Source organism: Streptomyces sp. NPDC001410, from assembly GCF_042895235.1.
Classification (GTDB): Bacteria; Actinomycetota; Actinomycetes; order Streptomycetales; family Streptomycetaceae; genus Streptomyces.
Genome location: NZ_JBIAWE010000002.1, coordinates 225,274 through 280,650 on the forward strand (window position 1 = coordinate 225,274; position 55,377 = coordinate 280,650).

Annotated in this window: 50 protein-coding genes, 4 tRNA genes and 1 pseudogene (2 of these 55 cut by a window edge); 23 read left to right on the plus strand and 32 right to left on the minus strand. The window is 71.2% G+C overall.

Annotation, left to right across the window (positions count from 1 at the left end):
- Nucleotides 1–355, plus strand: the 3' portion of a protein-coding gene (locus ACFY3C_RS04545; RefSeq protein WP_386580244.1) for a class F sortase. The gene continues 305 nt to the left of window position 1, outside the view; 355 of the gene's 660 nt are visible here — the last part of the coding sequence; the start codon falls outside the window, past its left edge; it ends in the stop codon at nt 353–355.
- Nucleotides 356–470: 115 nt separating this feature from the next.
- Nucleotides 471–1,496 (plus strand): glycoside hydrolase family 6 protein, encoded by a 1,026-nt coding sequence (locus tag ACFY3C_RS04550; protein WP_390769670.1) that lies wholly within the window; start codon nt 471–473, stop codon nt 1,494–1,496.
- Here the strand turns inward: ACFY3C_RS04550 and ACFY3C_RS04555 are convergent, their stop codons facing one another.
- From ACFY3C_RS04555 to ACFY3C_RS04570, 4 genes are all read right to left on the minus strand, one after another.
- The gene (locus ACFY3C_RS04555; protein ID WP_390769671.1) at nt 1,497–3,434 is read right to left on the minus strand and encodes a galactose oxidase-like domain-containing protein; all 1,938 of its coding nucleotides are present in this window, start codon (nt 3,432–3,434) and stop codon (nt 1,497–1,499) included.
- A complete protein-coding gene (locus ACFY3C_RS04560) occupies nt 3,431–5,485 on the minus strand; it encodes a glycosyltransferase family 2 protein (RefSeq protein ID WP_390769672.1) in 2,055 nt (684 codons plus the stop codon). The genes ACFY3C_RS04555 and ACFY3C_RS04560 overlap by 4 nt, the downstream gene beginning before the upstream one ends.
- A 308-nt stretch (nt 5,486–5,793) precedes the next feature.
- Nucleotides 5,794–6,516, minus strand: coding sequence for a FadR/GntR family transcriptional regulator (locus ACFY3C_RS04565; protein ID WP_390769673.1), 723 nt, complete (start codon nt 6,514–6,516; stop codon nt 5,794–5,796).
- A gap of 171 nt (nt 6,517–6,687) precedes the next feature.
- Nucleotides 6,688–6,761, minus strand: a tRNA-Lys gene (locus tag ACFY3C_RS04570).
- A 185-nt stretch (nt 6,762–6,946) separates the two neighbouring features.
- Between ACFY3C_RS04570 and ACFY3C_RS04575 the strand changes: the two genes are divergently transcribed.
- The 5 genes from ACFY3C_RS04575 to ACFY3C_RS04595 all read left to right on the plus strand — a co-directional run bounded on the left by ACFY3C_RS04575 (nt 6,947) and on the right by ACFY3C_RS04595 (nt 12,490).
- Complete coding sequence (locus ACFY3C_RS04575; RefSeq protein ID WP_390769674.1) at nt 6,947–8,245, plus strand: peptidoglycan-binding protein; 1,299 nt, start codon at nt 6,947–6,949, stop codon at nt 8,243–8,245.
- 108 nt (nt 8,246–8,353) lie between these two features.
- Nucleotides 8,354–9,493, plus strand: a complete 1,140-nt coding sequence (locus ACFY3C_RS04580) for an SPFH domain-containing protein (protein WP_390769675.1) — start codon at nt 8,354–8,356, stop codon at nt 9,491–9,493.
- Between the two features lie 121 nt (nt 9,494–9,614).
- Nucleotides 9,615–10,229, plus strand: a complete 615-nt coding sequence (locus ACFY3C_RS04585) for a lytic polysaccharide monooxygenase (protein ID WP_390769676.1) — start codon at nt 9,615–9,617, stop codon at nt 10,227–10,229.
- 88 nt (nt 10,230–10,317) lie between these two features.
- Nucleotides 10,318–10,785 (plus strand): DUF3592 domain-containing protein, encoded by a 468-nt coding sequence (locus ACFY3C_RS04590; RefSeq protein ID WP_390769677.1) that lies wholly within the window; start codon nt 10,318–10,320, stop codon nt 10,783–10,785.
- Between the two features lie 49 nt (nt 10,786–10,834).
- The gene (locus tag ACFY3C_RS04595; protein ID WP_390769930.1) at nt 10,835–12,490 is read left to right on the plus strand and encodes an AMP-binding protein; all 1,656 of its coding nucleotides are present in this window, start codon (nt 10,835–10,837) and stop codon (nt 12,488–12,490) included.
- On the opposite strand, the gene ACFY3C_RS04600 is transcribed toward ACFY3C_RS04595, so the two are convergent.
- The 6 genes from ACFY3C_RS04600 to ehuB all read right to left on the minus strand — a co-directional run bounded on the left by ACFY3C_RS04600 (nt 12,456) and on the right by ehuB (nt 16,723).
- Nucleotides 12,456–12,529, minus strand: a tRNA-Lys gene (locus ACFY3C_RS04600). The genes ACFY3C_RS04595 and ACFY3C_RS04600 overlap by 35 nt on opposite strands.
- A 96-nt stretch (nt 12,530–12,625) precedes the next feature.
- Nucleotides 12,626–13,384 carry an IclR family transcriptional regulator gene (locus ACFY3C_RS04605; RefSeq protein ID WP_390769678.1) on the minus strand — a complete coding sequence of 253 codons (759 nt, stop codon included), beginning with the start codon at nt 13,382–13,384 and terminating at the stop codon, nt 12,626–12,628.
- Nucleotides 13,385–13,597: 213 nt separating this feature from the next.
- Nucleotides 13,598–14,368: an ectoine/hydroxyectoine ABC transporter ATP-binding protein EhuA gene (ehuA, locus tag ACFY3C_RS04610; RefSeq protein ID WP_390769679.1), complete on the minus strand. Its 771-nt coding sequence runs from the start codon at nt 14,366–14,368 to the stop codon at nt 13,598–13,600.
- Between the two features lie 52 nt (nt 14,369–14,420).
- Nucleotides 14,421–15,065, minus strand: coding sequence for an ectoine/hydroxyectoine ABC transporter permease subunit EhuD (ehuD, locus tag ACFY3C_RS04615; protein ID WP_390769680.1), 645 nt, complete (start codon nt 15,063–15,065; stop codon nt 14,421–14,423).
- Nucleotides 15,062–15,808 (minus strand): ectoine/hydroxyectoine ABC transporter permease subunit EhuC, encoded by a 747-nt coding sequence (gene ehuC / locus ACFY3C_RS04620; protein ID WP_390769681.1) that lies wholly within the window; start codon nt 15,806–15,808, stop codon nt 15,062–15,064. The genes ehuD and ehuC overlap by 4 nt, the downstream gene beginning before the upstream one ends.
- A gap of 15 nt (nt 15,809–15,823) precedes the next feature.
- Nucleotides 15,824–16,723 carry an ectoine/hydroxyectoine ABC transporter substrate-binding protein EhuB gene (gene ehuB / locus ACFY3C_RS04625; RefSeq protein WP_386580219.1) on the minus strand — a complete coding sequence of 300 codons (900 nt, stop codon included), beginning with the start codon at nt 16,721–16,723 and terminating at the stop codon, nt 15,824–15,826.
- Between the two features lie 227 nt (nt 16,724–16,950).
- Here ehuB and ACFY3C_RS04630 point away from each other — a divergent pair, with 227 nt between their 5' ends.
- A complete protein-coding gene (locus tag ACFY3C_RS04630) occupies nt 16,951–17,445 on the plus strand; it encodes a DUF3830 family protein (protein WP_386580217.1) in 495 nt (164 codons plus the stop codon).
- Here ACFY3C_RS04630 and ACFY3C_RS04635 read toward each other — a convergent pair.
- Both ACFY3C_RS04635 and ACFY3C_RS04640 read right to left on the minus strand, forming a co-directional pair.
- Nucleotides 17,426–18,814 carry an amidase gene (locus tag ACFY3C_RS04635; protein ID WP_390769682.1) on the minus strand — a complete coding sequence of 463 codons (1,389 nt, stop codon included), beginning with the start codon at nt 18,812–18,814 and terminating at the stop codon, nt 17,426–17,428. The genes ACFY3C_RS04630 and ACFY3C_RS04635 overlap by 20 nt on opposite strands.
- 16 nt (nt 18,815–18,830) lie before the next feature.
- Nucleotides 18,831–19,784 carry a D-2-hydroxyacid dehydrogenase gene (locus ACFY3C_RS04640; protein ID WP_390769683.1) on the minus strand — a complete coding sequence of 318 codons (954 nt, stop codon included), beginning with the start codon at nt 19,782–19,784 and terminating at the stop codon, nt 18,831–18,833.
- A 130-nt stretch (nt 19,785–19,914) separates the two neighbouring features.
- On the opposite strand from ACFY3C_RS04640, the gene ACFY3C_RS04645 reads away from it, so the two are divergent.
- The 3 genes from ACFY3C_RS04645 (at nt 19,915) to ACFY3C_RS04655 (ending at nt 22,711) form a co-directional block, all read left to right on the plus strand.
- Nucleotides 19,915–20,712 carry a decarboxylase gene (locus ACFY3C_RS04645; protein WP_390769684.1) on the plus strand — a complete coding sequence of 266 codons (798 nt, stop codon included), beginning with the start codon at nt 19,915–19,917 and terminating at the stop codon, nt 20,710–20,712.
- Complete coding sequence (locus tag ACFY3C_RS04650; protein ID WP_386580209.1) at nt 20,709–21,446, plus strand: decarboxylase; 738 nt, start codon at nt 20,709–20,711, stop codon at nt 21,444–21,446. Before ACFY3C_RS04645 ends, ACFY3C_RS04650 begins: the two co-directional genes overlap by 4 nt.
- A 176-nt stretch (nt 21,447–21,622) precedes the next feature.
- Nucleotides 21,623–22,711 carry an LLM class flavin-dependent oxidoreductase gene (locus ACFY3C_RS04655; RefSeq protein ID WP_386580207.1) on the plus strand — a complete coding sequence of 363 codons (1,089 nt, stop codon included), beginning with the start codon at nt 21,623–21,625 and terminating at the stop codon, nt 22,709–22,711.
- On the opposite strand, the gene ACFY3C_RS04660 is transcribed toward ACFY3C_RS04655, so the two are convergent.
- Nucleotides 22,690–24,504: a putative bifunctional diguanylate cyclase/phosphodiesterase gene (locus ACFY3C_RS04660; protein WP_386580204.1), complete on the minus strand. Its 1,815-nt coding sequence runs from the start codon at nt 24,502–24,504 to the stop codon at nt 22,690–22,692. The genes ACFY3C_RS04655 and ACFY3C_RS04660 overlap by 22 nt on opposite strands.
- Before the next feature lie 365 nt (nt 24,505–24,869).
- Here ACFY3C_RS04660 and ACFY3C_RS04665 point away from each other — a divergent pair, with 365 nt between their 5' ends.
- On the plus strand, nt 24,870–26,084 hold the full coding sequence (locus ACFY3C_RS04665) for a M6 family metalloprotease domain-containing protein (protein ID WP_390769931.1): 1,215 nt from the start codon (nt 24,870–24,872) through the stop codon (nt 26,082–26,084).
- A gap of 179 nt (nt 26,085–26,263) precedes the next feature.
- Here ACFY3C_RS04665 and ACFY3C_RS04670 read toward each other — a convergent pair.
- From ACFY3C_RS04670 to ACFY3C_RS04700, 7 genes are all read right to left on the minus strand, one after another.
- Nucleotides 26,264–26,337 (minus strand) — tRNA-Lys (locus tag ACFY3C_RS04670).
- The gene (locus tag ACFY3C_RS04675; RefSeq protein WP_386580202.1) at nt 26,328–26,918 is read right to left on the minus strand and encodes a bifunctional DNA primase/polymerase; all 591 of its coding nucleotides are present in this window, start codon (nt 26,916–26,918) and stop codon (nt 26,328–26,330) included. The genes ACFY3C_RS04670 and ACFY3C_RS04675 overlap by 10 nt, the downstream gene beginning before the upstream one ends.
- Nucleotides 26,919–27,031: 113 nt before the next feature.
- Nucleotides 27,032–27,403: a hypothetical protein gene (locus ACFY3C_RS04680; RefSeq protein WP_386580200.1), complete on the minus strand. Its 372-nt coding sequence runs from the start codon at nt 27,401–27,403 to the stop codon at nt 27,032–27,034.
- A gap of 122 nt (nt 27,404–27,525) precedes the next feature.
- On the minus strand, nt 27,526–28,863 hold the full coding sequence (locus ACFY3C_RS04685) for an AAA domain-containing protein (protein ID WP_390769685.1): 1,338 nt from the start codon (nt 28,861–28,863) through the stop codon (nt 27,526–27,528).
- Nucleotides 28,860–30,458, minus strand: a complete 1,599-nt coding sequence (locus ACFY3C_RS04690) for a hypothetical protein (protein ID WP_390769686.1) — start codon at nt 30,456–30,458, stop codon at nt 28,860–28,862. The genes ACFY3C_RS04685 and ACFY3C_RS04690 overlap by 4 nt, the downstream gene beginning before the upstream one ends.
- Entirely contained in the window at nt 30,449–31,588 is a 1,140-nt protein-coding gene (locus ACFY3C_RS04695) for a hypothetical protein (protein WP_386580314.1), read from the minus strand. The genes ACFY3C_RS04690 and ACFY3C_RS04695 overlap by 10 nt, the downstream gene beginning before the upstream one ends.
- A 1-nt stretch (nt 31,589) precedes the next feature.
- A complete protein-coding gene (locus tag ACFY3C_RS04700) occupies nt 31,590–32,534 on the minus strand; it encodes a phosphatase PAP2 family protein (RefSeq protein ID WP_390769687.1) in 945 nt (314 codons plus the stop codon).
- A gap of 181 nt (nt 32,535–32,715) precedes the next feature.
- On the opposite strand from ACFY3C_RS04700, the gene ACFY3C_RS04705 reads away from it, so the two are divergent.
- On the plus strand, nt 32,716–33,312 hold the full coding sequence (locus ACFY3C_RS04705; RefSeq protein WP_336115267.1) for a histidine phosphatase family protein: 597 nt from the start codon (nt 32,716–32,718) through the stop codon (nt 33,310–33,312).
- A gap of 253 nt (nt 33,313–33,565) precedes the next feature.
- Here ACFY3C_RS04705 and ACFY3C_RS04710 read toward each other — a convergent pair whose 3' ends face one another.
- The gene (locus ACFY3C_RS04710; protein WP_386580191.1) at nt 33,566–35,044 is read right to left on the minus strand and encodes a hypothetical protein; all 1,479 of its coding nucleotides are present in this window, start codon (nt 35,042–35,044) and stop codon (nt 33,566–33,568) included.
- A 266-nt stretch (nt 35,045–35,310) separates the two neighbouring features.
- On the opposite strand from ACFY3C_RS04710, the gene ACFY3C_RS04715 reads away from it, so the two are divergent.
- Both ACFY3C_RS04715 and ACFY3C_RS04720 read left to right on the plus strand, forming a co-directional pair.
- Nucleotides 35,311–35,730, plus strand: a complete 420-nt coding sequence (locus ACFY3C_RS04715; protein ID WP_390769688.1) for a hypothetical protein — start codon at nt 35,311–35,313, stop codon at nt 35,728–35,730.
- Between the two features lie 34 nt (nt 35,731–35,764).
- Complete coding sequence (locus ACFY3C_RS04720; RefSeq protein ID WP_386580188.1) at nt 35,765–36,634, plus strand: spermidine synthase; 870 nt, start codon at nt 35,765–35,767, stop codon at nt 36,632–36,634.
- Between the two features lie 15 nt (nt 36,635–36,649).
- On the opposite strand, the gene ACFY3C_RS04725 is transcribed toward ACFY3C_RS04720, so the two are convergent.
- Complete coding sequence (locus ACFY3C_RS04725; RefSeq protein ID WP_386580186.1) at nt 36,650–37,156, minus strand: hypothetical protein; 507 nt, start codon at nt 37,154–37,156, stop codon at nt 36,650–36,652.
- Nucleotides 37,157–37,254: 98 nt separating this feature from the next.
- On the opposite strand from ACFY3C_RS04725, the gene ACFY3C_RS04730 reads away from it, so the two are divergent.
- From ACFY3C_RS04730 to ACFY3C_RS04745, 4 genes are all read left to right on the plus strand, one after another.
- Entirely contained in the window at nt 37,255–37,974 is a 720-nt protein-coding gene (locus ACFY3C_RS04730) for a response regulator transcription factor (protein WP_386580184.1), read from the plus strand.
- Nucleotides 37,971–39,374, plus strand: a complete 1,404-nt coding sequence (locus ACFY3C_RS04735) for a sensor histidine kinase (RefSeq protein ID WP_390769689.1) — start codon at nt 37,971–37,973, stop codon at nt 39,372–39,374. Before ACFY3C_RS04730 ends, ACFY3C_RS04735 begins: the two co-directional genes overlap by 4 nt.
- A gap of 110 nt (nt 39,375–39,484) precedes the next feature.
- Entirely contained in the window at nt 39,485–40,957 is a 1,473-nt protein-coding gene (locus ACFY3C_RS04740; RefSeq protein ID WP_390769690.1) for a cellulose binding domain-containing protein, read from the plus strand.
- Nucleotides 40,958–41,128: 171 nt separating this feature from the next.
- Nucleotides 41,129–41,659: a hypothetical protein gene (locus tag ACFY3C_RS04745; protein WP_390769691.1), complete on the plus strand. Its 531-nt coding sequence runs from the start codon at nt 41,129–41,131 to the stop codon at nt 41,657–41,659.
- A gap of 54 nt (nt 41,660–41,713) precedes the next feature.
- On the opposite strand, the gene ACFY3C_RS04750 is transcribed toward ACFY3C_RS04745, so the two are convergent.
- The 4 genes from ACFY3C_RS04750 to ACFY3C_RS04765 form a co-directional block, all read right to left on the minus strand.
- Entirely contained in the window at nt 41,714–43,141 is a 1,428-nt protein-coding gene (locus ACFY3C_RS04750) for a GH1 family beta-glucosidase (protein WP_390769692.1), read from the minus strand.
- A 139-nt stretch (nt 43,142–43,280) separates the two neighbouring features.
- Complete coding sequence (locus ACFY3C_RS04755) at nt 43,281–44,165, minus strand: carbohydrate ABC transporter permease (RefSeq protein WP_390769693.1); 885 nt, start codon at nt 44,163–44,165, stop codon at nt 43,281–43,283.
- Nucleotides 44,162–45,187, minus strand: a complete 1,026-nt coding sequence (locus ACFY3C_RS04760; protein WP_390769694.1) for a carbohydrate ABC transporter permease — start codon at nt 45,185–45,187, stop codon at nt 44,162–44,164. Before ACFY3C_RS04760 ends, ACFY3C_RS04755 begins: the two co-directional genes overlap by 4 nt.
- Nucleotides 45,184–46,515, minus strand: a complete 1,332-nt coding sequence (locus ACFY3C_RS04765; protein WP_386580175.1) for an ABC transporter substrate-binding protein — start codon at nt 46,513–46,515, stop codon at nt 45,184–45,186. Before ACFY3C_RS04765 ends, ACFY3C_RS04760 begins: the two co-directional genes overlap by 4 nt.
- Before the next feature lie 309 nt (nt 46,516–46,824).
- On the opposite strand from ACFY3C_RS04765, the gene ACFY3C_RS04770 reads away from it, so the two are divergent.
- Nucleotides 46,825–47,880 (plus strand): LacI family DNA-binding transcriptional regulator, encoded by a 1,056-nt coding sequence (locus ACFY3C_RS04770; RefSeq protein ID WP_386580174.1) that lies wholly within the window; start codon nt 46,825–46,827, stop codon nt 47,878–47,880.
- Between the two features lie 103 nt (nt 47,881–47,983).
- Here the strand turns inward: ACFY3C_RS04770 and ACFY3C_RS04775 are convergent.
- The 4 genes and pseudogenes from ACFY3C_RS04775 to ACFY3C_RS04790 form a co-directional block, all read right to left on the minus strand.
- Nucleotides 47,984–48,056 (minus strand) — tRNA-His (locus ACFY3C_RS04775).
- A gap of 107 nt (nt 48,057–48,163) precedes the next feature.
- Nucleotides 48,164–48,766, minus strand: a complete 603-nt coding sequence (orn, locus tag ACFY3C_RS04780) for an oligoribonuclease (protein WP_386580173.1) — start codon at nt 48,764–48,766, stop codon at nt 48,164–48,166.
- A gap of 149 nt (nt 48,767–48,915) precedes the next feature.
- Nucleotides 48,916–50,138: pseudogene (locus ACFY3C_RS04785) on the minus strand (helix-turn-helix domain-containing protein).
- 378 nt (nt 50,139–50,516) lie between these two features.
- Nucleotides 50,517–50,774, minus strand: a complete 258-nt coding sequence (locus tag ACFY3C_RS04790; RefSeq protein WP_386580170.1) for a hypothetical protein — start codon at nt 50,772–50,774, stop codon at nt 50,517–50,519.
- Between the two features lie 315 nt (nt 50,775–51,089).
- Here ACFY3C_RS04790 and ACFY3C_RS04795 point away from each other — a divergent pair, with 315 nt between their 5' ends.
- Both ACFY3C_RS04795 and ACFY3C_RS04800 read left to right on the plus strand, forming a co-directional pair.
- A complete protein-coding gene (locus ACFY3C_RS04795) occupies nt 51,090–51,617 on the plus strand; it encodes a universal stress protein (RefSeq protein WP_094214432.1) in 528 nt (175 codons plus the stop codon).
- Between the two features lie 137 nt (nt 51,618–51,754).
- Nucleotides 51,755–52,315 carry a GPR1/FUN34/YaaH family transporter gene (locus ACFY3C_RS04800; protein WP_386580168.1) on the plus strand — a complete coding sequence of 187 codons (561 nt, stop codon included), beginning with the start codon at nt 51,755–51,757 and terminating at the stop codon, nt 52,313–52,315.
- Between the two features lie 67 nt (nt 52,316–52,382).
- On the opposite strand, the gene glmS is transcribed toward ACFY3C_RS04800, so the two are convergent.
- The gene (glmS, locus tag ACFY3C_RS04805; RefSeq protein ID WP_386580167.1) at nt 52,383–54,200 is read right to left on the minus strand and encodes a glutamine--fructose-6-phosphate transaminase (isomerizing); all 1,818 of its coding nucleotides are present in this window, start codon (nt 54,198–54,200) and stop codon (nt 52,383–52,385) included.
- A 38-nt stretch (nt 54,201–54,238) separates the two neighbouring features.
- Entirely contained in the window at nt 54,239–54,496 is a 258-nt protein-coding gene (locus ACFY3C_RS04810) for a hypothetical protein (RefSeq protein WP_386580165.1), read from the minus strand.
- Between the two features lie 165 nt (nt 54,497–54,661).
- Between ACFY3C_RS04810 and ACFY3C_RS04815 the strand changes: the two genes are divergently transcribed.
- Nucleotides 54,662–55,377, plus strand: the 5' portion of a protein-coding gene (locus tag ACFY3C_RS04815) for a purple acid phosphatase family protein (protein ID WP_390769695.1). The gene runs 853 nt beyond the window's last position; 716 of the gene's 1,569 nt are visible here — the first part of the coding sequence; the start codon lies at nt 54,662–54,664; the stop codon falls past the right edge of the window.

Below are 55,377 nucleotides of genomic sequence, written 5' to 3' on the forward strand. Positions count from 1 at the left end.
GGGAGTGGTCGGCTGGTACGGCGCCGGGACCGCGCCCGGCGCGGCGGGCGCCGCGCTGATGGTGGGTCACGTCGACACCGAGACCCGGCCCGCCGTCTTCTACAAGCTCAGCACCCTGAAGCCGGGCGAGACGGTCCGGGTGGTCCGCTCGGACGGCAAGGTCGCCCACTTCACCATCGACGGCATCCGCGTCCTGGCCCGCGACGACTTCGACGCCCGGCAGGCCTACGGCCCCCACCAGCCGGGCCGCGCCGAACTCCGTCTGATCACCTGCGGTGGCACCTTCGACCGGACCAGCCACAGCTACACGGCCAACGTGGTGGTCTCCGCGTACCTCACGGGCACCGGTCCGTGACACCGCTGACACCCCCCGCGCGACCTCGTGACCGGCACGGCCGGTATGCCACGATTGGTACTCGGCCGACCGGGCCGGAACGATGCGCTCAGGGATGTGCTCAGGGGGGAAACGCATGTATGACACCAGGGGGGCCCGCTCTTCGGCGCGGGCACGGGCGTCCGCGGCGGTGCTGGGGGCGGCACTGCTGCTCGCCGGGTGCTCCTCCTCGGACGGGGACAAGGCGGCCGACGCGGGCGCCGGGATCACTCAACAGCCCAAGGCCGCCGACCCGTTCTGGGTGAACCCGGACGGCACCGCGGCCCGCCAGCTCGCCGCCTACGAGAAGGCCGGCAAGAAGACCGAGGCCACGCAGATCCGCAAGATCGCCGAGCAGCCGGTGGGGGAGTGGATCGGCCCGGAGAACCCGGAGCGGGAGGCCCGCGGCTTCACCGAGGCCGCCGAGAAGTCCGACCGCACGGCCCTGCTCGTGCTGTACGACATCCCGCACCGCGACTGCGGCCAGTACTCCCAGGGCGGCGCGGCCGACGGCAACGCCTACCGCGCCTGGATCGACGGCGTCGCCCGGGGCATCGGGGACCGCCCCGCCACCGTCATCCTCGAACCCGACGCCGTGCTCCACCTCGTCGACGGCTGCACCCCGGACGAGTTCCACGAGGAGCGCTACGACCTCCTCAAGGGCGCCGTCGCCAAGCTCAAGTCCCTGAAGAACACCAAGGTCTACCTGGATGCGGGAAACGCCGGCTGGGGTCACCCCGACCAGATCTTCCAGCCCCTCCAGCAGGCCGGCATCGACCAGGCCGACGGCTTCGCCGTCAACGTCTCCAACTTCTACTCCACCGAGGACTCCATCTCCTACGGCAAGCAGCTCTCCGCCAAGGTGGGCGGCAAGCACTTCGTCGTCGACACCAGCCGCAACGGCAACGGCCCCTACACGAAGGGCGATCCGGCCCAGAAGTGGTGCAACCCGCCCGGACGGGCCCTGGGCGAGACGCCGACGACGAAGACGGCGGACCCTCTCGTGGACGCCTACCTGTGGGTCAAGCGTCCAGGAGAGTCGGACGGCACCTGCAAGGGCGGCCCGAAGGCGGGCCAGTGGTGGGCGAGTTACGCACTCGCCCTGGCCACGAACAGCAAGTAGCTACGGCACCCTGACCCACTGCGCCTTGGACGGCGTCCCCTGGTCGTCGTCCACGAACAGCATGTACCAGCCGGACTGCACCAGGTTCCGGCTCTTCGGGACGGTGACCGTGACCTTGTCGCCGGCGGTCTTGAAGTCGAGGGCGATCGACCGCTGATCCACGTCGGTCACGTGGGTCGAGGCGCTCGGCCGGATCAGCCGCACCTTCTTGATGCTGGAGGCGTGCTTCGAGGTGAACGTCCCCGAAGCACCCCGGGCGATCGTCCGCGGTCCTCCGCTGAGCGACGGCCGGGAGTCCCGGTACAGGTAGGGAGGCGTGTAGATCTCGATGCGCTGCTCGAACTTCCCCGGCTTGGTGTTCGCCTTGTCCGCGTACAGCGAGTCGGACCCGAAGAACATCACCCGCCCGTCGGGCAGCAGGATCGACCCGGAGTGGTAGTTCCGCCCGACCAGCGGATCGGCGACCCGGGTGAAGCTGTTGCTGTCCGGGTGGTACAGCCGGGCCTGACGGATGTTGGAGTCGCTGCGCCCCCGGTAGTCCTCCGAACCCCCGGACACCAGCAGGGTGTCGTCGGGCAGGATCGAGGTCTGCGGATACCGGGTGCCCTTCTCCAGTTGGGGCCCGTCGACGAAGTGCGGATTCTTCGCCTTCAGGTCGATGAGCCGCGTCTTCCTGCTGGACAGCTTGGACTCGCCGACCCCGCCCCCGCCGATCACCATGAACTTCTCGTCCTGGGCCGGAGGGAGCAGCACCGTCCCGGACGTCTCCATCATGTTGGGGTCGCCGAGCCCGGGCAGCTTGGTGAACTTGTTGGTGTCGACGTCCCAGATGCCGGGCACACGGCCCACGTTGTCGGGTCCGTAGCCCGCGTTGGAACCCGAGTAGAAGATCTTCCCGTTCTGCATCAGGAACAGCGCCGGGTACGTCGGGAACATCCGGATCTTCTGCGTGTACGTCCACTTCTTGGTCTTGGGGTCGAAGATCTCGTTCTTCCCCGGGACCAGCTGACCGATGTCGTCGAGACCGGAGACGCTGAGGATCTTCCCGTCCGACAGGGTCGTGAGCGTCGGGTACCAGCGGGCCTCGTTCATCGGGTCGACCTTGATGTACCGCTCGGCGACCGGGTCGAACTCGTAGGCGTCGCGGATGCCCTGGAAGTCCTTCTTGTCGAGGGCGAGCTTCTGCGCGATGCCGTACGTGTTGCGCGCGTCGGTGCCGGTCAGGCCCTGGATCCGGTAGTTGTCCTGGGTGCCGGTCTCGTACTTGGTGCCGCTTCGCTGCGCCTCGACGTAGATACGGCCGAGCCCGGGGTCGTTGCGCAGGAACGCGCCGGTCTGCGGGTCGAAGACCTTCTTCGCGCGCGGTACGAGCACCGGGTCCTTCGAGACGAAGGTCTTGCCGTTCTCCTTGCCGGTGAACTTGGTGCCCGCGGGCAGCGTCATCGGCTTGTCGGGGTTCTCGTTGTGCACGACCATCAGGCCGCCGGCCTTGGTGACGTCGCCCTTGAGCTTCTCGTAGCGCTTCGTCCCGCCCGCGATCAGCAGGTTGCCGTTGGCCAGCTGGGTGTGGCCGGTGCAGAACAGGTCGGCGGGCGTCGGCACCTTCTTGATGGTGCCCTTGACCGGGTCCCAGATGCGGGTGTCGAACTTCTTCTTGTCGAAGTTGTCCTGGTTGTTGCCCGAGCCGGCGACCAGCAGCACCTTGCCGGTGTGCAGGAGCGCCGCGTGGATGGTGTCCTGGCGGTACTCCTCGGGGAACTCGACGATGTCCCAGTGGCCGTTGGCGGCCTTGTACTCCGGCTTATTGATCTTGTACTGGTGGTACTGCTCGGTTCCGAAGCGGTACAGCCACGGCCCGTTCATCCCGGCCAGCGCGAGTACCACCGCCGTGCCTATCGCGAGTCGACGGGCACGACGGCGGCCGGCCTGGTCCTTCATTCCTTACGTCCCCCAAGTCCACCGAGCGCGATCTGCATGTTCTGGTCGTCGTCCCCCGCCGGGGCCTGGCCCGGCCCGCGGGGCGTGGCGGCCCAACTGGGCCGCTGCTGCGGGGCGTGCGGGGTGTGACCGCGCGCCGCGTAGGCCGCGTACTGCGCGGGCACCGCGTCCTGCGGCTCCGCCGCCGGCCCGGGTGCGGCCGCCCCGGCGGCCGGGCCCGCGCCCGGGGCCGCCTCCGCCGTCTGCCGGGGCTTCTTCTTCTCCTGCCGCAGCGCGTGCCGCCAGGCGAAGATCGGCGAGGCGGTGATCAGCATGGCGAAGACCGCCCAGGTGATCATCGCCGGGTGGGAGTGCCCGAACGCGAAGCCCGCGGCGAGCGAACCCCCGAAGACCAGGATGAAGAACCAGTGGATCCGGAAGGTCCCGAACAGTGTGTCCGGGCTGGCCGAGTCGCCCTTCGGGGTCACCACGAACTTGCTCTTGCGGCGCAGCACCGCGTCCATCAGCGAGCGGGCGTAGATCGGCGCGGACAGCGCCGACATCACCATGCCCGCGACACCGCCGGAGCCCTCCGGCTCGTGCGGGGAGACGTTGTGCCGCCGGTTCCAGATGTACAGGCCGATCTGCAGCGCGGACGCGTTGCCGTACAGCATCAGCCACACGGTCGGGTCGATGTTCACACCCGAGGCGCCCAGGCCCAGGAACAGCGCGCAACTCAGCGCCGCCAGGATCCAGTTGAGGGCGGACATCGGGTAGAAGATGATCATCATCGTGTAGTTGAAGAGCTTGCCGGGCGGCAGCGAGTAGAAGCCCTTCCAGTACTGCTTGAGGATCGTCTCGTACGTCCCCCGGGACCAGCGCATCTGCTGGGTGAAGAAGTCCGTCCAGGCGTTCGGGCCCTCACCGACGGCGAGGACGTCCGGGGTGTAGACCGACTTCCACTTCCGGCCCGTGGCAGGGTTCTTGGCGCGGTGCATCTCGAACCCGGTGGCCATGTCCTCGGTGATCGAGTCGTACAGGCCGCCGATCTGCTGGATCGCGCTGATCCGCACGGCGTTCGAGGTGCCCACGAACATCGGGGCGCCGTAGCGGTTGCCGGCGCGCTGGATGAGGGCGTGGAAGAGGAACTGCTGCGACTCGGCGGCCTTGGTGACGAACGTGTCGTAGTTGCCGTAGACCTGCGGGCCGATGACGAAGCCGACGTCCGGGTCACGGAAGTAACCGAGCATCCGCTCCAGGTAGTTGGGCAGCGGTACGTGGTCGGTGTCGACGGAGGCGAAGAAGTCGTACTCGCCGCCGTGCGCCTCCAGCCAGGCGTTGTAGTTGCCGTGCTTCGTCTTGGCGCGGTGCGGGCCCTTGGGCTGGTTCCACCGGGCGACGCCCTTGCGGGAGAAGTGGTGGACGCCGAGCCGGGCGCAGACCTCCTTGACGGCCGGGTCGTCGCCCTCGTCCAGCAGCCACACGTGCATCAGCCCCCGGTGGCGCAGCTTGACCGCCGCCTCCAGGGTCTTGGTCACCATCTCCAGCGGCTCCTTGCCGGGCACGAAGGAGGTGAGGAAGGCGACGCGGGTGCCGGTCTCCGGCACGACCGGGACCGGGTCCCGGGCGACCAGTGTGGCGTGCGCGTTGGACAGCACGTTCATGCAGCGGAAGAACTCGATCAGGCCGATCGAGACGAGCATGACGATGTCGAGGGCCGGCAGGAAGTCGTAGGCCGGGTAGTCCCGTTCGGTCCAGTGGTCGGGCTGCAGCAGCCAGAACAGCAGGACCAGGGAGAGCACCGGGGCGGCGCCCAGCATGAGCGCGGCTCGTATGCGGTGCGGCTCCTGCGAGAGCAGCGAACGGTACTGCACCTTGTAGGGCTTGCCCGGGTCGGGCTGAGTGAGGGGGCCCGCGAGTCGGCTGTAGTGCTCGTAGTCGTATCTCGGCAGGCTCTTTCTGATGCGACGGAACTGGCCGGTCCGGTGCCCTATCGCACGGAGCTGGGTGGTCTGTGACGGGTCGTTGTGCTGATCGTGGCTCTGCCGGGCGCCCTTCGGCGTCGACGTCATGAGTCATTCCCCCCACACGCGGGTCACCGCGTGTTCGTCGGTCCTTCGCCCGGTCGGGGCCCCCTCGGCCGTCACAGGCGGTTCAGTGGCGAGGCACAGTCACCACGTCTTGCTCACCCTATAGACACGGGACTGCGACCTTCCGGTTGCATTGATGCCCCACTCGGCACCGGTTCATGAGCGGGGCCCCCTCCCCGCCGGTGCGCAACCGCTTTCCCCCCAAGTGCCGCGAATCCGCGGCTTCATGAGCAACCAGGGTTCTACGGTGCTCAGCATGATCGCAAGACGCGAAACGCGGTGTTTACCGGTCAAACCCGTTCATTGTGGCGCGGGTGGGGCTCGGGAGGCTCGGGTGCGCCGGTGGGGGAGAGGCGGGCGCGGATGTTGCCGAAGTGATCTCTTATGGCCTCCTCCGCCCGTATGGAATCGCCGGACCGGACCGCGTCGAGGATCTCCCGGTGCTGACGGCAGGTGACCCGCGGGTCCTGCGGCACGTCCATCAGATCCCGCTGGACCCGGTGGAACGCGTCCCAGAACGCCTCCAGCACCTCGCACAGCAGCACGTTGTTCAGGCCCCGGTAGAGGGTGGCGTGAAATGCACGGTCGGTCTCGGCGAGGCCGCAGCCCTCGGCGGCCTCCTGTTCCATACGGTTCACGAGGGCCTCCAGTTCAACGAGGTCCGTCCGAGGCAGCCGCCCGGCCAGCCGCGAGACCAGTCCCGTCTCGACCGCCTCGCGCAGCTCCAGCAGCTGGAGCAGGGAGTCCTCGCCCCGGTAGTGCCCGGCGACGGTACGGAAGGCGAGCCCCTCGATCATCGGGGCGAGCGACATCGGGCCCACGTAGGTCCCGAACCCGTGCCGGATCTCCACGATCCCCATCGCCTGCAGCGCCTTCAGCGCCTCCCGCACCGAGTTCCGGCTCGCCCCGAGGAACCCCATCAGCTCGGGCTCGGTCGGCAGCGGAGCGCCCGAGGGCAGCCGCCGGTCGATGATGAGCTTCTTGATCCGCTCCTGGAGGTCACGCGCTGCCATGGCCAGAGGGTATCCGGCCATACAGCAGCAGGCCCCCCGTTCGCACGGGGGGCCTGCTGTCGTTGGGGGTGTGGGTGGCGGAGCCCCCACTGCGCGCGGCGCAGCCGCGCAATAACAGAGATGGCGAGCCAGGTCCGCGCTATTTGCGGACGTGGCTCGCCATCGTCATCGTGCGCCGCCAGGGACTCGAACCCCGGACCCGCTGATTAAGAGTCAGCTGCTCTAACCAACTGAGCTAGCGGCGCCTGCTGACAAGAGAACTCTACCTGACCTGGAAGGGTGCTCCGGACCACCCCCGGATGTCCCGGAGGGCGGTCATATCTGTCTGTACATCATTCGGACCGTCAACATGCGCGCTCCGGCGACAGTTGTGAAACTGATCAACGTGCACATCCGCGGACAAATCAACCCTGAATGTGAGGCAGATCGCATGACCGCTCCGGCGTTCGAGGAAGTCGACCCCGCGAGCGACTGCGGCTGTCCCGGCTGCGCCCGCCATCGGGTGAGCCCCCGCCCGCCCGGCCGCTTCGGCCGTCACCCGGCCGCCCGAGGGGTCGTGGTCGTGGCCGCCGCGTCCGCCGCCCTCGGCGCCGCGCCGGCGGCCGCCGCCGTCACCGCCCCCCACGCCCAGCCCCGCCCCGGCGCCCCCGCGGCGGACGGCGGGCCCGCCACCCCACAGGGCCCCAGGGCCCCGCTGTACGGCCGGGCCGGCAAGCCGGCCGAGCCCCCGCTCGTCCCGACCCCCGCCACCACCCGGACCAAGATCATCAACCGCGCCAGGACCTGGGTCGACGCCGAGGTGCCGTACAGCATGAACGACTACTGGTCCGACGGTTACCGGCAGGACTGCTCGGGCTTTGTCTCCATGGCCTGGGGTCTGGGCTCCAACGAGTGGACCGGCAGCCTCGACCAGTTCGGGGTGAAGATCACCAAGGAGGAGCTGCAGCCCGGCGACATGCTCCTCTTCCACAACCCGGACAACCCCGAGCGCGGCTCCCACGTCGTGCTCTTCGGCGGCTGGACGGACCACACGCACGCCAACTACCTGGTCTACGAGCAGACACCCCCGCACGCCCGCAGCCAGCCCACCCCGTACCCCTACTGGACCCACGCCGACAAGTACGTCCCCTACCGCTACAAGGGCGTGACCGCCGGCACCGCGGGCGTCCAGCAGGCCGCCGACAGCAAGAAGCCGGCGCCCTTCCCGGGTGCCGGGTTCTTCGGCGACGGCGCGCACAACAAGTACGTCACCCAGTTCGGCCGCCTGCTCGTGTCCCGCGGCGCAGGCTCCTTCTACACCGAGGGCCCGGGTCCGGCCTGGGGTGAGGCGGACCGGCGGGCGACCCGGGCGTTCCAGCTGGCCCAGGGCTGGACGGGCGAGGACGCCGACGGGCTGCCCGGCCCCCGCACCTGGAAGCTGCTCGTCACCGGGCAGGGCAAGAACATCGCCTCCGCGGCGGCCGGATCCGCCCGGCCCGCCTCGCACGGGGTGCCCGGCTATCCCGGCCGGAACCTCTTCCGTCCGGGCGCGGAGAACGAGTACGTCACCCAGCTGGGGCAGCAGCTGGTGAAGAAAGGGTTCGGCAGCTTCTACGCCGACGGGCCCGGTCCGAGCTGGGGCGAGGCGGACCGGCGGGCCGTGGAGGCGTTCCAGCGCAGCCAGGGCTGGCGGGGCGGCGCGGCGGACGGCTATCCGGGCCCGGAGACCTGGCGCCGCCTGTTCGCGTAGGCGGCGCTGCCCGCGCTCGTGAGCGCCCCGCCCTGATCCCACTCCCACCCCCCACTTCTCACTCTTCTCACTGTCATGACGCATCTGGCGCGGAGGCTGGAGGCACGCATGAGTACGACCACGTCACACACGTCCGAGTCCGGAGAGCAGCCGGAGAGCGCGCTGGGCACCGGGGGCATGACCACCCGCCCGGCACGGCTGATCCAGAACGAGGTGACCACCGAGATCCCTGTCCATCTGCTCTTCCGTGACGAGCCCGAGCCGGTGCCGGTGCCGCTGAAGCCCGCCGTCGTGGGCCGCCGGCAGGCCACCGGTGAGCAGCCCCGCCTGAGGCGCCCGGCCCCGGCCCGCAGCCGGACGGTGCCGCAGGTCGACCCGGAACTGGTGGAGCGTCCGGCGCGGGTGCTGCCCGGCCTGGCCGGGGTGCTGGCCGGGGCGGGCGGAATCGCGGGGTGCCTGGCCACCTCGTGGTGGGCGGGCGTGCTGCCGCCGCTCGCGGCTCAGGCGCTGCGCCTGCCGGCCTGCACGGGCACGGGTCTCGGGCCCGCGCAGTGGGCGGCGTACGCCGGGGCCGGTGCGCTCGGCGTGCTCGGCTTCGGCGGGCTCGCCCGCGGCCGGACCGGACAGGCCCGGCTGCTCGGGCTGTTCGGCCGCTACCGGGGGACGGTCCGGCGTACCGGGCTGCTCTGGGTGAACCCGCTGCTGGTGCGCCGGCGGGTGAACGTACGGCTGCGGCACTGGCGCAGCGAGGCGATGCCGGCGGCGGACGCCAACGGGGTGGCGCTGCGGGTCGTCGTCCTGGTGGTGTGGCGGGTGCGGGACACCGCGCGGGCCGTGCTCGGCATCGACGACCACGAGACCTATCTGCAGGAGTGTGTGGAGGCGGCCCTCTCCCGGGTGCCGGTGGACCTGCCGGGCTCGGCGCGGGGCGGGGTGGCCGTGGCCGGGGAGGCGCTGACCCGGCTGGTGGCGGCGGACGCGGGGCCGGTCGGCCTGGAGGTGTTCTCGGTGCAGCCGCTCCGGGTGGAGTACGCGCCAGAGGTCGCCGCCGCGATGCACCGGCGCACCATCGCCGCGCTGGACGCCCGGCAGCGGGCCACCATGCTCAACTCGGTCGTGGATTCGGTGGAGGACACGGTGACCCGGCTGACCGTGCGCGGTCTGGTCGAACTGGACGACTACGAGCGCAAGGTGCTCGTACGGGATCTGACGGTGGCGTTCTGCTCGGGTCGCAGGGAGCCGATGTGATGGGTATGGACACGTCTTGATATAGACACGGCCAACTAACGGCAATAATCTGGGACTTGGTCTAGACCTACTGCACGGCTCAGCTCAGTGAACCTCCCCCACGTTCTCCAGGAGCGGCAGCATGCGTACCAGGACCAGATTTTCTGCGCTATCCGCAGTCGTGCTGGGTGTGGTGACCGCCGGAGCCTTCGCGCTCTCCACCGGCGGCGCCAGCGGGCACGGCTACACCGACCTCCCCATCAGCAGGCAGAAGCTCTGCCAGAACGGCACCGTGACGAACTGCGGCGACATCCAGTGGGAGCCGCAGAGCGTCGAGGGCCCCAAGGGCTTCCCGGCCGCCGGACCCGCCGACGGCCAGCTCTGCAACGGCGGCGTGAGCCGCTTCGCCCAGCTCGGCTCGCCGAAGACGCCGTCCGGTGCGGCCTGGCCCACCACGAAGGTGACCGGCGGTCAGTCGTACACCTTCCGCTGGCAGTTCACCGCCATGCACGCCACGACGGACTTCAAGTACTACGTCACCAAGCAGGGCTGGAACCAGAACCACGCGCTGGCCCGCTCGGACCTCAACACCACCCCGTTCCTGACGGTTCCGTACAACGGCCAGCGCCCGCCGGCCACCCTCAGTCACAGCGGCACCCTGCCCGGCGGGCTGAGCGGTCACCACGTCATCCTCGCGGTGTGGACGATCGCCGACACGGGCAACGCGTTCTACGCCTGCTCGGACGTCACGTTCTGAGCCCCCCTTGAGCAAGTCCGGCCCCCGGTGGGGGTAAGTTTCCGCCACGCCGATCCGTCGGGGCGGCGTACCGACCACCGGGGGACCCATGGAAGCCTTCTTCTACATCGTGCCCGCGATCATGATCGCTGGAGTGCTGTTCGCCGCCTACAAGGTGCTGGGGCGCTCCCGTGAGATCAGCAGAGCTTGGGGGAGCGGGCTCACGGCCGAGGCGCGCTGCCTGAACACGTACACCACGACCAGCGGTGGCGGGGAAAGCTCGGTGAGCACGACACTGCACCACGTCTACGAGTTCACGACGCGCGAGGGCCGTGCCGTCCGGTTCGAGGAGCGCGACGGCCCCTCCACGATCGTCCAGGGCGACATCGTCCCCGTGTACTACGCGGCCGACCGTCCGGAGAAGGCCACCGCCAAGCCCCCGGCGCACGGGAAGCTCGCGGCGGGCACGGGCTGCCTGCTGGTGTTCTTCGGTGTCTTCATCGCCGGCTGCATCGCTTTCATGCTTGGCGTCCATGCGTTCTTCTCGGTCGCGGACGACTTCATGCCCATGCCGTAGCTCTCCACATCTGACAGACCGTCAATTATCTTGCACCTCCATGGAGTCCATGGAGTCCAGGATGTGCACGGTCGCCGAGCTGGTGGCGGCCCGATGGGGTGACCATCGTCCGGGGCTGTGGTGCGAGGAACGGGTGCTGACCCACCACGAGGTGGCGGCCGGCGCCGCAGCGCGCGCGGCACTGCTCGCCGATCTGCTGCCACCGGGCGCCGTCCCGCACGTCGGCGTGCTGCTCGACAACACCGAGGAGTTCCCGCTGTGGCTCGGGGCGGCCGCGCTCGCCGGGGCCGCCGTCGCCGGGATCAACCCCACCCGCCGGGGTGCCGAGCTGGCCCGGGACATCCGGCACACCGAGTGCCCGGTGCTGGTCACCGAGCGGGCGCGGCTGCCGCTGCTGGCCGGGCTGGAGCTGCCCGGCGTGCGCGTCCTCGTCACCGACGACGACGCGTACGACACCCTTCTCGCCCCGTACGCCGGCGCCGTACCCGACCCCGCCCGGGCCGCACCTTCCGACCGGCTGCTGCTCTACTTCACCTCCGGCTCCACCGGCGCGCCCAAGGCCGCCCTCTGTTCCCAGGGACGGCTGGCCGCGGCGGGGTATGCGCTGGTCGGGCAGTTCGGGGTCCGTGCGGACGACGTGCACTACGTCTGCATGCCGATGTTCCACGGCAACGCGGTGATCGCGGACTGGGCGCCCGCGCTGGCCGCCGGAGCCGGGGTGGCGCTGCGCCGGCGGTTCTCGGCGTCCGGGTTCCTGGCGGACGTACGGCGCTACCGGGCGACGTACTTCACCTATGTCGGCCGGGCGGTCCAGTACATCCTGGCCACCGAGCCGCGTCCGGACGACCGGGACAACCCCCTTCGCATGGGCTTCGGGACGGAGGCCGGGGCGGTGGACGCGGCGGCGTTCGAGCGGCGGTTCGGCGTGCGGCTGGTCGAGGGATACGGCTCGTCCGAGGGTGGGGCGGCCGTCCAGTGGGCGCCCGGGACCCCGGCGGGGGCGGTGGGACCTGCGGGGCCCGGCCTGGTGGTGCTCGATCCGGGTACGGGGCTGGAGTGCCCGGTGGCCGAGTTCGACGCCGCCGGGCAGCTCCTCAACGGTGACGAGGCGATAGGGGAGCTGGTGAACCAGGGGCCCAACCCCTTCGAGGGGTACTGGCGCAATCCGGCGGCTGAGGCCGAGCGGCGGCGGGGCGGGGCCTACTGGACCGGGGATCTCTTCTACCGGGACGCCGAGGGGTACCTGTACTTCGCCGGCCGTACCGACGACCGCATCCGGGTCGACGGGGAGAACCTGGCCGCCGCGATGATCGAGAACATCGTCGCCCGGTACGAGGGGGCGGTGGCCGTCGCCGTGTACGGGGTGCCGGACCCGGTCACCGGGGATCAGGTGATGGCGACCGTCGCCGGGCGGTTCGACCCGTGGTCCTTCGCGGAGTTCCTGCGGGCCCAGCCCGACCTCGGGACGAAGATGGCGCCCCGGTTCGTGCGGGTGGTGCAGCGGATGCCCGTGACGGCCACCAACAAGATCGAGCGGGCGCGGCTGCGGCGCGAGGGGTTCCGGTGTGCCGACCCGGTGTGGTGGCGACCGCCTGGGGAGGACACGTACCGGAGGCTGACCTGGGAAGATGTCGAGGGGCCCCTCGCTTCTGCGAAGGGCCCCTCATCTGTGCGCCGCCAGGGACTCGAACCCCGGACCCGCTGATTAAGAGTCAGCTGCTCTAACCAACTGAGCTAGCGGCGCATGACTCCCGCCTTCCGCGGTTTTTTACTCCCGCGGTCGGCGACGAAGAAAATACTACCTGGTTCTCGGGGGTGCTCGTGACCACCGCGTGTGGGCCTAGATCGCGAGCGAGAGCAGCACCGGAGCCGCGTTCCGGTTCAGCGTGTCCGCGGCCTGCCGGAGCCGGTGTGCGTGCTCCACCGGGAGGGACAGGGCCAGGCAGCCGACCGAGGAGCCCGCGGTGATCGGGACGGCCGCGCAGACCGTGCCGATCGCGTACTCCTGGAGGTCCAGGACCGGCACGGTTGGCGGCTGGGACTCCAGACGGGACAGCAGCAGCTTGTCGCTGGTGATGGTGCGCGAGGTGAGGCGGGCCATCTTGTGCCGGGAGAGGTGGTCGCGGCGGGCGTTGTGGTCCAGCTGGGTGAGCAGGCTCTTGCCGGCGGCGGTGGCGTGCGCGGAGTAGCGGAAGTCGACCCACTCGTTGACCGCCGGGGTGGCCGGCCCGGCGGCGTACTGGGTGACCCTGACCTCGCCGTCCACGTACCGGCTCATGTAGATGGCCGCACCGACGGAGTCCCGCAGCCGGTCCAGGGTGTGCTGGAGCTTCTCGCGCAGGGCCCGCTCGCGGTCGTGCGTCGAGGTGAGGCGGCGCAGGGTGTCGCCGGTGACGTACGCACCGTCGGCGATCTGCTCGACGTAGCCCTCGCGGCGCAGCATGCGCAGCAGCGCGGTCAGCCGCTCGGGGAGCAGGCCGGTGTGGCGGGCCAGCTCGGTGTCGGTGACGCCTGCGGGGTGACGGGCCACGGTCTCCAGTATGCGCAGCGCGTCCTGGGCGGAGTGGTACGGGGCGGTCGGCTCGTGCATCAGCGCCACGGTGTTTCCCCCTGCGCTCGCCTGTCTGTGGCCGCTAAGTCCGGTCGGCGGATCGCTACCACGATAACGGGCAAAGGGCTGTTGGGGAGAGGGGGTTGGCGAGATTGTGGTGCTCGCCGCCCCTCTCCCAACTGCGACGCAGGCCCTCTGGCATATGCCACGGTCATCACCCAGTGCCCGGACCTCGGCTCTTCCTGTCTTCACGCCTTGTAGTCACAGCACCGCGCTGAGGAATTCCCGGGTCCGGTCCTGCTCCGGATCGCTGAAGATCTTCTCCGGCGGGCCCGACTCGATCACGCGGCCGGCGTCGAACATCAGTACTTGGTCGGAGATGTCCCGGGCGAAACCCATCTCGTGGGTCACGCAGAGCATCGTGATGTCGGTGGTGCGGGCGATGTCCCTGAGCAGGTCGAGGACGCCCGCGACCAGCTCGGGGTCGAGCGCCGAGGTCACCTCGTCCAGCAGCAGGATCTCCGGCCGCATGGCGAGCGCCCGCGCGATCGCCACCCGCTGCTGCTGGCCGCCGGAGAGCTGCGAGGGGTGCGCGTCGACCTTGTCGGAGAGCCCGACCAGGTCGAGCAGCTCGCGCGCCCGCGCCTCGGCCTCCTCGCGGCCGATCCCCAGGACGTTGACCGGCGCCTCCGTGATGTTCTGCAGCACCTTCATGTTCGGGAACAGATTGAACTGCTGGAAGACCATCCCGATCTTCCTACGGGCCCCGCGCAGGTACTTCTCGCTCGCCGGCCTCAGCTCGCCGTCCGGGCCGCGCATATGGGACAGCGGCTCGCCGTCCACCCAGATCACGCCGTCGCTGACCCTCTCCAGCGTCATCAGCAGCCGCAGGATGGTCGTCTTGCCGGAGCCGCTCGGCCCGATCAGCGTCACGTGCTTGCCGCGCTGGACGCCGAAGTCCAGCCGGTCCAGCACGACATGGTCGCCGAAGCGCTTGACCACGTGGTCGAAGCGGACCAGATCAGGGGGCATGCCCGGGGTTCCGTCCTGCGCGGATGGCTTCTGCAAGGGGTTGTCCAGGGGATCAATGGCCAAGGCGCTGCTCCAGCTTTCTCATCAGAAGCGAGGTCGGATAACTGGCCGCCAGGAAGATCAGGCCCGCGAGCGTGAACGTCTCGGCGTACGTGAAGTGGTCCGCGCCGTACTCCCGGGCCTCGGCGACCATCTCCGTGACCGTGATGACGGCCAGGAACGGGGTCTCCTTGAACATGGAGATGGCGTAGTTGCCCAGCGCGGGCAGCACGCTGCGCACCGCCTGCGGCAGGATCACCGCCTGCCAGGTGCGGCGCGGTGGCAGCGACAGCGCCCGGCAGGCCTCCCACTGGCCCTTCGGCACACCGTCGATCCCTGCCCGGTACACCTCCGACAGATACGCGGCGTAGTGGACCCCGAGCACCGCGATCCCGATGGTCAGCGGCTGCACCGTGTTGAAGACGGCGTAGGCGCCGACCAGTTGCACCAGCAGCGGGGTCGAACGGACGAACTCGGTGACCACTCGGACCGGAACGGTCACCAGCCGGGTCGGCGCCCGGCCCGCCACGGCGACGACCAGCCCGAGCACGGCGGCCACCAGCGTGCCGAGGACGGTGGCCAGCAGAGTGGTGAGAAACCCGTCCCACAGCAGCGGCAGCGAGTCGCGGACGGCATCCCAGTCCCAGCTGTAGTTCACAGGGCGCCTCCCGCCGTCGCCTCGGGCCGCTCCGCCGGCTGCGCGCTGCGGCTGCGCAGCAGGCTGCGGGCGCTCGGGTGCTGGCCGAGCCTGGTCTTGGCGTGCCGCTCCAGCGCGTTCATCAGCAGGGTCAGCGCGTAGGCGAGCACGAAGTACATCACCAGCAGGGTCAGATAGGCCCAGGTGGTCGAGCCCGTACGGTCACGCATCTGCTGGACCACCGTCGTCAGGTCGGCCGCGGAGATCAGCCACAGCAGCGGGGTGCACTTCAGCAGCTGGATCAGCAGGTTGGTGAACGGCGGGATCATCTGCGCCCAGGCCTGCGGCAGGATCACCCGGCGCATGCGCTGCGCCGGCGTCATGTTCAGCGCGACCGCCGCCTCCCACTGCGCCCTCGGTACGGCGTTCAGCGCGCCGCGCACCACTTCGGAGCCGTAGGCGCCGTAGTTCATGCCGAACGCCACCACGCCGCAGACCAGCGGGGTGAGCTGGTACCCGGTCAGCAGCGGGAACGCGTAGTAGAGCCAGAACAGCTGGACGTACAGCGAGGTGCCGCGGAAGAACTCCACGACGACCCGGGAAAGCCCTCGTACGAGCACGGGCCTGCTGTTCGCCATGAAGCCGAACACGAAGGACAGGGTCAGGGCGACGGCCGAACCGAGGACCGTGGCCTCCAGCGTGACGGTCAGCCCGGACCACACCTGGGGCAGGTGGCCGAAGAAATAGGAGTAGAAGTCACCCATGGGCAGTGGCCCCCGTCAGGCCTTGCACAGGTCGGCGGTCTTCAGGTTCGCCGGCGGGATGGTGTCCTTGCCGAAGCCGTACTCACCGATGAGCCTCACATACTGCGCCGGATCCGAGGTGATCTTCTTCAGCTGCGCGTCGAAGGCGTCCCGCAGCTCCTCGCTGCCCTTGCGGAAGACGGCGCCGCCCGGGCTGTACTGCTGCTTGCCGCCCACCACCGGGACGAACGAGTCGGTGACCTCCACCTGCGGGTTGGTCTTGGCGAGCCAGCGCAGCGATATCCCGGTCAGCACGAAGGCGTCGATCCGGCCGCCCTTGACCGCGTCTGCGCCGTCCTGCTGCTTCTGCAGTGTCTTGATGTCGCCCTCGGAGAACCCGGCGGCGGTGGCGTAGCTCTTCTCGACCGCGCCCGCCAGAACCCCGACGGTGGCTCCGGCCTTCTTCGCCGACGCCAGATCGGTCAGGTTCTTCGGGTTGCCCTTCTTGACCATCATCGCGGTGGGCGAGATGAACTCCGGCTCCGAGAACAGTGCCTTCTCGCACCGCTCCGGGATGATGGCCATGCCGGCGCTGATCACGTCGTACTTACCGGCCTGCAGACCGGGGATCAGGCCGTCGAACTCGGCGAAGGTCGGGCGCAGTTCGTCGACGCCCAGCGCCTTGAAGATCACCTGGTGCAGAGTGGGCGCCTCGCCCTTGAGCTTGCCGTTCTCCTCGTAGCCGTAGGGTGCCTCGTTCGCGTACGCCACTCGCACATAACCCTGCTTCTTGAGCTGCGCCAGCTTCGAGGCCCCGCTGTCGCCCGTGCTGGTCTTGCTGCAGGCGGTCAGGAGCCCGGGGACGGTCAGCAGACCACCGACGGCCGCGCCTCTGGTGAGGAAGCCGCGGCGGGACAGGTTCGGGAACTCGGACATGGGCGCGCAACCTCCACAGAGAGCCTTGCCAGGTCTGGCCGTAAACCAGTGGTGGCGCCTGCCCGATCTCCGTGAACTATGCGGTGAGAGTGGGGGGCGTAATGCAACCGTGATGTACGCGCTCCTGTTCCGGGTCCCATCACCGGCGTGTACGACGCGCTTGAGCCGCGGCGGACCGGGCAGACGCACCCGCAAAGACGCCACCCGCAAAGACGTGAGGAGAGGGAATGTCAGACCGTCATGTCGAAGTGGCGCTCGACCGGCGCGGAGTCCGCTGCACGGCACGGCTGCTCGACGACCGGGCACCGCTCACCTGTGCCGCGGTGTGGGACGCGCTGCCCCTGAGCGGCGACGTCTACCACGCGAAGTACGCGCGCAACGAGATCTACGCCCTCTTCCCGCCGTTCGCCGCGACGGAACCCCCGCTGGAGAACCCCACGGTCACCCCGATCCCCGGCGACCTCTGCTACTTCTCCTTCGCCGGCACCGAACTGGGCATGAAGGCCTACGGCTATGACCGCGAGGTCCGCCCCGACGCCACCGTGGTCGACCTGGCCCTGTTCTACGAGCGCAACAACCTGCTGCTCAACGGGGACGTGGGCTGGGTGCCCGGGATCGTCTGGGGCCAGGTCGTGGCCGGACTGGAGGAGATGGCCGAGGCCTGCAACGACCTGTGGCGCAGTGGGGCGGCGGGGGAGACGCTCAGTTTTCGGAGAGCGTGAGCCCCTCCTCGTAGAGGGCGTGTGCAGCCCGTAGCACCAGGTCGTCCCGGTGCCGGGCCGCGACGATCTGCATCCCGACCGGCAGTCCGTCGCCGTCGGTGCCCACGGGGACCGTCGCCGCGGGCTGCTGGGTGAGGTTGAAGGGGTAGGTGAACGGCGTCCAGCCCGTCCAGCGCCGCAGGCCGGACTTCGGGGGCACCTCCTCGCCGGCCTCGAAGGCGGTGATGGGCAGGGTGGGTGTGACCAGCAGGTCGTAGCGCTCGTGGAAGCGGCCCATCCGGCGGCCCAGGTCCATGCGGACGTCCACCGCGGCCAGGTAGTCCAGCGCGCTGTACCGGGCGCCCTGGGCGCAGATCTCGCGCAGGCCGGGGTCGAGCAGCTGCCGCCGGTGCGGCGAGAAGCTCTGGGTGAGCCGGGCCGCGCCGCTGAACCACAGGGTGTGGAAGGCGTCCACCGGCTCGCTGAAGTCCGGGTCGGTCTCCTCGACGTAGGCGCCGAGGTCCGCGAGTCCGGCCACCGCCCGCCGTACGGCCGCGGCGACCGCCGGGCGGACGGCCACCTGCCCGCCCAGGGTCGGCGAGTACGCCACCCGCAGCCCGCGCACGCCCTGGTCCAGGCCCGCGGTGAACGACTCCGGCGGCGGGTCCAGCGCCGACCAGTCGCGGGTGTCGGGGGCGGCGACGACGTCCATCATCAGTGCCGCGTCCGCCGCGTCCCGGGTCATCGGGCCGACGTGCGACAGCGTGCCGAACGCGCTCGCCGGGTACAGGGGCACCCTGCCGTATGTCGGTTTGAGGCCGAAGATCCCGCAGAACGCGGCCGGGATGCGGATGCTGCCGCCGCCGTCCGTGCCCAGCGACAGCGGGCCCGCGCCGAGTGCGACGGCCGCCGCGCTGCCGCCGCTGGAGCCGCCCGCGGTGCGGGAGGGATCGTAGGGGTTGCGGGTCACGCCGGTCAGTGGGGAGTCGGTGACGGCCTTCCAGCCGAACTCGGGAGTCGTGGTCTTGCCGAGGAAGACCGCGCCGTGCTCACGCAGCCGGGCGACCGAGGGCGCGTCCTCATCCCAACGGCCCTGCTCGGACACGGTCTTCGAGCCGCGCAGGGTGGGGTGGCCGCGCAGCAGCAGGATGTCCTTCACGGTCACCGGCACCCCGTCCAGCAGCCCGGCCGGCTCGCCGCGCCGCCAGCGCTCCGCCGACTCCCGCGCCCGCGCGAGCGCGTCCTGTTCGGTGAGGCGCACGAACGCGTTCACCTCCGGCTGGATCCGCCGCGCCCGCTGCAGGGCCTGTTCGGTCGCCTCCACGGGACTGAACTCGCCCTTGCGGTACCCGTCGAGGAGTTGTACGGCGGTCAGGTCGGTGAGCTGCATGCACCCTCCTGGTGGTTCAGTGACCGGGGACGTAGCCGCGCTTCTTGTCGACCACGTTCACCAGGGATCTGCCCGCGGCCCACCGCTCGTACAACTCCACGAACTGGATGCCGAGTTCATCGCGCCACCCGACCGTGTCGCCGCTCATGTGCGGGGAGACGATCAGACCCGGCAGCCCCCACAACGGGCTGTCCCCGGGCAGGGGTTCGGCGGCGAACACGTCCAGGGCGGCGCCCGCGATCCAGCGCCGCCGCAGCGCCTCGGCGAGCGCGTCCTCGTCGACCAGCGGCCCGCGGCCGACGTTCACGAAGACCGTCGAGGGCTGCATCACGCCGAACCGGTGGGCGTCGAACATGCCGTACGTCTGCTCGGTCAGCGGGGCGGCGGCGATCACCCAGTCCGCGCGGGAGAGCAGCCGGTCAAGATCGCCCGGGCCGTGCACTCCGGTCCGCGGGACCCGTCCGACCAGCGCCGTCGTCACGTCCAGGGCCTTCAGCGTGCGCGCGATCGCCCGGCCGATCGGCCCGGAGCCGACCACGCACGCGCGCGTGCCCGCCACCCGCCGGGTCTCCCGGTGGTGCCAGGTCCGCTCCCGCTGCAGCTCCAGCGTGCGCGGCAGATCCTTGGCGACCGCCAGCACCAGCGCGGCCACGTACTCGGCGATCGGCTGGTCGAAGACCCCGCGCGCATTGGTCACCACCGTCTCGGAGGCGGCGAGTTCCGGGCACATCAGATGGTCCACACCCGCGCTGGCCGTGTGCACCCAGCGCGGCCGCGGCCCCGCCCCGGGCCAGGCCTCCCGTACGGCGTGCGAGGTGAAGTCCCACACCAGCAGCACGTCCGCCTCCGGCAGCCGCCCGGCGAGATGGGCCGCGTCGGTGTGCACGACCCGGGCACGCCCGGTGAGGCGGCCGAGCCGCGGTGGCGGGTCGGCGTCCAGGACGAGCAGGGTGGGCAGGGTCAGCGTCATTCGGGGCCGCTCCGGGCGTCTGACATGCGCGGATTGACCACGCTCGCACCGGAACCTACCTTCGTCAACACGGACGGCCTCACCGACCGTTGCCCCTCGTGTCCTCCCAGTGTGAGGCGGGTGTCTTGCCATGGACATCTCCTTTCTCGGCGGTCCCCGCCCCCAGCGCGGTGTCGGGGTGGTGGCCCCCTTCGACTTCGCCCTCGACCGGGAGCTGTGGCGCTGGGTGCCCGACGAGGTGTCGCTGCATCTGACCCGGACCCCGTTCGTGCCGGTCGAGGTGAGCCTGGACCTGGCCCGGCTGGTCAGCGAGCACCAGACCCTCGGCGAGGCGGTGCGCGCGCTGATCGCCGTCTCCCCCGAGGTCGTCGCCTACGCCTGCACCTCCGGCAGCTTCGTCGGCGGGATCGCGGGCGAGCGGGCGATGTGCGCGCAGATGGGCAGGGCCGGCGGCGCCCTGCCCGTGGTCACCACCTCGGGCGCCCTGCTGGAGGCCCTGGCGGAGCTGCGGGTCCGCCGGGTCGCCCTCGTCACCCCGTACACGGTGTCCGTCACCCAGGCCCTTCAGGAGTACGTCGCCGAATCCGGCGTACGGGTGACCGGCTGCGCCTTCATGGGGCTGACCCGGCACATCTGGCAGGTGCCGTACCGGGACGTGGTCGCCATGGCCCGCGCCGCGGTCCGCCCCGGCGCCGCCGACGCGCTGTTCATCTCCTGCACCAACCTTCCGACGTACGACGTCATCCCGCAGCTGGAGGCCGAGCTGCGCATCCCCGTGCTGTCGGCCAACCAGGTCACGATGTGGGCGGCGCTGCGCCGACTGGGTACCCGAGCCGTGGGGCCCTATCAGGCGCTGCTGGACGAGGCCGCGCGGGAATGGCCCGTACTGCCGGAAGAAACGCAGGAACACCAAGAAGGGCCGTCATGACAGCACTCGGACTCCTCTACCCGGGCCACTCCGGCGAGGACGACTATCCGCGCATCGAGCAGCTCCTGGGCAGCGACATCCGGGTGGATCTGGTCCACACCGACATCGGCGTGGACGCACACCGGGTGGACGCGCTGCGCGAGATGGGCTCGGCGGAGCGGCTCGCCGCCGGCGTGGCGGAGCTGCGGCTGACCGGCGCCGAGACGGTGGTGTGGGCGTGCACCAGCGGCAGCTTCGTGTACGGCTGGGAGGGCGCCCAGGAGCAGGTGCGGGCGCTGGCCCGGCTGGCCGGGATGCCGGCCTCCTCGACGTCCTTCGCCTTCGTGCACGCGGCCCGGGAGCTGGGGGTACGACGGGTCGCCGTGGGCGCGACCTACCCGGAGGAGGTGACCGCGCTGTTCGCGGACTTCCTGCGGGCCGGGGGGCTGGAGGTGGTCTCGGTGCGGTCGTCCGGGATCGTCACGGCGGCGGAGGTCGGGACGTGGGGGCAGGAGGAGGTGCTGACGCTGGCGCGGGCGGCGGACGCGGACGCCTCCGGCGCGGAGGCGGTGTTGCTGCCGGACACGGCGTTGCACACGGCCGCATTCATCGGCCTGCTGGAGAAGGCGCTGTCCAAGCCGGTGCTCACGGCGAACCAGGTGTCGGTGTGGGAGGGGCTGCGGCTGGCCGATCGCCGGGTGAACGCGCCGCGGCTGGGGAAGCTGTTCACCCGCGAGCCGATCGTGCAGGTCTGAGCGGCTGACCCCTGGGGCTCCGCCCCAGACCCCGCCAGGGGCTCCGCCCCTGGACCCCGTTTCCCACCCGCCACCCGTCTCGGTCGGCTGGAAAGTACCCCCTCAGGAATAAGCGGGGACAGCCTCCTGTTACTTGCCTGCAGGACAGCCAACGGCCACAACAGGAGGCTCACACCGTGTCGGCAGACGAGATCCGGGGCACGACGCACGGGACCGCCCCCGTCCCCCTCTCCGTACTGGACCTGGTGACCGTCGGCGCGGGCAGTACCGCCACCGACGCGCTGCGCACCAGCGTGGAGCTGTCCCGGTTCGCCGAGTCGCGCGGTTTCCACCGGTACTGGGTGGCCGAGCACCACTCCATGCCCGGCGTCGCCTCCTCCTCGCCCGCCGTGATCCTCGCCCACCTCGCCGCCCACACCGACCGCATCCGGCTCGGCTCGGGCGGCGTCATGCTGCCCAACCATGCGCCCCTGGTGATCGCCGAGCAGTTCGGCACGCTGGAGGCGATGGCGCCGGGGCGGATCGACCTGGGGCTCGGCCGGGCGCCCGGCACGGACGGGGCCACCGCCGCCGCGCTCCGCCGCACCGACACCCTGGGCGAGGGCGCCGACGACTTCCCGCAGCAGCTGGCCGAACTCACCCGCTTCCTGGACGACGACTTCCCCGACGGGCATCCCTACCGGCGCATCCACGCGATCCCGGGCCCGGTGCAGGGCAGCAGCCCCGGCGGTGTCCAGTCCGCGCACCGGCCGCCGATCTGGCTGCTCGGCTCCTCCGGCTTCAGCGCCCGCCTGGCCGGTCTCCTCGGGCTGCCCTTCGCCTTCGCGCACCACTTCTCCGCGCAGAACACCATCCCGGCCCTCGACCTGTACCGGCAGACCTTCCGGCCCTCCGAGGTGCTGGCCGAGCCGTACGCCCTCATCGGTGTCTCCGCCCTCGCCACGGACGACGAGCGGGAGGCCGGCCGGCAGGTGCGGGCCGCCGCGCTGAACATGCTCCGGCTGCGCACCGGCCGCCCGGGCCTGTTCCCTGACCCGGCCGACGCCGAGAAGTACGAGTTCGGCCCGATGGAGGAGGACTTCGTCGCCTCCTGGACCGGCAACATCGTGCACGGCACGGCGGACGAGGTCCGCTCGGGCCTCGACGACCTGCACAAGCGCACCGGCGCCGACGAGTTGATGCTCACCTCGCACGCCCACCGCGGCGAGCTGCGGCTGCGCTCCTACGAACTGATCGCCGACGCCTACGGCTTGCCCACCGCGTAGGCCGCCTGGTCGCCCAGCAGCTCGGAGATACGATCCGGCGGCACCGGACGGGAGTACAGCCAGCCCTGCCCGGTGTCGCAGCCGATCCGGCGCAGCCGCGTGGCCTGCGCCGAGGTCTCCACGCACTCCGCGGTGACGGTCAGGCCGAGGCGGTGGGCCAGCTGGATCATCGCCTCCACGATCACCTCGTCGGCGGGGTTGGGCGGCACGGCCACCGTGCTCTTGTCGCCCTCGTACTGGAAGCCGCGCACGAAGGAGCCGTCCAGCTTCAGCACCGACACCGGCAGCCGGCTCAGGTAGGCCAGGTTCGAGTAGCCGGTGCCGAAGTCGTCGATGGCGATACGGACGCCCATGTCGCTGAGGGCCTGCAGGGCCTGGAGCGGGCGGCCCGAGGACCCCATCACGGCCGACTCGGTCAGTTCCAGCTGGAGCAGGTGCGGGGCGAGCCCGGTCTCGGCGAGGGTCCGGGCCACGTCCGCCACCAGATCGGAGTCCCACACCTGGCGTACGGCCACGTTCACGCTGACGAAGATGGGCGGCTCGTCGGGGTGGTCCACCTGCCAGCGGCGGGCCTGCCGGCAGGCGGTCGCCAGTGCCCAGCGGCCCAGCTGCACGATCGAGCCGTCCTCCTCCGCCAATCCGATGAACCGATTCGGCGCCAGTACGCCGAACTGAGGATGATTCCAGCGGACCAACGCCTCGACCCCGCTCAGCCGGCCGTCCTCCATGCCCACCAACGGCTGGTACTCGAGGGCGAACTCACCGCGCTCGATGGCGGGGCGCAGGGTGGAGGAGAGGGCCTGGCGGGTGACCAGGTGCGCGTTGCGCTCGGGGTCGAACAGGGTCCAGCGGGCCTTGCCGTCCGCCTTCGCCCAGTACAGCGTCGTGTCGGCCGCCTGCATCAGACCCGTGGCGGTCGTACCGGCCGCGTGCCGTTCCACGACCCCGATGGACGCGGTCAGCGACAGCCGCTGTCCGGCCAGGTCGAAGGGTGCCTCCAGGGCCTTCAGCGCGGACTCGGCGAGGTCGGCGAGCTGCTCGGTGCCGGTGGAGTCCTCGACCAGCAGGGCGAATTCGTCGCCGCCGAGCCGGGCCACCAGGGGGGTGCCGGCGCGGGCGTACCCGGTCTCCTCGGCGACCAGGGTCAGCCGCTCGGCCACGGCCGAGAGCAGCCGGTCGCCGATGCGGTGGCCGAGGGTGTCGTTGACGGCCTTGAAGCCGTCCAGGTCCAGGTAGCACAGACCGATCCGGCCGGTGCCGCTCTGCTCGTACGACTCCGCCTCCAGCGCGGCCGTCAGGCGCTCGAAGAACAGGGTGCGGTTGGGCAGCCGGGTCACCGGGTCGTGCATCTGCAAGTGCCGCAGCCGGGCCTGGAGTTCGTGGCGGGCGCCGATGTCGGCGACCGACACGAGGACGCCGGGCTCGCCACCGGTCAGCGGGGCGACGGTGACCTGCACCCACACCGAGTGCCCCTCGGGATGCTTCAGTCGGCGGGTGCAGCGCAGCCGGGCCTGCCGGCCGCGCAGGACCTCGCGGTAGGCGTGCCAGGTGCGGGCGTCCGCGGCCAGGTCCACCAGATCGGCGGCGACCCGTCCGGTCAGCCCGTCCGGGTCGGCGCCGAGCAGGCCGCCGAGCGCGGGGTTGGCGCTGACGACGAGACCTTCGCGGTCGACGACGGCCATGGCGAGCGGCGCCGCCGCGAAGACACGGCGATAGGTGTTGTGGTCACTGTCTGTGACGGCTGACCGGTCGAGGTCTGCCGCGGGCGTCGGCCCTTCGGACGTTCCGCTCACCGCTCGCTCCCGCAGTGCACTCGATCTCTGTCCGTGCCGGAAAGTGTGCCGATCATAGAGGCTGGTCCTCAGGCCTTCCAGCCACTCTCCAGTGTCCCGGACAGACCACAGGTTCTGACAGATCGTTTCTGCCCGCACCTGGACGGGTTCTACAGGCCCCCGACCAGTTGTGACGTTCCGTGAGTGTTTCGGGGTGTCGGCCGTCGATGCACTCCGGCGCCCAAATGGGCGTACTCACCCTTCTGGTTCAGGCGAACAGGACGTACGGCAACAAATTCCCACAATCTGGATTCGGTGTCCCGCGAACCGCGTCCGGAGGTCCTTTCGTGCCCAAGCTGCGCAGCACCGCCGCCGTGTTCACCACGATGTCGGCGCTCGCCGCGACCTCGATCCTCACCGGCCCGTCGGTCGCCGAACCCTTCTCGACGGTCCCCTGTGCCCTGCACCGCAGCGAGGCCCACCACTCGGAGGGCGTGGACAGCTGGAACCCCGAATACACCCGCCCGACCGGCGCGCTCGACGCCGTCATGATCTTCCTCTCCTTCCCGGACGCCACCCCCCGCTCCACCCCCGCCGAGCTGACCGCCGACCACTTCCCGGCCACCAGCCGCTTCTTCGAACAGGCCTCGTACGGCCGGTTCACGCTGCGCCCGCACCCGCTCGGCCACTGGCTGCGCATGCCGCAGCCGTCGACCTCGTACGCCATGAAGCGCGACTGGAGCGCCGATGACCGCGCCGCCTATCTGCGCGACGCGTTCGCCGCAGCCGACCGGGAGGTCGACTTCTCCCGCTACCACGTCGTCTACTTCGTCGCCGACCCGGACGCGCCCGGCGTCGACTCGGACGCGACGAAGGTCGTCAACCTCGACACCCCCACGCACGTGGACGGCACGGACGTGCGGCGAGTCGTCACGGTGTTCGAGAAGCATCCGCCGGACCGGCTGGTCCTCGCCCACGAGACCGGCCACGTCTTCGACCTCCCCGACCTCTATCACCGCCCGGTCGACGGCAAGGGCGACTGGGACACCTACGTCGGCGACTGGGACCTGATGGGCAGCCAGTTCGGGCTGTCCCCGGACCTGTTCGCCTGGCACAAGTGGAAGCTGGGCTGGCTGGATCCGCGCCAGGTGGTGTGCGTGCGGGGTGCCGGGCCGACCCGGCTGACCCTGGAGCCGCTGGCCGCGGGCCCCGGCATCCCGGTACAGGGCACGGCCGGTGCCCCGGCCTTCGGCCTCGGCCATGGCGCGAAACTGGCGGTGGTGCGCACCGGCGCGGACAGTGTCCTGGCCTTCGAGGCGCGCGGTCCGGCGGGCAATGACCGCGCGGGCTGCCGGCAGGGTGTCCTGGTCTACCGGGTGCGCGGTGGCACGGCGTCCGGCGGCGGTCCGGTCGAGGTGGTGGACGCCCACCCGCGCACCGAGGCGTGCTGGGAGAACTCGGTCTACCCGCCCCTGGCCGACGCCCCGGTCTCCCTCGGGGAGAGCTTCACGGTGCCAGGGGAGGGCGTGAAGGTGGAGGTGGAGGGGCGGACGGCGTCCGGGGCGTGGACGGTGAAGATCACACCGGGGCTGGAAGGCTGATCCCGTCGTGTGCGGCGCTCGTGTATACGAAAACAGCGGGCCGGATTCTTTCGAACCGACCCGCTGTCGTCCGGGGGGTGTGGGTGGCGGAGCCCCCACAACGCGCGGCGAAGCCGCGCAGAAACAGAGATGGCGAGGAGGTTCGCGCTTTCTGCGAACACGCCTCGCCATCGTCATTGTGCGCCGCCAGGGACTCGAACCCCGGACCCGCTGATTAAGAGTCAGCTGCTCTAACCAACTGAGCTAGCGGCGCCTGCTGACGTCGTAGACCTTAGCATCCTGGTCGGCGGGAGGAAAAATCGATATCCGTACGGCCGCGCGGGCCGCCCGTACGGCCGCCCAGAGCAGGACCTCGGGGCCCGGCAGCCAGGGGTGACGGGTGTCCGGCGCGACCAGCCAGCGCGAGCCACCGGGGGTGGGGGAGGCGTCGTCGGACAGGGCGGAGACGGACAGGGCGGGGACGGTCACCGCGTCTCCCGTGCCGTGGCAGAGCAGTGGCGGTACCGCCTCCGTGCGGTGGGACCCCCACTCCTCCCAGCTCAGCAGCGAGGGCAGTCGGTGGGCCGTGCCCGGGGCGGTGAACAGCAGCATGCGGCCCCGGAACACCGCGACCGGGCCGGACCCCGGCCCCTCGTCCCATAAGCGGTCCAGCATCCGGCGCCCGAAGACCGCCGGGGCGCTCACCACGTCGAAGACGGCGCCGCACGGGAGGACCAGCGGGGCGTTCGGGCGTTCCCGCCACAGGGCGAGCGTGCTTCGCGGATACGTTCCTGCCGAGGCCAGCCACGCGGCTCCGTCGGCGGTGGCACAGGTGACATGCGGTGTGCAGCTCATGCCGACTACATGTACCGGCCGTGAGTACCCGGTTCTCCTGGGTTGCGGAAAACCGGGACAGGATCGGGCGGGGAGGAGTATCTTGCCCGCCTGGCATATGCCAGCCGTGTGGGCTAGACCGGGTCGACGGGGCTGCGGCCCTCCGTGTCGGCGCCGCGCAGCAGGTCCCGCCCGAACTCCACCATCTTCTTCGCGTAGTCCTCGGTCCACTCCGCCCGCGCGGCGATGTCCGCCGGGGTCAGCCGGTCGAACCGGCCCGGGTCGGCGAGCTGGGCCGCCGCGACGGCCTGGAACTCCACGGCCCGGTCGGCCGCCGCCTGGAAGGCCAGGGCCAGCTCCGTCGCCCGCGCCAGCAGCGCGCCCGGATCCTCCATCGACTCCAGGTCGAAGAAGTGCTCGGGATCGGAGGCCGCCTCCGCGGGCTCGAAGATCAGGGGCGCGGGGCGTAGCCGCGGTTCATGCCGACGCGGCGTGGGCTCCGCCATGTCTCGTCTCCTCCTCGTACGCTTCGGTGGGCCCCGCCGACGGGCGGGCCACCCTCCATTGTCTCGCGCGAGCGCAAGGGGACCTCAGAGCCGCCGGAAGTCCCACGCACACACCAAGACACTCAAGGCCGCCAGCTCACTCGATGTTCCGCCAAGTGCGCCAGAACCGCGTGATTCGCCTCCCAGCCGTCAGGAAACTTCACCAGCGTTCCCAGCTGGACCGGTTCCGTGGACGGGTAGTCGTCCAGGAGGTCGCCGACTCCCGCGCGGCAGACCACGATGCAGGCGTGGCGGTGGCGGGAGGCCAGGACGCACAGGCGGCCGGTCTCCAGGTGGAAGGCGGTGGCGTCGGGGCGGCCGGAGAGGGGGTGGAGGACGACCGTGACGTCGTACTCGCGGCCCTGGAGACGGTTGGCCGTGTCGACGGTGACGTCCGTGACGCCCAGCTCCGCGAGCGCCGAGCGGACCGCCGCCGCCTGGTCGCGGTGGGCCGTGCCGACGGCGACGCGGTCGGGGGTGAGCGGGGAGGGGGCCGGGGAGCGTTCCGAGACGGCCGCGCCCGCACGCTCCAGCAGGCGTCGTACGACTGTCGCCACCGCCCGGACCGCCTCCGGGTCGGTGCGCGGGGTGTGCCGGGCCGGCAGCTCCAGCAGGCCCCAGCCGGATTCCGCCGCCTCGTCGATCACCCGGTCCGGGCCCGAGCCGTCGGAGGGGACGGCGAAGGCGAGCCGGCGGTCGTCGGGGCCGGTGCCGCTGCGGAACCGGGTGTACGGGTAGAAGGCGTCCGAGACCAGCGGGGCCGCGGAGGCCGGGAGGCGCCAGGAGACCGGGAGCCGGTGCTGGGGCAGGCCCGGGTTGTGCGCCAGCAGGGTGGTGACCGCCGAGGCCGAGGGGTCGTACGACAGGCCCGCCCACTGCTCGCTGCCGACGATCGCGAACGGGTCCAGCTGGCCCGGGTCGCCCACGAACAGCGCCCGCTCGAACAGCCCGGCCACGGCCAGCAGGGAGTCCGAGCGCATCTGGTACGCCTCGTCGACGATCGCGTGCCGCCACGGCTCGTCCACCTTGACGTGCGCCCACTTCGCGGCCGTGGACAGGACGACCGGGAGGCCGGTCAGCTCGGCCGCCTTCGCTGACGTGCGGACCTGCGGCAGGTCGTCCAGTGCCTTGTCGTAGGGGTCCGTGTCGCTGCTGTGCAGCCGGCCGACCGGCAGCTCGGGGTTCTTCTCGGCGAGCCGCAGCACCAGGTCGTCCACCTGGGCGTTCGTCTGCGCGACCACCATCAACGGGCGCCCGGCCTCGGCGAGTTCCAGGGCCGCGCGGACCACCAGGGTGGACTTGCCGGCGCCTGGCGGGGAGTCGACGACCACACCCCGCTCGGAGCCCTGCAGGGTGTCGTGGAGGATCGCGTCGGTGGCGCGGGCGGCAGCGGCTCCGGGGTCGAAGTCGACCGACGTCACAGGACATCCTCCTCGGTCACGGTGTCGGGGGCTTCCGGCACGGCCTCGCCCGGCGGGCCGCCGTGCGTCCACGGGGTCTCCTCCGGGTCGGGCAGCTTCGCGCCGCCGCGCTGCTCGTGCTCGAAGACGGTGAAGCAGAGCGCGTCGCCCTTCTCCGGCACCGAACCGGGCTCGGGCTCCTTGCCCCGGCCCATCTTGTCCACGATCCGCAGGACGAGCACACCCTCGTCCGCGGAGCCCTCGTACCCGACGAACTCCGCTGCCTGCGGCTTGCCGCCCAGCGAGCGGTAGACCTTCGCGCGCTCCGCCAGATGCGGCCGGTCGTCCGTGCGGACCGTCACCAGCGGGCGCGGGCTCGGCCGCTTGCCCTCGCTGTACGCCATGACGACATCGGTCACCTCGCCCGCGAAGGCCTCCCCGGCCAGCCGTCGCCCGGCCATCACCAGCGGGTCGTCCAGCGCCTCCTGCGCCTCCAGCCGGGCCTGCTCACGCTCGCGCGTGGCCAGCTTGTTCGCCGCCGTCACCGCGTCGTCGCGGCGCGGCTGCGGGGGCTCGCCCGCCACGACCCGGTCCCGGTGGCCGGTGAACGACCAGCGGTCCCGGGTCCAGCGCTCCTCGGCGTGCGCGCCCTCGGGCAGCGCCCGCAGCAGGTCCAGGCCCCGCCACACCGCGTCCCAGGTGGGCCGGGTGCGGCTCTCGACCAGGTCGCGGATCTCCCGCTCGGCCGCGGTGAGCGCGGCCAGCCGGTCGTCGGCCTCCAGGGCGTCCTCGGCGGCGGCCAGCGCACCGCGCGCGCGGTCGTAGCGCTCGATGGCCGGGGCCAGGAGCTTGTTGTCGAACGCCGGGTCGGTGGCCGGGCCGGCCGGCGGGCAGAGCAGCTGGCCGCCGGCGTCGCGCGCGAGTTCGGCGTGGTGAGCCGCCTCGGCACCGGAGCCGCCCCCGGGAGGGTCGATCCAGGCGAGCAGCGCGCCCAGGTGCTGGTCCTCCAGGCTGGACTGGCCGGTCGCCCAGTGCCGGGACAGCACGTCGGTCAGGGCCAGGAGCAGCGAGGAGCCGGGTACGCGAGCCCGCTCTCCGTAGTGGGTGAGCCAGCGGCCCAGCAGGGGGATGCGGGGCGGAGCGGGGTGAGGCGTCTCCGGGTCCTGCTCGGCGGTGCGGCGAAAGCGCATGGAGCGGCCGAGCAGCCGTACGAAGTCCAGGCCCGCGCGGCTCGGCACGATCAGCTGGGGCGCGTCCGTGCACAGCTCGACCTCGACCTTGACCCGCTTGCCGGTCTCCGGGTCGGTCTCGCCCCGCTCGGCCGCCTCGACGTCTTCGGCGTAGGAGTCGAGGTACGGCAGGACGACGTCGGCCAGCTCGGCGAGGAACGCGAACCGCAGGTCACGGTCGCGGGGCTGGGGCACGACCAGCAGCCGGGGCGCGTCCCGGTCGGTGCCGACCAGCGCGCCGAGCGGGGCGCCGGCCTCACCGGCGGTGGTGAGCGGCACGAACACCAGGGGGCGCTCGGACAGGTGCCGGTGGCGGACGGTCGCGGCCGGCTGGGCGCGTCCGGTGCTGACGGCCTCGAGCCGGGCCAGGGTGGCGATCAGGGACACGGGGCCACCGCCAGGCCGGCCGTGGCCAGTGCCTCCGCGCGCAGGGTCGCCGCCCGGCGCAGGGCGGCCACCGCCGGGTCGTCGGGGTCGCCGCTGTCGCCGCGTGCCGCCGCGAGAACGTCCTCGACCGTGGTCAGGCCGCCCAGTTCGGCCCGCAGGGGGCGGCCGAGACGGGTCACGGCATCTGCCGCGCGAGAGCGTTCCCGGCAGTGGAAGGCCAGTTCGCAGGCCGACAGGCACTCGGGTGCGTACGTCGCCGGGACCGCCCCGACGGCCGCCGTCAGCTCCTCGGCCGGGCGGTCCGGTGCGAAGCACACGCCCTCGGGCAGGGCGTCGGCGATCTCCTCGACACGGGTGAGCCGGGCCAGCTGGCGGGCGGTGACCGCGCGCTGCTTGCGCACATCCACGGCGGAGGCCGTGGCCAGGTTGGAGAAGTCCTTGGGGCACACCAGCAGCACCCGGTGCCGTACCCGAGGGGCCGGGACGCCTTCCCGGGCGGGCGCTTCGGCCGGCTCCGGCTCCAGCTCCGGCTCCGCGCCGAGACGGGCCGCGACCTCCTCCAGGGCCAGCACGTACACCGCCGCCTGCCGGGCGGCCGCGCCCACCTTCGCCGGGTCGGCCGAACCGTCCAGCATGGGGAAGGACTTGATCTCCACGACGGTCCAGCTGCCGTCCGGGTGCACGACCACCGCGTCCGGCTCCAGAAACGCGAGCGAGCCCGCCACGTCCAGCGCCAGCATCGGGTGGTCGAGCAGCGTCCAGCCGCCCGCCGCCACGGCCTCGCGCAGCGCCAGTGCCGTACGGGCCGTACGCCCCTCGGGGCCGTGCGCGGTCAGGTCGGGGACGGCCGCGGTGGCGGGCGGCTCGGCGCCCGGATCCAGCCGGGCGTGGACCAGCCGCAGCAGCTCGGCGCCGCCGTCCGCCTTCACCCGTGCCTCGAACGCGTTGCCCCGGGTCAGCGCGAACTGCGACTGCCCGAAACCGGAGGGCGCGCCGAGCGCGCTCGCCAGCGCCGCCTTGTCCACTCCGGCGCCGTCCAGGATCGCCCGCCTGCGGCACCCGGGGTTCGCGGCGAGCGCCGCGAGGGCGCGCGCGTCCAGGGCCTTGGCCGGTACGTCGGGGCCGCGCAGCTCAGCGAGCCGCTGCCGGAGCCTCTTCCCCTGCGTCGCGGGGGGAGCCGTCCGGTTCGGCTGCGGATGCGCGCTGCGACTCGCGCTGCCGTGGAATTCGCTCACCCGCGGAAGTCTGGCATCCGTCACTGACAATCGGGGAACCAGTGCCCGACGGGACCACTGGGGTACGGGGGTTGAACCGAGCCCGCAGCAGATCCGCACCGCGCATCACGCGCGGCGCGAGCAGCAGACCCACGCCCATCACGGCCACGCCCGCGACCGCGTCCAGGGAGTAGTGGTTGGCGGTGCCCATGACGACGATCGCGGTCACCAGCGGGTAGACGACGCCGAGGACCTTGGTGAGACGGGTGCCGCCGTGCCGCCACAGCATGACCCCGCACCACAGCGCCCAGCCCACGTGCAGGCTCGGCATCGCCGCGTACTGGTTGGTCATGCCGCCCATGCCGCGCGGCGCGCTGGCCTCGCCGCCCCACCAGCCGTACGAGCTGTACTGGGCCATCGTGTCGACGAAGCCGTGGCCGTCGGCGAGCAGCCGGGGCGGGCAGGTGGGCAGCAGGGTGAAGCCGATCAGGCCTATGAACGTCGACGTCATCAGCCAGGTGCGGGCCGCCCGGTAGTGCTCGGCGCGGGTCCGGAACAGCCAGACGAGGATGACGGGCGTGACCAGGTAGTGCAGCGAGGCGTACCAGAAGTCGGCCGGTACGCCGAGCCACGCCTCGCGCGTGAACAGCCGGTTGAGCGGGTGCTCGGCGTTGAGGTACAGGGCCTTCTCGATGCGCAGGATCGCCAGGCCGTGGTCGACGGCGGAGGAAACATCACCCCGCGCGAGGAGCCGGCCGGCCGTGTAGCAGCCGTAGACCAGCAGGATCAGGGGCAGCTCGGTCCACCACCGCAGCCGGGTTCGGGGGGCCGCCTCGGTGCCCCGTGTCTCGGTCTGCGGCATCCGATGCCCTCCCCCTTCTGCTGCGTGGCGCCCTGCGGGCGACCGTGTCACTTTACGCGGTCCGTATCCCGGCCATGCGGGCGCTTCAGCCCTCAAAGACGCCGAGATCTCCCGGCGGGTTGCCCCTGCTCGGGGTGAGCGATGATGGAGGGACCCCTCCCTCCTTCCGGAAAGGTCTCCCATGGCACCGCGCATCCTGCTGGCCCGGCACGGACAGACGGAATGGTCGCTGTCCGGCAAGCACACCGGCAGGACCGACGTACCGCTCCTGGAGGAGGGCCGGCGCGGGGCCAAGCTGCTCGGCGAACGGCTGCATCGCGCTCCGCTGGACGGGCTGCCGGGTGTCGAGGTGCGGACCAGTCCGCTGGCACGCGCGCGTGAGACGTGCGAGCTGGCCGGGTTCGGTGAGCGGGCCGAGTCCTGGGACACGCTCATGGAGTGGGACTACGGCGCGTACGAGGGCATGACACCCGCCGAGATCCAGGCCGTGCGGCCGGGGTGGCTGATCTGGCGGGACGGTGTTCCCGAGGGGGAGAGCATCGCCGAGGTCACCGCGCGCGCGGACGAGGTCGTGGCGTGGGCCCGGTCGGCCGACCGTGACGTGCTGGTCTTCGCCCACGGGCACATTCTGCGGTCCATCGGCGCGCGGTGGCTCGGGCTGCCGCTGGACTTCGCCGCACGTATACGCCTGAACCCGACATCACTGTCGGTACTGGGCTGGGCGTACGGGGAGCCGGCGATCGAGAGCTGGAACGACTTGGGGCACTTGGCGGGGTAACTGGTTGCCCGGTGCCGCGGCTGGGTGGGGGTGGGTTTCGCTCACCGGCGCCGGCCGGGTGCCGCTGCGCCCACCCTCCCCCAAGCTCTCGACTTCGCTCGAGCAGGGGGACCCCCATCGCCCAAGCGGCACGACTGCCCGCAGCTGGGGCGCCATGCGAGTACGGCGACAGCAACCCCCTAGGGGCGCGGGGAACTGCGCGATCAGCCCCCCACCGGCCCGCACCCGGCGAACAACCCGCAGACCAACGGCGTTACCCCCGCCCAACCCGTGGCAGCGCCGCATGCCGGTCCAGGAACTCCGAGACCCCCGACGCGCGCCGGTGCGGCAGCAATACCCGCGCCGTTCCCGCCAACATCGTCTGGATGCGCGAGGACTGGACCTGGTCCAGCAGGGACAGAACGTGCAGTGCGGCGCTCGCCGCCTCGTCGGGACGACCCCCGCGGGCCAGGTCGTCGGCCAGTTCGGCGGTGTACAGGGCGATGTTGCGGGTGAAGTGGGGATCCTGGAGACCCGCCGCGCGCCGGGCGTGCCGGGACGCGCGCTGCCAGTCGCCCAGCGTCGACCAGCACTGCGCCTCCAGCCCCTCCAGCTCGGCCTCTCCGTAGAAGCTCATCCACTCGGGGTCGGCGTCCGAGTGGCCCCGCTCGAAGAGGGTCTGGGCCCGGGCCAGTGCCTGTTCGCAGCCTGCGCGATCGGCGAGCCCCGCCCAGCCGCCCGCCTCGCGCAGGGCGAGCAGGGACATCAGACGGGCGGAGCCCAGGGGGCGGGCGGCGCGCTGAGCCGCCTGCGCGGCGCGCACCGCCTCGCGGGGGCGGCCGGCGTCGCGGGCCAGGAACGCCGTGTTGCAGAAGGCGTGGGCCTCCAGAGCGGCGTCGCCGGTCATCCGGGCGGTCGCGAGCGCCTCCGCGTAGTGCGAGCGGGCGTCGTCGAAGCGCCCGGAGTCGTGGGCCAGCCAGCCCACGGAGATGGCGAGTTCACCGGCGCCCGAGTGCAGCCGCTCGGCGGTCGTCTGCCGGGTCGCGCCGGCGTCCAGGAGTGCGTAGGCGGCGCGCAGCGGCGCTGCGGCGCGCCGGTACAGGCCGTCAGCGCCGTGCCGGTCGTCGAGCAACCGGATGCGGCGGACGGCTTCCTCCAGGGCGGCCGCCTCGGGGGTTCCGGCGCGGCGCAGCGGCCGGACCGCCGCCTCGACGTCGGTGGTGAGCCCCAACGGGCCCAGGGTGGCGGCGGCGACCGTGGCGCCTCCGCCGGTCATGAATGCGCGACGCAGCACGTCGCTCTCCTCGTGGTCCAGGTGGTCGTTCTCGTACGGCTCGTGCGGGTCGTACGGGTCCTGCGGGTCCTGCGGGTCGTACCGGTCCGTCGTGTCATACGGCTCGCGGGCCGCCCGCGTCTCAGCGGGACCGAACGCCGGGAGCGCGTCCCCGGGCGTACGCGCCGCGCGTCCGCGGACGGAGGAGCGCGGCGCGAAGCCGAGGTCGGTGAGCGTGCGACCGGGGAACATGTGCAGGAACACCCGTTCGTAGGCGTAGTTCGGGCAGCGGATCTCACCTGCCTCGACCCTGCCGACGTAACGCGCGTCACAGCTCACCCGCTCACCGATCTCGCGGGCGGCCCGCCGCACCAGTGCCGCGAACTCGGCCGGTGAGCGCCGGCCGCGCAGCTGCCGGAAGGCGAGGTTCGGCCGGGGTGGCCGTTCGGGCTGTGACGAGGTCTCGGTTGACGACGCCATGGCCGGGTCCTCTCGTGCGAACCGTCGAACCATGCCGGATCCGAGGTGGATTCGGGCTGAGTTGTCCGTGTGACACCCTGGTCCCGGCGAGCAAGAACGTACCTGCTGTGTCGGACCCGCAACGCTGTGTTTGGCTACAAACCGGATATCTCATCCACGATCTGCCATGAACTGCCATCCTTTGCGGCGCACTTGTGCCGTAGCCGTTGACGCGCTCGCGCGTTGGACTCCGTGGACTGCAAGAGGGCAGCGTGGTGGAGGCCGGCATGGAGACCAGCCAGAGCAACGAACCTTGTATGTCGGATACGCCGGTTGCGGCGCCGTCGGTGACGGCGGGCGACGCGGCATGCGACCTCGTGACGGTGCCGGCCCGGCAGGGGCTGGAGGCCGTCGACATCCTGCGCCGGGGGGCCGGGGAGGCGGTGGGACCCGTCCTGCACGACGACGGATGCGACACCCTCGGCTTCCTGGTGCCGGCGGGCACCGCCGCCTGCTGGGACGTACCGGGCAGCACATGTACCGAGACGAACGGGCAGGGGCTGCGGCTCGCCCCGCAGCCGCCGGTCGAGGGCTCGGACTGGCTGCTGCCGCCCGGCGGAGCCGACCTCGCGACCGATCCGGTGGTGCTGCGCCGGGCCCTCGGGGAGGCGGCCCGGCTGATCAAGGCGGCCGACAGCTGCCGGTGAAGCGGGCAGCCGCCGCAGCTGCGAAAATGGACCGATGGGCAGGTCCAGGAACAACCGGCGCAGGTCGGCCGCCGTCGAGGCCGTGGTGGAAACGGTCGACGGCGGGCTCGCGCAGCTCATACCCGACCCGGACCGCGCCCGCGCCTGGACGCTGTTGATCGACGGTGCGCCCCAGTCGCACGTCGACCTGGACGACCCGGCGTACCTCTCCTTCGAGTACCAGCGCCGCCTCGGCCATGTCATCGACCTCGTCGCCCCGCCCGGCAAGCCGGTGCAGGCGGTGCACCTCGGCGGCGGCGCCCTCACCCTCGCGCGGTACGTCGCCGCCACCCGGCCCCGCTCCACCCAGCAGGTGGTCGAGCGGGACGCGGCCCTCGTCCAACTGGTCCGGCGCGAGCTGCCGTTGGATCCGAACGCCCGGATCCGGGTCAGGTCGGCCGATGCCCGCGAGGGTCTTGCCAAGGTGCCGGACGGCTGGGCCGACCTGGTCATCGCCGATGTCTTCAGCGGCGCCCGGACCCCCGCCCACCTCACCTCCACCGAGTTCCTGGACGAGGTCCGCCGGGCCCTGAAGCCCTCCGGGGTCTACGCCGCCAACCTCGCCGACGGCCCGCCGCTCGCCCATCTGCGCGGCCAGATCGCCACCGCCGCCGCCCGCTTCCCGGAACTCGCCCTGATCGCGGACCCGGCCGTGCTGCGCGGCAAGCGCTTCGGCAACGCCATCCTGGCCGCCTCCGACCTCCCGCTCCCGCTCCCCGAGATCACCCGCCGCGCCGCCTCCGACCCGCACCCGGCCCGCGTCGAACACGGCAAGCAGCTCCTCGACTTCACCGGCGGCGCCACCCCCGTGACGGACGCGGCGGCAGTGGCCTCCCCGGCCCCGCCGCCCTCGGTGTTCCGCTGAGCCACCCGCCCGGGGTCAGTACGTGCCGACCTCCACATGCGGCGGTCCGTCGTGCCAGGTGCAGAACACCGACACCCGGTCGGCGCCGCTGCTGAACTCCACCCGGATCCACGTCTGCGTCTTCCACACCTGCATCGACCAGCCGGTGCCCGGAGTCGCCGAGACGAGGGTCGCGCTCGACCTGCCCAGGTCGAAGACCGCCCGGCCGCCGCCGGTGTCGTAGGCCTTGACCTGGCCGGAGGTGGTGGCGGACGGAGTCGGGGGCGGGGTGGTGCCGCCGGACGGCGTCCGGGAGGGGGACGGTGACCGGGGTGATCTGCTCTTCGACGGGGACGGCCGGGTGCTCGGCGGATCCAGCGGCTTCGAACGCTGCGTGGTCGTGTCCGCCGCCGTGATCGGCAGGGCGCGCGGCGGGTCGTACGCCGTCCCCGCCATCACCGTGTGCACACCCCACCACGACAACGTGACCGCCGCTCCCGTAGCGAGCAGCCACGCCAGTACGTGTACGAGTCCTCTGCGCATCGCGGGCCATACTGCCTCAGAGCTACGGCCGTGCGCACTCGCCCCGAGTTATCCACAGGCTCCGACCGGCCCCGGCCGTATGGCGTACGGTGCGGCGCATGGCAAGTGTGCTCGTGGTCGAGGACGACCAGTTCGTACGCTCGGCGCTCATCCGGCATCTGACCGACGCCTCGCACACCGTGCGCAGCGTCGGTACGGCGCTGGAGGCGCTGCGCGAGGTCGCCCATCTCCGCTTCGACGTGGTCATCCTGGACCTCGGACTGCCCGATCTGGACGGCTCCGAGGCCCTGAAGATGCTGCGCGGCATCACCGACGTGCCCGTCATCATCGCCACCGCGCGGGACGACGAGGCGGAGATCGTCCGGCTGCTCAACGCCGGGGCGGACGACTACCTGACCAAGCCGTTCTCGGTCGAGCACCTGTCCGCGCGGATCGCGGCCGTGCTGCGCCGAGCCCGCTCCGGCGGCGGGGAGGCCCCGCCCTCGCCCGTCATCCGGGTCGGCGGGCTGACCGTCGACCCGCTGCGCCGCCAGGCCGAACTGGACGGCGTCCGGCTCGACCTGACCCGCCGCGAGTTCGACCTGCTCGCCTTTCTCGCCGGCCGCCCCGGTGTCGTCGTGGCGCGCAAGGAACTCCTCGCCGAGGTCTGGCAGCAGTCCTACGGCGACGACCAGACCATCGACGTCCATCTGTCCTGGCTGCGCCGGAAGCTGGGGGAGACGGCCGCCCGGCCGCGCTATCTGCACACCCTGCGGGGCGTCGGCGTGAAGCTGGAGCCGCCCGTGCTCGCCGACGGGGAAGGGGAGCCGCCGCGATGAGATGGGCTCTGGTCAAGGTGTGCCTGGCCGTCACCACGATGGTCGTGGTCGCCTTCGCCGTGCCGCTCGGTCTCGTCGTCAAGGAGATGGCCCGCGACCGCGCCTTCTCCAATGCCGAGCGGGAGGCCGCCGCGGTCGCCCCCGCCCTGTCCATCACCACCGACCGGGACAAGCTGGAGCGGGTGGTGGCCTCCGCCGGCGCCGACTCCGGGATGGCCGTGCACCTGCCCGCCGCCGACGGCCGGGCCGCGCTCGACCTCGGCCGGCAGCGCGCCGCCCACCGGGACATCGAGGCCGTACGGAAGCTGGGCCGCGCCTCCACCACCTCGGTCACCGGCGGCTCCACGCTGCTGCAGCCGGTCGCACTCAGCTCCGGCGCGATCGCGGTCGTCGAGGTGTACGTCCCCGAGTCCGAGGTGAGCAACGGCGTCGGCACGGCCTGGGCGGTGCTCGCCGGCGTCGGCCTCGCGCTGATCGTCGGCTCGGTCGCGGTCGCCGACCGGCTCGGGGTGCGCATGGTGCGGCCCGCGCAGCGACTGGTCGAGGGGGCGCACGAGCTGGGCGAGGGCAAGCTGGGCGCCCGGGTGCCCGAGGATGGCCCGAACGAACTGCGGCTCGCGGCCGTCGCGTTCAACTCCATGGCCGACCAGGTCGTCCAACTCCTGGCGAACGAGCGCGAGCTGGCGGCCGACCTCTCGCACCGGCTGCGCACCCCGCTGACCGTGCTCCGGCTGAACGCGGCCTCCCTCGGCGGCGGTCCGGCCGCCGAGCAGACCCGGACCGCCGTCGCCCAGCTGGAGCGGGAGGTCGACACCATCATCCGTACGGCCCGGGAGGCCAAGCCGCAGACCGCGGCGGCCGGGCCAGGCGCCGGGTGCGACGCGGCCGAAGTGGTCCGCGAGCGCATGGAGTTCTGGTCCGCGCTCGCCGAGGACGAGGGCCGCAAGTGGCGGGTGGCCGGAGTGGAGCGGCCGGTGCGCATACCCGTGGCCCGCGCCGACCTGGCGGCCGCGCTGGACGCCCTGCTCGGCAACGTCTTCCGGCACACCGCCGAGGGCACCGCCTTCGCGGTCGACGTGCACAACGGCGAGGACGCGGTGATCGTGCTGGTCTCCGACGCGGGCCCCGGCATACCCGACCCCGAGGCGGCGATGGCCCGTGGCCGCGGCTCCGGCAGCGCGGGTTCGACCGGCCTCGGCCTCGACATCGTGCGCCGGCTCGCGGAGGCCACCGGCGGTGACGTCCGCATCGGCTCCTCGGTGCTGGGCGGCACCGAGGTGCGGATCTGGTTCCAGCTGGACGGGCGCGGGCCGGGGGGCGGAGGGCGCCGGGGAGCGGTCCGGAGGCGCCGGCCGCGCAAATTGGTCTCTACCTTTAACCGTCCCCGATCCCTTCCTTAAGCGCACCATAAGATCCCCAACAGCCGCCCGTATCAAGCCGTTTGTCCGATTCCCGCTCGCTAGCGTGCTGCCGCACCCCACCCCCGTGAACACCGAAGGCAGGCACGCGCATGAGCACGCACCGGCGCAGGATCAGTGGCAGGAACAAGGCGATCGGCGGCCTGGTGGCAGCGGCCGTGGTCGGTGGCGGCGCGGTCCTGCTGACCGGCACGGCGAACGCGGCCGGCGTGAACGCCGCGTACACCAGGACCAGCGACTGGTCGACGGGCTACACCGCGCAGTACGTCGTCACCAACAACAGCGGCCAGGCGGAGAAGACCTGGACGCTGGAGTTCGACCTCCCCGCGGGCGCGAAGCTCAGCTCGCTGTGGAACGGCGAGTCGAGCGTGAGCGGTCAGCACGTCACCGTGAAGCCGGCCAAGTGGGACACCGAGGGCCTCGCGCCCGGCAAGTCGGTCACCGTCGGCTTCGTCGTCAACGGTGCCGGGGATCCGACCGGTTGCCTCATCGACAACGCGAGCTGTTCCGCGGACGGCGGTGCGACCCCCGAGCCGAGCGGCCGCCCGACGCAGAGCCAGTCGCCGACCCCGACCCCCACCAAGAGCGCGACCCCGACGCCGACGAAGACCGCCACCCCCACCCAGAGCGCGACGCCCACGCCGACCGGCAGCACCGGCAGCGGCACCACCGCCTCCGCCGGCTTCGCGCCCTACGTCGACACCTCCCTCTACCCGGCCTTCGACCTGCTCGCCGCGGCCGACGCGACCGGCGTGAAGAACTTCAACCTCGCCTTCATCACCGACGGCGGCGGCTGCACCCCCAAGTGGGGCGGTGTCACGGAAGTCAGCAGCGACGGCGTGGCCGCGCAGATCGGTTCCCTGCGCGCCAAGGGCGGTGACGTCCGGGTCTCCTTCGGCGGCGCCTCCGGCTCCGAGCTGGCCACCACCTGCTCCTCCGCGGACGCGCTGGCCGCGGCCTACGGCAAGGTCGTCGACGCGTTCAAGCTGACCAAGGTCGACTTCGACGTCGAGGGCGGCGCGCTGCCCAACACGGCCGCCAACACCCGCCGCGCCCAGGCCATAGCCAAGCTCCAGGCCCAGCACCCGGGCCTGGACGTCTCCTACACCCTCCCGGTGATGCCCGAGGGCCTGACCCAGGACGGCGTGAACCTGCTCTCCAACGCCAAGTCCAACGGCGTGAAGATCGACACCGTCAACATCATGGCGATGGACTACGGCCCCTCCTACAGCGGCGACATGGGCACCTACGCCGAGCAGGCGGCGACCGCCACCCAGGCCCAGGTCAAGAGCGTGCTGGGGCTGTCCGACTCCGCCGCCTGGAAGGCGGTCGCGGTGACCCCGATGATCGGCGTCAACGACGTCTCCTCCGAGGTCTTCAAGGTCGACGACGCCACCCAGCTGGTGAACTTCGCCAAGTCCAAGGGCCTCGGCTGGCTCTCCATGTGGTCCGCGACCCGCGACAAGCAGTGCGACGGCGGCACCAAGCCCACCGCCGACGCCACGTGCAGCTCGATCACCCAGGACAAGTTCGCGTTCTCGAAGGCGTTCGGCGCCCTCAAGTGACAGGCCAAGCGGGAGAGTTCTGCACCAACTCGGCATGATCATGCCGATATAGTTCCGGCCCGGGTCGATCTTCGGCCCGGGCCGGCCGCCGTCCGCACAGCGACGCACGGCCCGTTCGACATGCCATCACCCGGGCCGTTCCGGCCCGGGCCGCACCACTTCGGGGGAACAATGCCGTCCGTCCGCCATGCCCTGGTCACCGCCGTCCTGGGCTGCGCCGCGCTCACCCTGACCGCCTGCCAGCCCACCGACACCACCGCCGAGGCCGACGGCACCGCCAGCCCGTCGTCCTCCGCGAGCCCCTCCGCCAAGGGGGACTGCCCGACCCTCGCCAAGGGTCACAAGTACGTCCTGGTCGAGAGCGTCTCCGGCGCCATGAACACCCTCACCACCAAGGACGCCGTGCAGCACTGCAGCTCCACCGAGGGCGCCTTCTACCAGGCGACCGGGAAGGAGCACGAGTACACCGTCGAGTCCGGCGACACCCCGATCACGGTCCTCCATGCGAAGAAGAGCGGCCCGGCGAAGATGACCGCCGCGGGCGGCGGCCTCCAGCACATCCGTGTCTGCGTCAACGGCACCGAGCAGGACACCGCCACCGCCAAGGCCGACACCAGCGACTGCTACGGCGAGAACTTCTTCGACGTGGCCGTGGGCAGCGACGGCAAGCTCACCGAGATGACCGAGCTGTTCGGCTCCTGATCGGCGAGGCGCGGCACCCCGGGGAGGGGGTGCCGCGCCACTTCCCGGCTGGCCCTAGTGGGCCTGCACCGCCGGCAGTGCCCCCGTCCGGGCCGCCTCGCCGTACCACCGCGCACTCGACTTCGGCGTCCGCGCCAGCGTCGCGTAGTCCACGTACACCGCCCCGAACCGCTTCTCGTAGCCGTACGCCCACTCGAAGTTGTCCAGCAGGGACCACAGGTAGTAGCCGCGCACGTCCGCGCCGTCGGTGAGGGCGCGGCGGACCGCCGAGAGGTGGCCGTGCAGGTAGGCGATGCGCTCGGGGTCGTGCACCCGGCCGTCCGGGTCGGGCTTGTCGTCGTAGGCCGCGCCGTTCTCCGTCACGTACAGCGGCAGGCCCGGTGCCTCCCGCGTGTACCGCATGATCAGCTCGTGCAGGCCCGTCGGGTCGATCGTCCAGCCCATCTCGGTGCGCTCGCCCGGGGTCTGGTGGAACAGCACGTCGTCCGCGGCCGGCCAGGGGGAGTGGTTGCTGGCGCCGTGGCCGTCCGCCCGCGGGCCCCGGACCTTCTCGGGGGCCGCCGAGACCAGGGTCGGCGTGTAGTAGTTCAGGCCGAGCGCGTCCAGCGGCACGTTGATCGCGCTGACGTCGCCGTCGAGGACGTACGACCAGTCGGTCACCGAAGCCGTCGAGGACAACAGGGTCTCGGGGTAGGCCCCGTGCAGCATCGGGCCGTGGAAGATCCCGTTGGCCAGGTCGTCGATGCGGCGGGCCGCCGCCAGGTCGGCCGGATCCTGTGAAAGGGGCCGTACCACCGAGGAGTTGAGGCTGATGGCGATCTGGTTGCGGGCCGGCATCACCGAGCGCAGGGCCGTTGCGCCCAGGCCGTGGGCCAGGTTGAGGTGGTGGGCCGCGCGCAGGGAGGCGGCCGGGTCGGTGCGGCCCGGGGCGTGCACACCGGAGCCGTAGCCCAGGAAGGCGCTGCACCAGGGCTCGTTGAGGGTGATCCAGTGCTCCACCCGGTCGCCCAGCGCCTCGCCGACCAGCTGCGCGTACTCGGCGAACCGGAACGCAGTGTCCCGCTCCGGCCAGCCGCCCGCGTCCTCCAGCTCCTGCGGCAGGTCCCAGTGGTAGAGCGTGAGCGCCGGCTTGATCCCGGCGGCCAGCAGCTCGTCCACCAGCCGGCGGTAGAAGTCCAGGCCCACCTGGACCGCCGGTCCCCGCCCGGTCGGCTGCACCCGGGACCAGGAGACGGAGAAGCGGTAGGCGTTCAGGCCCAGCTCCGCCATGAGCGCCACGTCCTCGCGGTAGCGGTGGAAGTGGTCGACGGCGATGTCACCGCTCTCGCCGCCGGCCGTCCTGCCCGGCGTATGGCTGAAGGTGTCCCAGATCGAGGGGGTGCGGCCGCCCTCCCGCACCGCCCCCTCGATCTGGTACGCGGAGGTCGCGGCGCCCCAGAGAAAGGCGGGAGGAAAGGTCACGGACGTAACGGGCTCAGGCATGGAAGCGCTCCCATTGAGGTCGTGAAAGACCGACGAGACGAGTGGGGTGGAGAGAGGGCGGAGAGGGCGGAGAGGGAGGGGAGAGCAGAGGGAGGAAGGGGGCCGGGGCGGCGGTGGCCCGGCCCCCGCGGGAGGGCGGTCAGCCCTTGATCGCGCCCTGCATGATCCCGCCCACGATCTGCTTGCCGAACAGCAGGAAGGCGATCAGCAGCGGCAGCGTGCCGAGCAGCGCACCCGCCATGATCACCGCCTGGTCCGGGACATAGCCGGTGCCGAGCGAGTTCAGGGCCACCTGCACGGTCGGGTTCTGCTGGTTCAGGGCGATGATCGGCCACAGGAAGTCGTTCCACGCGAACACGAAGGTCAGCAGGCCGAGCACCGCCATCGCGGGCCGGGCCGCCGGGAACACCACGTGCCACACGACCCGGAGGCTGCTCGCCCCGTCCACCCGAGCCGCCTCGATCAGCTCCGACGGCAGCGCCTGCACCAGGTACTGCCGCATGAAGAACGTGCCGAAAGCGGTCACCAGGCTCGGCAGGACCACCGTCTGCAGCTGGTTCGACCAGCCGAGGTCCGCCATCCACAGGTACAGCGGTACGACGGCCAGCTGCGGCGGGATCATCATCGTGCCGATGGTCAGCAGCAACAGCAGCCCGGAGAACCGGAACCGCAGCTTGGCGAAGGCGAAGCCGGCCAGCGTGGAGAACAGCACGGTGCTCACCGTGATCGTGCCCGCCACGATCACCGAGTTGAACATCGCGGTGCCGAGCCCGGCCTCGTCCCAGGCGGCCTGCAGGTTCTTGAACAGGTTGCCGCCGAACCACAGGGGCGGCGGAGTCTGGGCCAGCCGCCCGGAGGTGCGCGAGGCCGCGATCGCCGTCCACACCAGCGGGGCCAGCGAGACCAGCGCGAAGACGGTCAGCACGACGTACGTCATCGGGCCCGCGTGCAGCTGCTTGCCCGCGCCCATCACCCGGCGACGCTTCTTCTTCGTCGTGGGCAGAGTCAGTTCACTGGTGGTCATTGGGACTTCCTCAGCCGTCGGGTGAGCAGCAGGTTGACCGCGGCGATGATCAGCAGGATCAGGAACATCGACCAGGCGATCGCTGACGCCTTGCCGAGGTTGCCGATGATCCAGCCCTGGTCGTACATGTACAGGCCGAGCGTCTGGTATTGGTGCTCGGAGCCGCCCTTGGACCCGCTGACCCCGCCGAACAGCAGGGGCTCGCCGAAGAGCTGGGTGGCGCCGATGGTGGAGACGACGATCGTGAACAGAATCGTGGGCCTGAGCTGCGGGATCGTCACGTGCCGGAACTGCTGCCAGCGGCCCGCGCCGTCGATCGCCGCCGACTCGTACAGATCCGTCGGGATCGCCTGCATCGCGGCCAGGTAGATCAGCGCGTTGTACCCGGTCCACCGCCAGATCACGATCGAGGACACCGCGAACTGCGAACCCCAGTCGGACTCACGCCAGTTGACCGGATCCACCCCGAAGAAGTGCAGGATCCAGTTGACCATGCCGCCGTCCCACGAGTACAGCAGCGTGAACACCAGGGTCGCGGCCGCCACCGAGGTGGCGTACGGGGTCAGCATCACGACCCGCCACACGGTCGAGCCGCGCAGCTTGTAGTTCAGCAGATGGGCGAGGCCGAGCGCGGCCAGCAGCTGCGGGACCGTGGAGATCAGACCGATGGTGAACGTGTTCTCCAGGGCGTTCCAGAAGAAGTCCGAGGAGAGCAGGTTCTTGTAGTTGTCCAGGCCCGCCCACGTCTGGTGGTCCAGCGCCGACAGCTGGACGTTGTGCAGCGAGCACCAGGCCGTGTAGAGCAGCGGGACCAGCGTGAAGGCCCCGAACAGGACGAAGAAGGGGGCGACGAACGCGTACGGCGACGCCTTCATGTCCCAGCGGTACAGCCGGCTGCGCCAGGAGTCGGTGCCCGCCGGCGTACCGCGACCGTGAGCGCCCCGGGCCGCGCCCGGCGTGCTGCCGGACGCGGCCTCGGCGCTCGACGCGGGGTGCGCGAGAGCCTGCTTGGGGCTGGTCACTGGCCGAGCACGTCCTTGATCTCCTTGGACGCGGCGTCCCAGCCCTGCGCGGGGGACTTGCCCTTCTGCTCGACCTGGAGGACGCCGACGTCGGTGATCGCGGTGTTGATCGGCTGGTCCTTGATGCCGAAGTACTGCGTCGGGATGGTCTTCGCCGAGTCGGAGAAGATCTGCGCGATCGGCGCGTTCGAGAAGTACGCCGTGGTGTCGGCGGCCGGCTTCAGGCTCGCGTACGCCGACGGGGTCGACGGGAAGCTCGCCTGCTTGGCGAAGACCTTGGCCTGCTGCTCGGGCGCGGTCAGCCACTTGGCCAGCTCGACGGCCTCCTTCTGGTGCTTGGTCGCCGTCGGCACGCCGAGGAAGGAGCCGCCCCAGTTGGCCGCGGTCGGCGCCGCCGCCACGTCCCACTTGCCCTTGCCCGAGTCACCGGACTTCTGCTCGATGTAGCCCATCATCCAGGCCGGGCAGGCGACGGTGGCGAAGGTGCCCTTCGCGTAGCCCTGGTCCCAGGTCGGGTCGAACTGCTTGAGCTTCGCCGACATGTTGCTGGTGGCCACGGCCATCGCGGCGTCCCAGGCGTCCTTCACGCCCGTGGACTTGTCCCAGATGACGCTGTCGTCCGCCTTGTTGTAGTAGCGCTCCTTGCCGCCGCCGAGGGCCGCGTTGTAGACGGAGGCGGCCGAGTCCACGAACTTGGTGCCCTTGGGTGCCTTCTTCATGTACTCCTTGCCGACGTCGACGTACTTGCTCCAGTCGCCCTTCCACTCCTCGGCGAGTTTGGTCCGGTCGGTCGGCAGCCCGGCCTTCTGGAACAGGTCCTTGCGGTAGCAGATGGCCATCGGGCCGATGTCGGTCCCGAGCCCGATCAGCTTGCCGTCCTTGGTGGTGGCCTGGGCGTTCTTCCAGTCCAGCCACTGCGACTTGTCGACGTCCTTGCCGAGGTCGACGAACTTGGCGCCCTGCGTCTGGGCGGCCTCGGTGATGTTGCCGACTTCGATGGCCTGGATGTCGTCGGTGCCGGAGCCGGCCTGGAGGCGGGTGAGCACCTTTGGCCAGTACACGTCGGTGCGGGTGGTGACGTTCTCCTTGATGTTGATGTCCGGGTGGAGCTTCATGTACTCGTCGTAGAGGCCGGCCTGCTTGTAGCCGAAGACGCCGAAGGTCCCGATGGTCAGCGTGATCTTGCCCTTGCCACTGCCGTTGCCGCCGTCCGCGTTCGACGAGCCGTCGTCCGAGTCGTTGGCGCAGCCGGCCAACAGCCCTGTGGTCAGCGCGGCGACGGCCACGAAGGCCCCCAGCCTGCGGGACCGGCGGATGCTCGTGCGCATTGCGTCCTCCTGTTGCCTGACGTGCCGACCCCCCGGCCAACTGCATGGTTGGGCCCGTTTTACTCGCTGCGGCTCGGGCGGGGAACGTGCGGGACGTGTATGTGTCAGGTACTGTGGGAGCGCTCCCACCAGTGATGTGTTGAAGAGTCGTCGGTTCGGGGCGGGGTGTCAAGGGACCGGACGCGGAGGGATGTGTTCAGTTATCTGAGCGTTAACTGGCTTTCCCCGGACGTCCGGTGCGCGCTCACCGCTCTGGCCAGGACTGTTAGATTCCAGCCAGCCGGATGTTGTGCGAGGGAGGCGGATCCCATGGCAAGCCACGGAGCGCGGGGCCGGAGCGGTGGGCGGCCCACGCTCGAGGAGGTGGCCGCCCGTGCCGGGGTCGGCCGGGGCACGGTCTCGCGGGTGATCAACGGCTCGCCCCGGGTCAGTGAGGCGACCCGGGCGGCGGTCGAGGCGGCGGTCGCCGAGCTCGGCTACGTCCCCAACACGGCCGCCCGCGCCCTCGCGGCCAACCGCACCGACGCCATCGCGCTGGTCGTCCCCGAGCCGGAGACCCGGTTCTTCGCGGAGCCGTACTTCTCGGACATGCTGCGCGGTGTCGGCAGCGAACTGTCCGAGACGGAGATGCAGCTGCTGCTGATCTTCGCGGGCAGCGACCGGGAGCGGCAGCGCCTCGCGCAGTATCTGGCGGCCCACCGGGTGGACGGGGTGCTGCTGGTCTCGGTGCACGCCGACGACCCGCTGCCCGACCTGCTCGCCCAGCTGGAGATCCCGGCGGTGATCAGCGGTCCGCGCTCGGCCAAGGAGTCGCTGACGTCGGTGGACTCGGACAACTACGGCGGCGGCCGCTCGGCCGTGGAGCACCTGCTCTCCCGGGGCCGTCGCAGGATCGCCCACATCACCGGCCGCCTCGACGTCTACGGCGCCCAGCGCCGCGTCGACGGCTACCGCGACGCCCTGCGGGAGGCGGGCGTGGAGGTGGACGAACTCCTCGTCGAGCCGGGGGACTTCACCGAGGAGGGCGGCCGGCGGGCGATGGCCACGCTGCTGGAGCGCCACCCCGACCTGGACGCGGTCTTCGCCGGCTCCGACGTCATGGCGGCGGGCGCCCGCCAAGTGCTGCGCGAGGCGGGCCGCCGGATCCCGGACGACGTGGCACTGGTCGGTTACGACGACTCGGCCATCGCCCGCCACATGGACCCGCCGCTGACCAGCGTGCGCCAGCCCATCGAGGAGATGGGCCGCGCAATGATCGACCTGCTGCTCACGGAGATCGCCGACCGCCGTCCGGCCATGTCCCGGGGATTGGAGCGGCGGCATGCGGTGCTGCCGGCGGATCTGGTGGTGCGGGCGTCGTCGTGACGCCCGTCACGGTGCGGGACTGCCCCTGACCAGGGGCAGTGGACGCCGAAAACGAATCAGCCGGTGACCCGTCTTACGACGGAGTCACCGGCTGATCACACAGGGTGAGTGACGGGACTCGAACCCGCGGCATCCTGGACCACAACCAGGTGCTCTACCAGCTGAGCTACACCCACCATGACCGGTCTTCGACTTGGTGGTTTCCCCGACCGGCCGAGAAGAAGTCTACAGGGTCCGAAGGGGTGCTCGCGCACAGGTTTTCGCGGGGGCCTTTGACGCGGCCCTACCGCGCGGGCAGGACGTGCTTGGCGGCGATCGCCTTGGCGGTGTCGGAGTCCGGGCCGGGCTGCGGGACGAAGACGGCCTCGCGGTAGTAGCGCAGCTCGGCGATCGACTCGCGGATGTCGGCGAGGGCGCGGTGGTTGCCGTTCTTCTCCGGGCTGTTGAAGTACGCCCGCGGGTACCAGCGGCGGGCCAGCTCCTTGATGCTGGAGACGTCCACGATCCGGTAGTGGAGGTAGTCCTCCAGGGTCGGCATGTCCCGCAGCAGGAAGCCGCGGTCGGTGCCGACGGAGTTGCCGCACAGCGGGGCCTTGCCGGGCTCCTTCACCCACTGCCGTACATACGCCAGCACCTGTTCCTCGGCGTCGGCCAGCGTCGTGCCCCCGGCCAGCTCGTCGAGGAGGCCGGACGCGGTGTGCATCTGACGCACCACCTCCGGCATCGTCTCCAGCGCCGAGTCCGGCGGACGGATGACGATGTCCACCCCCTCGCCGAGTACGTTCAGCTCGGAGTCGGTGACGAGGGCGGCCACCTCGATGAGAGCGTCGTCGGACAGCGAGAGGCCGGTCATCTCGCAGTCGATCCACACCATGCGATCGTTCATGCGACCACCCTAAAGCTGACGTCCGCTTTTGGGATGCCCCGCGTCGATGCGGGACTCGCCGGGGACCGCCGCCCCCGGGCCGGGACACAGCGAGACAGGGAAGAAGAGGGGACGGGTGTGTGCCCGCCCCCTCTCTGTGTGCGCCTCGGTCAGTGGCCGGTGCGCGGCCCCGGCAGCAGGCTCACCGCGCCCGCGGTCTGGCGGCGGCTCTGCATCGGCACCGCGCTCTCCCGCTCCGGGTGCAGCACGGCGGGCGGGGCGCCCATCGGGCCGTGGCCGGGCAGGCCGACGGGTGCGCCCGTCGGGCCGGACGGGGTCATCGGCGGCTCGGTGTCACCGGGTCGCTCGCCCTGCGGCCGCCGGGCGCGGTAGGCGGCCCGCGGTAGGCGGCGGGGGACGAGCCGAGCTGGCGGCGGAAGTGCCCGCGCAGCGCGACCGGTGAGCGGAAGCCGCAGCGGCCCGCCACCTCGTCCACCGAGTAGTCCGACGTCTCCAGCAGCCGCTGCGCCTGCAGCACCCGCTGGGTGATCAGCCACTGCAGCGGTGCGCTGCCGGTGAGCGAGCGGAACCGGCGGTCGAACGTACGGCGGCTCATATAGGCGCGTGCCGCCAGTGTCTCCACGTCGAACTGCTCGTGGAGGTGTTCCAGCGCCCAGGCGACGACCTCGGCGAGCGGGTCGGCGCCGATCTCCTCTGGTAAAGACCTGTCGAGGTAGCGCTCCTGACCGCCGCTGCGGCGCGGCGGGACCACCAGCCGGCGGGCCAGCGCGCCGGCCGCCTCGTTGCCGTGGTCCGTCCGCACGATGTGCAGACACAGGTCGATCCCCGCGGCCGTACCGGCGGAGGTCAGTACGTCTCCGTCGTCGACGAACAGTTCGCGTGGATCCACGTGCACCGACGGATAGCGCTTGGCCAGCGTCGGTGCGTACATCCAGTGTGTGGTCGCCGGGCGGCCGTCCAGCAGTCCGGCTGCGGCCAGGACGAACGCCCCGGTACACAGCCCGACGATACGGGCACCCTCCTCATGCGCACGGCGCAGCGCGTCGAGCGCTTCCTCCGGCGGCGGTGAGGTGATCGAGCGCCAGGCCGGTACGACGACCGTCCCTGCGCGTGAGATCGCCTCGAGCCCATGCGGTGCGGTGAGTTCCAGGCCCCCCGTGGTCCGCAGTGGGCCTTCCTCGCCGGCGCTCACCAGCAGTCGGTAGCGCGGCACGCCGGCGTCCTGGCGGTCGATCCCGAACACCGACAGCGGAATGGAACTCTCGAAGATGGGGCCGCCGCTGAACAGCAGCACCGCGACGATCTCCTTGCGGCGTCGCCCGGAGAGTTTCCGGGCCGCGGCTTCCGGTGCGGCAGTGGAGTCGTGGCTCATCCTGCTAAGCCCCCCTCGGTGGTCGCGGCTCCTCGGTTGTGTCGCTCCTGCACGTTTCCCCTCGGTCCTGCACGAGTCCCCCGCCGTAAGACAGTCAAGATCGAATCTACTGGCTACCGCGGTCTCACGGTGGCCAGTTAGACACGCCGGACATTGTCGACATGACAACTTGGCGTGAAGCATTCGATCACGAAGGGTTGCACTCGTGGGCCGTGCAGGGAAGTGCGCCTTGTCGCAGTGGCCAAACCGCGTAGGGTGCGCGGGTCCGCTCAGACCCTTTCCGTGCAGGTGGAACGGGGGTTGGGGGGTAGGTGGGACCCCCTCAAGGGGGTATCCAGAAGTTGGCCGAAAAGAGGCGTTCAGAGGCGCAAAAACCGGTCAGTCGACCGGTGTCTTCTCCTTGGTGTGACGTCCGCCTCTTTGCGCGGCGCAACGCTCGGACCGCCGCAGTAGGACACGGCAGGCGGCCGTGACGGCGGCGAGGCCGAAGGCGGTGCCGGCGGCGCCGGCGAGCGAGGTGCCGTACCAGACGAGGACCACGGGTACGAGGACGCAGCTGAAGGCCGCCCAGCGGATCACGTCGCTCGTGGTGTCCGGGGCGGGGTGCGGGTCGGAGGTGGGGCGGGGTCCGGACATCACGTACTCCCTGTGGCGGTGACTCACCGGGTTCAACGCCTGTTCGATCGGTCGGTCACCGGCCGTCACTCCGGGAATCCTGTGCAAACCGCCTGTACGGGGCAGCAACCGTTGCGTTACGGGCGCTGCTCGTGCATGCTCCGGGGAACCCCTACGGACACCGGGGGGCTGCTTACGGAGCGTGTGCGGGATCTGGGCAGAGGAGGCGTGCCGCCGTACCCTTGGGGGTATGGGGTTGGGAAGACGAATCCCGGACACAGCTCCGCCACCCGATGTCACCCCCCACCCACAAAGGATCACAACGCCGAGACAGCCATGGCCGGTCACGAATTCTTCGAACCCGCGGACCGCAAGCGGCCCGTCGCCGATCCCACGGCGGCCGAGCCCCTCGCGGCGGAAGAGTCAAGCCCTTCCTGCGACCCCGCCTTCAAGCACGGTGTGGTCGTCGGCTTCGACGGCTCGACGTCCAGCGAGCGCGCCCTCGCCTACGCCATCGGCATGGCCCACCGCTCCGGCTCGGGCCTGATCATCGTCCATGTGGCCAACCGGCTGCCCACCACGGTGTGGGCCGGCTGCGAGCCGCCCGTCTTCGTCGACGTGCCGGACCACCGCACCGAGGTGCTCGGTCTGGAACTGGCCTGCGCGGACTATCTGGCCGAGGTGCCCTGGATCCTGGTCGAGCGCGGCGGTGACATCTGCCATGAACTCGAAGAGGTGGGGCGGGAGTACGAGGCCGACGCGATCGTGGTCGGCTCGACGCACGGCATCGTGGGCCGGATCTTCGGCTCCGTGGCCGGCCGGCTCGCCAAGCGCGCGCAGCGGCCCGTCATCGTCATTCCCTGAGTCGTTCCCCGAGATTTCGACGCTCTGTCAACTCCCTTGGTGCAGCGCAAAACTACTCATGCGTAGAGGTGTTTGTGCCCTTGTGAAGGGCATATACGGGTCACCGCGCAACTGCACATGCATGAAGGGAGCCCGCAGTGGACAACGACGTCTCCGCGGGAAGCGGAAACACCACCGTGGTCGGCCGACTCGCCCTGGGTGTCACCCTGTTGGCGTTCGGGCTCGGTACCACCGGCGTGATCGACGGCGTGGGGGCATCCGACGCCGTGTCACTGGCTCATTACGTGGGCGGCGTCGCCCTCTTCCTCATCGGTCTCCTGGCCTTCCGTGCCGGTGACAGCGCCTCCGGCACCGGCTTCGTCGCCCTCGGCGCGCTCTGGTTCACCTGGGCCGTCGCGGGTCAGATGTCGGCCAACGCGGCCGGCCTGTTCCTGCTGTTGTTCGCCCTCGTGGCGCTCACCCTGACCCTCGCGGGCGGGGACACCCTGGGCCAGGTCATGCACGGGCTGCTGTTCCTGGCGATGCTGGTGCTCGCCGTCGCGGCCTTCGCCGACAGCTCCTCCCTCGCGAAGGTCGGCGGCTGGGTGGCCGCGGTCTCCGGTGCGGTGGCGTGGTACGCGGCGACGGCCGCGCTCGCGCACTGGCCGACGGCGCTTCCCGGGCGTGCTGCGGGCCGGGGGGTGACGGCCGCCGGCTGAGTCGAGCAGCACGAACTGACCCCCACGTGAAGGTGGCACACGTGGGGGTCAGTTCTGTCGCGGCCGACTACTCGACCGTCACCGACTTGGCGAGGTTCCGCGGCTTGTCGATGTCGCGGCCCAGGACCTTTGCCGTGTGGTATGACAGCAGCTGGAGCGGGATACCCATGAGGATCGGGTCCAGCTCGTCCTCGTTCTTCGGGACGACGATCGTCTCGTCGGCCTTCTCCTGGCGCTGGTGAGCCACCGCGAGGATCTTGCCGCTGCGGGCCTTGATCTCCTCCAGGGCGGCGCGGTTCTTCTCCAGCAGATCGTCGTCGGGGACGATCGCCACCGTGGGCAGGGCGGGCTCGATGAGGGCCAGCGGGCCGTGCTTCAGCTCGGAGGCGGGGTAGGCCTCGGCGTGGATGTAGGAGACCTCCTTGAGCTTCAGGGAGGCTTCGCGGGCCACCGGGTAGCCCCGGACGCGGCCGATGAAGAGCATCGAGCGGGCGTCGGCGTACTGCTCCGCCAGCTTCCTGATCTCCTCCTCCTGCTCCAGGATCTCGGCGATCTGACCCGGCAGCCTGCGCAGGCCCTCGATGATCCGCTTGCCGTCGCGGACCGAGAGGTCACGGGTGCGGCCGAGGTGCAGGGCGAGCAGGGCGAAGGCGACCGTGGTGTTGGTGAAGCACTTCGTGGAGACCACGCAGACCTCGGGGCCGGCGTGCACATAGATGCCGCCGTCCGCCTCGCGGGCGATCGCGGAGCCGACCACGTTGACCACGCCGAGCACCCGGGCGCCCTTGCGCTTCAGCTCCTGGACGGCGGCGAGGACGTCGTACGTCTCACCGGACTGGGAGACCGCGACGTAGAGGGTGTCGGGGTCCACGACCGCGTTGCGGTAGCGGAACTCGGAGGCCGGCTCGGCGTCGGCGGGGATGCGGGCCAGCTCCTCGATCATCTGGGCGCCGATCATGCCCGCGTGGTACGAGGTGCCGCAGCCGAGGATCTTCACGCGGCGGATCTTGCGCGCCTCGCGGGCGTCCAGGTTCAGGCCGCCGAGGTGCACGGTGGAGAAGCGGTCGTCGATGCGGCCGCGCAGCACGCGGTCCACGGCGTCGGCCTGCTCGTGGATCTCCTTGTGCATGTACGTGTCGTGGCCGCCCATGTCGTAGGAGGCCGCCTCCCACTCCACGGTGGTCGGCTCGGCCGTCGTACGGGTGCCCTCGGTGGTGTAGGTGCGGAAGTCGTCGGCCTTGAGGGTGGCCATCTCGCCGTCGTCCAGCGTCACTATCTGCCGGGTGTGGGTGACCAGGGCGGCGATGTCCGATGCGACGAACATCTCCTTCTCGCCGATGCCGAGGACGACCGGGGAGCCGTTGCGGGCCACCACGATGCGGTCGGAGAAGTCGGCGTGCATCACCGCGATGCCGTAGGTGCCCTCGACGACCCGGAGGGCCTCGCGGACCTTGTCCTCCAGCTTCTCGGCCTGCGAGCGGGCGATCAGGTGGACGAGCACCTCGGTGTCGGTCTCGGAGAGGAACTCGACACCGTCCGCCTCCAGCTTGCGGCGCAGGTCGGCGGCGTTGTCGATGATGCCGTTGTGCACGACGGCGACCTTCTGGTCGGCCGACATGTGCGGGTGGGCGTTCACGTCGGAGGGGGCGCCGTGGGTGGCCCAGCGGGTGTGGGCGATACCGGTGGTGCCCTTGAAGCGCGCGGGGACCTTGGCCTCCAGGTCGCGCACCCGGCCCTTGGCCTTGACCATCTTCAGGCCGGCCGTCTTCGGGGAGGTGACGACGATGCCCGCGGAATCGTAGCCGCGGTACTCCAGGCGCTGCAGGCCCTCCAGGAGCAGGGGCGCCACGTCACGCTTGCCGATGTATCCGACAATTCCGCACATATATAGGTATTCCTCAGTCCGTGGTTCCTGGCTGGTTCTCAGCCGTAGACCATGCGGCGCAGCTGCCGGAGCGTCAGCTCCGGCGGTGCGACCGCCCGGTATTTCAGGTCCGCCTCGATCCGATCGAAGATCTCCGTGTTCTGCAGGCCCTGGGCCTGCAGTTCTCGGTGGCGGCGACGGACGTAGTCCTGCGTCGTCTCGTCGAAGTAGGCGAGCACGTCCTGTATCACCCGCAGCGCCTCGCCCCGGTTCAGGGGCGTGGACCGCGTCAGGTGATCGACAAGTTCCTCGTGCACCCGGTAGATCCTGGGCTACCGGCGCGAGTTTCGCAAGAATCGTGCCCGATTCCGGGCACGTGCATGTTGAAACTCTCATGGGGCTCTGTTCGCAAGCTGTCCATCCTGCGTCTTGTGCTGCGTCGCCCGGACCCACGAGTTTCAGACGCCATGGACATTCCTCGTATGGGAGTACCCGAGAAGCTGGCCGAGCGCATGAGCATGGCCGAGCAGCATGAGTACCTGCGCGCCAGATTCTCGCGGCGCACCATGATCAGAGGCGGTGCCGTCACTGTGGGCGCCGTCACGGGCGGCGCGTTCGTACCGGGCGGCACCGCCCAGGCCGCCGTACCGAGCCGGCGCAGCGCCTCCGCCGCCGAGGAGGTCGACGGCGCCCTCGTCGCCCCCTTCGGCCGCCACCTCGCCTACGGCAACGACCCGCGCTCCGAGATGACCGTCTCCTGGCAGGTCCCGGTCGCCGTCAAGAACCCCTTCATCCGCATCGGCGCCAACCCCTGGGACCTCTCCCGCAAGATCGAGGCCGAGGTCCGCAGCCTCTACACCCCGGCCGGTGTCGGCGCGAGCGGCGACCACACGCAGTACTACCTGCACGCCCAGCTCACCCACCTGCGCCCCGGCCGGACGTACTACTACGGCGTCGGTCACGACGGCTTCGACCCGGCCGAGCGGCACCTGCTGGGCACCCTGGGCACCTTCACCACCGCCCCCGCCCGCAGCGAGCCGTTCACGTTCACCGCCTTCGGCGACCAGGGCGTCAGCTACCACGCCCTGGCCAACGACAGCCTGATCCTCGGCCAGAACCCGGCCTTCCACCTGCACGCCGGCGACATCGCCTACGGCGACCCGGCCGGCCAGGGCAAGACCACCGACACCGGGTTCGA

Excerpts from the sequence above, each read along its gene's own strand:
- ACFY3C_RS04550 (WP_390769670.1), top strand. The coding sequence starts at position 471 with ATGTATGACACCAGGGGGGCCCGCTCTTCGGCGCGGGCACGGGCGTCC.
- ACFY3C_RS04555 (WP_390769671.1), bottom strand. The coding sequence starts at position 3,434 with ATGAAGGACCAGGCCGGCCGCCGTCGTGCCCGTCGACTCGCGATAGGC.
- ACFY3C_RS04560 (WP_390769672.1), bottom strand. The coding sequence starts at position 5,485 with ATGACGTCGACGCCGAAGGGCGCCCGGCAGAGCCACGATCAGCACAAC.
- ACFY3C_RS04565 (WP_390769673.1), bottom strand. The coding sequence starts at position 6,516 with ATGGCAGCGCGTGACCTCCAGGAGCGGATCAAGAAGCTCATCATCGAC.
- ACFY3C_RS04575 (WP_390769674.1), top strand. The coding sequence starts at position 6,947 with ATGACCGCTCCGGCGTTCGAGGAAGTCGACCCCGCGAGCGACTGCGGC.
- ACFY3C_RS04580 (WP_390769675.1), top strand. The coding sequence starts at position 8,354 with ATGAGTACGACCACGTCACACACGTCCGAGTCCGGAGAGCAGCCGGAG.
- ACFY3C_RS04585 (WP_390769676.1), top strand. The coding sequence starts at position 9,615 with ATGCGTACCAGGACCAGATTTTCTGCGCTATCCGCAGTCGTGCTGGGT.
- ACFY3C_RS04590 (WP_390769677.1), top strand. The coding sequence starts at position 10,318 with ATGGAAGCCTTCTTCTACATCGTGCCCGCGATCATGATCGCTGGAGTG.
- ACFY3C_RS04595 (WP_390769930.1), top strand. The coding sequence starts at position 10,835 with ATGGAGTCCAGGATGTGCACGGTCGCCGAGCTGGTGGCGGCCCGATGG.
- ehuA (WP_390769679.1), bottom strand. The coding sequence starts at position 14,368 with ATGCCCCCTGATCTGGTCCGCTTCGACCACGTGGTCAAGCGCTTCGGC.
- ehuC (WP_390769681.1), bottom strand. The coding sequence starts at position 15,808 with ATGGGTGACTTCTACTCCTATTTCTTCGGCCACCTGCCCCAGGTGTGG.
- ehuB (WP_386580219.1), bottom strand. The coding sequence starts at position 16,723 with ATGTCCGAGTTCCCGAACCTGTCCCGCCGCGGCTTCCTCACCAGAGGC.
- ACFY3C_RS04630 (WP_386580217.1), top strand. The coding sequence starts at position 16,951 with ATGTCAGACCGTCATGTCGAAGTGGCGCTCGACCGGCGCGGAGTCCGC.
- ACFY3C_RS04635 (WP_390769682.1), bottom strand. The coding sequence starts at position 18,814 with ATGCAGCTCACCGACCTGACCGCCGTACAACTCCTCGACGGGTACCGC.
- ACFY3C_RS04640 (WP_390769683.1), bottom strand. The coding sequence starts at position 19,784 with ATGACGCTGACCCTGCCCACCCTGCTCGTCCTGGACGCCGACCCGCCA.
- ACFY3C_RS04645 (WP_390769684.1), top strand. The coding sequence starts at position 19,915 with ATGGACATCTCCTTTCTCGGCGGTCCCCGCCCCCAGCGCGGTGTCGGG.
- ACFY3C_RS04650 (WP_386580209.1), top strand. The coding sequence starts at position 20,709 with ATGACAGCACTCGGACTCCTCTACCCGGGCCACTCCGGCGAGGACGAC.
- ACFY3C_RS04665 (WP_390769931.1), top strand. The coding sequence starts at position 24,870 with ATGTCGGCGCTCGCCGCGACCTCGATCCTCACCGGCCCGTCGGTCGCC.
- ACFY3C_RS04675 (WP_386580202.1), bottom strand. The coding sequence starts at position 26,918 with ATGAGCTGCACACCGCATGTCACCTGTGCCACCGCCGACGGAGCCGCG.
- ACFY3C_RS04680 (WP_386580200.1), bottom strand. The coding sequence starts at position 27,403 with ATGGCGGAGCCCACGCCGCGTCGGCATGAACCGCGGCTACGCCCCGCG.
- ACFY3C_RS04700 (WP_390769687.1), bottom strand. The coding sequence starts at position 32,534 with ATGCCGCAGACCGAGACACGGGGCACCGAGGCGGCCCCCCGAACCCGG.
- ACFY3C_RS04705 (WP_336115267.1), top strand. The coding sequence starts at position 32,716 with ATGGCACCGCGCATCCTGCTGGCCCGGCACGGACAGACGGAATGGTCG.
- ACFY3C_RS04710 (WP_386580191.1), bottom strand. The coding sequence starts at position 35,044 with ATGGCGTCGTCAACCGAGACCTCGTCACAGCCCGAACGGCCACCCCGG.
- ACFY3C_RS04715 (WP_390769688.1), top strand. The coding sequence starts at position 35,311 with ATGGAGACCAGCCAGAGCAACGAACCTTGTATGTCGGATACGCCGGTT.
- ACFY3C_RS04720 (WP_386580188.1), top strand. The coding sequence starts at position 35,765 with ATGGGCAGGTCCAGGAACAACCGGCGCAGGTCGGCCGCCGTCGAGGCC.
- ACFY3C_RS04725 (WP_386580186.1), bottom strand. The coding sequence starts at position 37,156 with ATGCGCAGAGGACTCGTACACGTACTGGCGTGGCTGCTCGCTACGGGA.
- ACFY3C_RS04730 (WP_386580184.1), top strand. The coding sequence starts at position 37,255 with ATGGCAAGTGTGCTCGTGGTCGAGGACGACCAGTTCGTACGCTCGGCG.
- ACFY3C_RS04735 (WP_390769689.1), top strand. The coding sequence starts at position 37,971 with ATGAGATGGGCTCTGGTCAAGGTGTGCCTGGCCGTCACCACGATGGTC.
- ACFY3C_RS04740 (WP_390769690.1), top strand. The coding sequence starts at position 39,485 with ATGAGCACGCACCGGCGCAGGATCAGTGGCAGGAACAAGGCGATCGGC.
- ACFY3C_RS04745 (WP_390769691.1), top strand. The coding sequence starts at position 41,129 with ATGCCGTCCGTCCGCCATGCCCTGGTCACCGCCGTCCTGGGCTGCGCC.
- ACFY3C_RS04750 (WP_390769692.1), bottom strand. The coding sequence starts at position 43,141 with ATGCCTGAGCCCGTTACGTCCGTGACCTTTCCTCCCGCCTTTCTCTGG.
- ACFY3C_RS04755 (WP_390769693.1), bottom strand. The coding sequence starts at position 44,165 with ATGACCACCAGTGAACTGACTCTGCCCACGACGAAGAAGAAGCGTCGC.
- ACFY3C_RS04765 (WP_386580175.1), bottom strand. The coding sequence starts at position 46,515 with ATGCGCACGAGCATCCGCCGGTCCCGCAGGCTGGGGGCCTTCGTGGCC.
- ACFY3C_RS04770 (WP_386580174.1), top strand. The coding sequence starts at position 46,825 with ATGGCAAGCCACGGAGCGCGGGGCCGGAGCGGTGGGCGGCCCACGCTC.
- orn (WP_386580173.1), bottom strand. The coding sequence starts at position 48,766 with ATGAACGATCGCATGGTGTGGATCGACTGCGAGATGACCGGCCTCTCG.
- ACFY3C_RS04790 (WP_386580170.1), bottom strand. The coding sequence starts at position 50,774 with ATGTCCGGACCCCGCCCCACCTCCGACCCGCACCCCGCCCCGGACACC.
- ACFY3C_RS04795 (WP_094214432.1), top strand. The coding sequence starts at position 51,090 with ATGGCCGGTCACGAATTCTTCGAACCCGCGGACCGCAAGCGGCCCGTC.
- glmS (WP_386580167.1), bottom strand. The coding sequence starts at position 54,200 with ATGTGCGGAATTGTCGGATACATCGGCAAGCGTGACGTGGCGCCCCTG.